51 protein-coding genes, 1 tRNA gene and 1 pseudogene (1 of these 53 only partly in view) are annotated in these 57,030 nt (G+C 67.8%); 20 read left to right on the top strand and 33 right to left on the bottom strand.

The genetic code is table 11. From position 1 onward, the window contains the following. Positions 1-73: the 5' end (the start) of a FeoA family protein gene (locus MMG85_RS12460; protein ID WP_241046332.1), read on the bottom strand. The gene continues 173 nt to the left of window position 1, outside the view; the window shows 73 of its 246 coding nt (coding positions 1-73); the start codon lies at positions 71-73; its stop codon lies beyond the left edge, outside the window. A 108-nt stretch (positions 74-181) separates the two neighbouring features. Here MMG85_RS12460 and MMG85_RS12455 point away from each other — a divergent pair, with 108 nt between their 5' ends. From MMG85_RS12455 to yeiP, 8 genes are all read left to right on the top strand, one after another. Continuing rightward, positions 182-985, top strand: a complete 804-nt coding sequence (locus MMG85_RS12455; RefSeq protein ID WP_241046331.1) for an enoyl-CoA hydratase-related protein — start codon at positions 182-184, stop codon at positions 983-985. A 119-nt stretch (positions 986-1,104) separates the two neighbouring features. Beyond that, on the top strand, positions 1,105-1,539 hold the full coding sequence (locus MMG85_RS12450; RefSeq protein WP_241046330.1) for a GxxExxY protein: 435 nt from the start codon (positions 1,105-1,107) through the stop codon (positions 1,537-1,539). Then, on the top strand, positions 1,532-3,523 hold the full coding sequence (locus MMG85_RS12445) for an acetyl/propionyl/methylcrotonyl-CoA carboxylase subunit alpha (RefSeq protein WP_241046329.1): 1,992 nt from the start codon (positions 1,532-1,534) through the stop codon (positions 3,521-3,523). Before MMG85_RS12450 ends, MMG85_RS12445 begins: the two co-directional genes overlap by 8 nt. Next, on the top strand, positions 3,520-4,146 hold the full coding sequence (locus MMG85_RS12440; protein WP_241046328.1) for a hypothetical protein: 627 nt from the start codon (positions 3,520-3,522) through the stop codon (positions 4,144-4,146). Before MMG85_RS12445 ends, MMG85_RS12440 begins: the two co-directional genes overlap by 4 nt. Then, complete coding sequence (locus tag MMG85_RS12435; RefSeq protein WP_241046327.1) at positions 4,143-5,054, top strand: hydroxymethylglutaryl-CoA lyase; 912 nt, start codon at positions 4,143-4,145, stop codon at positions 5,052-5,054. The genes MMG85_RS12440 and MMG85_RS12435 overlap by 4 nt, the downstream gene beginning before the upstream one ends. After that, positions 5,051-7,609: an EAL domain-containing protein gene (locus tag MMG85_RS12430; RefSeq protein ID WP_241046326.1), complete on the top strand. Its 2,559-nt coding sequence runs from the start codon at positions 5,051-5,053 to the stop codon at positions 7,607-7,609. Before MMG85_RS12435 ends, MMG85_RS12430 begins: the two co-directional genes overlap by 4 nt. A gap of 181 nt (positions 7,610-7,790) precedes the next feature. Then, entirely contained in the window at positions 7,791-8,561 is a 771-nt protein-coding gene (locus MMG85_RS12425) for an SDR family NAD(P)-dependent oxidoreductase (RefSeq protein WP_241046325.1), read from the top strand. 101 nt (positions 8,562-8,662) lie between these two features. Beyond that, the gene (gene yeiP, locus MMG85_RS12420) at positions 8,663-9,229 is read left to right on the top strand and encodes an elongation factor P-like protein YeiP (RefSeq protein WP_055942515.1); all 567 of its coding nucleotides are present in this window, start codon (positions 8,663-8,665) and stop codon (positions 9,227-9,229) included. Between the two features lie 227 nt (positions 9,230-9,456). On the opposite strand, the gene MMG85_RS12415 is transcribed toward yeiP, so the two are convergent. The 3 genes from MMG85_RS12415 to MMG85_RS12405 form a co-directional block, all read right to left on the bottom strand. Further along, on the bottom strand, positions 9,457-11,265 hold the full coding sequence (locus MMG85_RS12415) for a DUF4105 domain-containing protein (protein WP_241046324.1): 1,809 nt from the start codon (positions 11,263-11,265) through the stop codon (positions 9,457-9,459). Then, positions 11,265-11,564, bottom strand: coding sequence for a DUF2388 domain-containing protein (locus MMG85_RS12410; protein ID WP_055942508.1), 300 nt, complete (start codon positions 11,562-11,564; stop codon positions 11,265-11,267). Before MMG85_RS12410 ends, MMG85_RS12415 begins: the two co-directional genes overlap by 1 nt. Positions 11,565-11,652: 88 nt before the next feature. Then, positions 11,653-13,041 (bottom strand): FAD-binding oxidoreductase, encoded by a 1,389-nt coding sequence (locus MMG85_RS12405; protein ID WP_241046323.1) that lies wholly within the window; start codon positions 13,039-13,041, stop codon positions 11,653-11,655. 193 nt (positions 13,042-13,234) lie between these two features. On the opposite strand from MMG85_RS12405, the gene serA reads away from it, so the two are divergent. Then, positions 13,235-14,476, top strand: a complete 1,242-nt coding sequence (gene serA / locus MMG85_RS12400; protein ID WP_055942501.1) for a phosphoglycerate dehydrogenase — start codon at positions 13,235-13,237, stop codon at positions 14,474-14,476. 169 nt (positions 14,477-14,645) lie between these two features. Here the strand turns inward: serA and MMG85_RS12395 are convergent, their stop codons facing one another. Continuing rightward, positions 14,646-15,182, bottom strand: coding sequence for an NUDIX hydrolase (locus MMG85_RS12395; RefSeq protein WP_241046349.1), 537 nt, complete (start codon positions 15,180-15,182; stop codon positions 14,646-14,648). Positions 15,183-15,400: 218 nt separating this feature from the next. On the opposite strand from MMG85_RS12395, the gene MMG85_RS12390 reads away from it, so the two are divergent. Both MMG85_RS12390 and MMG85_RS12385 read left to right on the top strand, forming a co-directional pair. Then, positions 15,401-16,891, top strand: coding sequence for an amino acid permease (locus MMG85_RS12390; RefSeq protein WP_241046322.1), 1,491 nt, complete (start codon positions 15,401-15,403; stop codon positions 16,889-16,891). Positions 16,892-16,966: 75 nt separating this feature from the next. Continuing rightward, positions 16,967-18,397, top strand: coding sequence for an amino acid permease (locus tag MMG85_RS12385; protein WP_241046321.1), 1,431 nt, complete (start codon positions 16,967-16,969; stop codon positions 18,395-18,397). An 80-nt stretch (positions 18,398-18,477) separates the two neighbouring features. Here the strand turns inward: MMG85_RS12385 and MMG85_RS12380 are convergent, their stop codons facing one another. After that, entirely contained in the window at positions 18,478-18,807 is a 330-nt protein-coding gene (locus tag MMG85_RS12380; RefSeq protein ID WP_241046320.1) for a high-potential iron-sulfur protein, read from the bottom strand. Between the two features lie 114 nt (positions 18,808-18,921). Between MMG85_RS12380 and MMG85_RS12375 the strand changes: the two genes are divergently transcribed. The 4 genes from MMG85_RS12375 to MMG85_RS12360 all read left to right on the top strand — a co-directional run bounded on the left by MMG85_RS12375 (position 18,922) and on the right by MMG85_RS12360 (position 21,954). Further along, positions 18,922-19,563: a methylthioribulose 1-phosphate dehydratase gene (locus MMG85_RS12375; protein WP_241046319.1), complete on the top strand. Its 642-nt coding sequence runs from the start codon at positions 18,922-18,924 to the stop codon at positions 19,561-19,563. Positions 19,564-19,660: 97 nt separating this feature from the next. Beyond that, positions 19,661-20,218 carry an acireductone dioxygenase gene (locus MMG85_RS12370; protein ID WP_241046318.1) on the top strand — a complete coding sequence of 186 codons (558 nt, stop codon included), beginning with the start codon at positions 19,661-19,663 and terminating at the stop codon, positions 20,216-20,218. A gap of 147 nt (positions 20,219-20,365) precedes the next feature. Beyond that, positions 20,366-21,073, top strand: a complete 708-nt coding sequence (gene mtnC, locus MMG85_RS12365) for an acireductone synthase (protein WP_241046348.1) — start codon at positions 20,366-20,368, stop codon at positions 21,071-21,073. A gap of 8 nt (positions 21,074-21,081) precedes the next feature. After that, positions 21,082-21,954, top strand: coding sequence for an EamA family transporter (locus tag MMG85_RS12360; protein ID WP_241046317.1), 873 nt, complete (start codon positions 21,082-21,084; stop codon positions 21,952-21,954). Between the two features lie 189 nt (positions 21,955-22,143). Here the strand turns inward: MMG85_RS12360 and MMG85_RS12355 are convergent, their stop codons facing one another. From MMG85_RS12355 to MMG85_RS12300, 12 genes and pseudogenes are all read right to left on the bottom strand, one after another. Further along, positions 22,144-23,013 carry a cupin-like domain-containing protein gene (locus MMG85_RS12355; protein WP_241046316.1) on the bottom strand — a complete coding sequence of 290 codons (870 nt, stop codon included), beginning with the start codon at positions 23,011-23,013 and terminating at the stop codon, positions 22,144-22,146. A gap of 1,441 nt (positions 23,014-24,454) precedes the next feature. After that, a complete protein-coding gene (locus tag MMG85_RS12350; RefSeq protein ID WP_241046315.1) occupies positions 24,455-25,036 on the bottom strand; it encodes a YdeI/OmpD-associated family protein in 582 nt (193 codons plus the stop codon). A gap of 2 nt (positions 25,037-25,038) precedes the next feature. Continuing rightward, positions 25,039-26,622, bottom strand: a complete 1,584-nt coding sequence (locus MMG85_RS12345) for a calcineurin-like phosphoesterase C-terminal domain-containing protein (RefSeq protein WP_241046314.1) — start codon at positions 26,620-26,622, stop codon at positions 25,039-25,041. A gap of 180 nt (positions 26,623-26,802) precedes the next feature. Continuing rightward, positions 26,803-27,429 carry a bifunctional phosphoribosyl-AMP cyclohydrolase/phosphoribosyl-ATP diphosphatase HisIE gene (gene hisIE, locus MMG85_RS12340; protein ID WP_241046313.1) on the bottom strand — a complete coding sequence of 209 codons (627 nt, stop codon included), beginning with the start codon at positions 27,427-27,429 and terminating at the stop codon, positions 26,803-26,805. Next, positions 27,419-28,195 carry an imidazole glycerol phosphate synthase subunit HisF gene (gene hisF, locus MMG85_RS12335; protein ID WP_241046312.1) on the bottom strand — a complete coding sequence of 259 codons (777 nt, stop codon included), beginning with the start codon at positions 28,193-28,195 and terminating at the stop codon, positions 27,419-27,421. The genes hisIE and hisF overlap by 11 nt, the downstream gene beginning before the upstream one ends. Next, positions 28,189-28,926 carry a 1-(5-phosphoribosyl)-5-[(5-phosphoribosylamino)methylideneamino]imidazole-4-carboxamide isomerase gene (gene hisA / locus MMG85_RS12330; protein ID WP_241046311.1) on the bottom strand — a complete coding sequence of 246 codons (738 nt, stop codon included), beginning with the start codon at positions 28,924-28,926 and terminating at the stop codon, positions 28,189-28,191. Before hisA ends, hisF begins: the two co-directional genes overlap by 7 nt. Beyond that, positions 28,923-29,525, bottom strand: coding sequence for an imidazole glycerol phosphate synthase subunit HisH (gene hisH / locus MMG85_RS12325; protein ID WP_055942458.1), 603 nt, complete (start codon positions 29,523-29,525; stop codon positions 28,923-28,925). Before hisH ends, hisA begins: the two co-directional genes overlap by 4 nt. Continuing rightward, positions 29,522-30,595, bottom strand: a complete 1,074-nt coding sequence (gene hisB, locus MMG85_RS12320; protein ID WP_055942455.1) for a bifunctional histidinol-phosphatase/imidazoleglycerol-phosphate dehydratase HisB — start codon at positions 30,593-30,595, stop codon at positions 29,522-29,524. The genes hisH and hisB overlap by 4 nt, the downstream gene beginning before the upstream one ends. Positions 30,596-30,666: 71 nt before the next feature. After that, a pseudogene (gene hisC / locus MMG85_RS12315) lies at positions 30,667-31,746 on the bottom strand (histidinol-phosphate transaminase); the annotation flags it as partial. Further along, on the bottom strand, positions 31,743-33,056 hold the full coding sequence (hisD, locus tag MMG85_RS12310) for a histidinol dehydrogenase (RefSeq protein WP_241046310.1): 1,314 nt from the start codon (positions 33,054-33,056) through the stop codon (positions 31,743-31,745). The gene hisD and the pseudogene hisC, both read right to left, overlap by 4 nt. Then, positions 33,053-33,967, bottom strand: coding sequence for an ATP phosphoribosyltransferase (hisG, locus tag MMG85_RS12305; RefSeq protein WP_055942449.1), 915 nt, complete (start codon positions 33,965-33,967; stop codon positions 33,053-33,055). The genes hisD and hisG overlap by 4 nt, the downstream gene beginning before the upstream one ends. A gap of 7 nt (positions 33,968-33,974) precedes the next feature. Continuing rightward, on the bottom strand, positions 33,975-34,304 hold the full coding sequence (locus MMG85_RS12300; protein WP_055942446.1) for a YerC/YecD family TrpR-related protein: 330 nt from the start codon (positions 34,302-34,304) through the stop codon (positions 33,975-33,977). A 225-nt stretch (positions 34,305-34,529) separates the two neighbouring features. Between MMG85_RS12300 and MMG85_RS12295 the strand changes: the two genes are divergently transcribed. Next, a complete protein-coding gene (locus MMG85_RS12295; protein WP_241046309.1) occupies positions 34,530-36,356 on the top strand; it encodes a diguanylate cyclase in 1,827 nt (608 codons plus the stop codon). Between the two features lie 177 nt (positions 36,357-36,533). Here the strand turns inward: MMG85_RS12295 and MMG85_RS12290 are convergent, their stop codons facing one another. Both MMG85_RS12290 and hisS read right to left on the bottom strand, forming a co-directional pair. Beyond that, positions 36,534-38,423 carry an aromatic amino acid ammonia-lyase gene (locus MMG85_RS12290; RefSeq protein ID WP_241046308.1) on the bottom strand — a complete coding sequence of 630 codons (1,890 nt, stop codon included), beginning with the start codon at positions 38,421-38,423 and terminating at the stop codon, positions 36,534-36,536. A 1-nt stretch (position 38,424) separates the two neighbouring features. After that, positions 38,425-39,807, bottom strand: a complete 1,383-nt coding sequence (hisS, locus tag MMG85_RS12285) for a histidine--tRNA ligase (RefSeq protein ID WP_241046307.1) — start codon at positions 39,805-39,807, stop codon at positions 38,425-38,427. A 146-nt stretch (positions 39,808-39,953) separates the two neighbouring features. On the opposite strand from hisS, the gene MMG85_RS12280 reads away from it, so the two are divergent. Next, positions 39,954-40,030 (top strand) — tRNA-Pro (locus tag MMG85_RS12280). A gap of 415 nt (positions 40,031-40,445) precedes the next feature. Here MMG85_RS12280 and MMG85_RS12275 read toward each other — a convergent pair. The 12 genes from MMG85_RS12275 to MMG85_RS12220 form a co-directional block, all read right to left on the bottom strand. Then, positions 40,446-40,913 (bottom strand): DUF4145 domain-containing protein, encoded by a 468-nt coding sequence (locus MMG85_RS12275; protein WP_241046306.1) that lies wholly within the window; start codon positions 40,911-40,913, stop codon positions 40,446-40,448. A gap of 316 nt (positions 40,914-41,229) precedes the next feature. Next, the gene (locus tag MMG85_RS12270; protein WP_241046305.1) at positions 41,230-42,492 is read right to left on the bottom strand and encodes a glutamate-5-semialdehyde dehydrogenase; all 1,263 of its coding nucleotides are present in this window, start codon (positions 42,490-42,492) and stop codon (positions 41,230-41,232) included. A gap of 147 nt (positions 42,493-42,639) precedes the next feature. Continuing rightward, entirely contained in the window at positions 42,640-43,788 is a 1,149-nt protein-coding gene (gene proB / locus MMG85_RS12265) for a glutamate 5-kinase (protein ID WP_241046304.1), read from the bottom strand. A gap of 9 nt (positions 43,789-43,797) precedes the next feature. Continuing rightward, on the bottom strand, positions 43,798-44,037 hold the full coding sequence (locus MMG85_RS12260) for a YciI family protein (protein WP_241046347.1): 240 nt from the start codon (positions 44,035-44,037) through the stop codon (positions 43,798-43,800). Positions 44,038-44,051: 14 nt separating this feature from the next. After that, the gene (gene argH, locus MMG85_RS12255; protein WP_241046303.1) at positions 44,052-45,344 is read right to left on the bottom strand and encodes an argininosuccinate lyase; all 1,293 of its coding nucleotides are present in this window, start codon (positions 45,342-45,344) and stop codon (positions 44,052-44,054) included. Continuing rightward, on the bottom strand, positions 45,341-46,303 hold the full coding sequence (gene argC / locus MMG85_RS12250) for an N-acetyl-gamma-glutamyl-phosphate reductase (protein ID WP_241046302.1): 963 nt from the start codon (positions 46,301-46,303) through the stop codon (positions 45,341-45,343). The genes argH and argC overlap by 4 nt, the downstream gene beginning before the upstream one ends. After that, complete coding sequence (locus MMG85_RS12245; RefSeq protein ID WP_241046301.1) at positions 46,300-46,923, bottom strand: GNAT family protein; 624 nt, start codon at positions 46,921-46,923, stop codon at positions 46,300-46,302. Before MMG85_RS12245 ends, argC begins: the two co-directional genes overlap by 4 nt. A gap of 1 nt (position 46,924) precedes the next feature. Next, positions 46,925-48,244 carry an acetylglutamate kinase gene (locus tag MMG85_RS12240; RefSeq protein ID WP_241046300.1) on the bottom strand — a complete coding sequence of 440 codons (1,320 nt, stop codon included), beginning with the start codon at positions 48,242-48,244 and terminating at the stop codon, positions 46,925-46,927. A gap of 78 nt (positions 48,245-48,322) precedes the next feature. Then, positions 48,323-49,405 (bottom strand): acetylornithine deacetylase, encoded by a 1,083-nt coding sequence (locus MMG85_RS12235; protein ID WP_241046299.1) that lies wholly within the window; start codon positions 49,403-49,405, stop codon positions 48,323-48,325. 146 nt (positions 49,406-49,551) lie between these two features. Further along, the gene (locus MMG85_RS12230) at positions 49,552-50,754 is read right to left on the bottom strand and encodes an argininosuccinate synthase (RefSeq protein WP_241046298.1); all 1,203 of its coding nucleotides are present in this window, start codon (positions 50,752-50,754) and stop codon (positions 49,552-49,554) included. A 144-nt stretch (positions 50,755-50,898) separates the two neighbouring features. Next, positions 50,899-51,900: an N-acetylornithine carbamoyltransferase gene (locus MMG85_RS12225; protein ID WP_241046297.1), complete on the bottom strand. Its 1,002-nt coding sequence runs from the start codon at positions 51,898-51,900 to the stop codon at positions 50,899-50,901. Between the two features lie 271 nt (positions 51,901-52,171). After that, positions 52,172-52,675, bottom strand: a complete 504-nt coding sequence (locus tag MMG85_RS12220) for a hypothetical protein (protein ID WP_241046296.1) — start codon at positions 52,673-52,675, stop codon at positions 52,172-52,174. A 142-nt stretch (positions 52,676-52,817) separates the two neighbouring features. On the opposite strand from MMG85_RS12220, the gene cysS reads away from it, so the two are divergent. From cysS to MMG85_RS12205, 3 genes are all read left to right on the top strand, one after another. Continuing rightward, positions 52,818-54,398, top strand: coding sequence for a cysteine--tRNA ligase (cysS, locus tag MMG85_RS12215; protein ID WP_241046295.1), 1,581 nt, complete (start codon positions 52,818-52,820; stop codon positions 54,396-54,398). 157 nt (positions 54,399-54,555) lie between these two features. After that, complete coding sequence (locus MMG85_RS12210) at positions 54,556-54,993, top strand: SufE family protein (protein WP_241046294.1); 438 nt, start codon at positions 54,556-54,558, stop codon at positions 54,991-54,993. Then, on the top strand, positions 54,990-56,231 hold the full coding sequence (locus MMG85_RS12205) for an MFS transporter (RefSeq protein WP_241046293.1): 1,242 nt from the start codon (positions 54,990-54,992) through the stop codon (positions 56,229-56,231). Before MMG85_RS12210 ends, MMG85_RS12205 begins: the two co-directional genes overlap by 4 nt. A 66-nt stretch (positions 56,232-56,297) precedes the next feature. On the opposite strand, the gene dksA is transcribed toward MMG85_RS12205, so the two are convergent. Beyond that, positions 56,298-57,030: RNA polymerase-binding protein DksA (dksA, locus tag MMG85_RS12200; RefSeq protein WP_241046292.1), on the bottom strand; the 733-nt coding region annotated here is incomplete at its 5' end.

Genomic DNA, 57,030 nt, shown 5'->3' with positions numbered 1-57,030 from the left:
TGTCCTGCGGACCATGGTCCTCGACGCTGTCGACGATGGCGGGGGTACGCCAGGGAAGTTCGGTCAGGATCACGCGCAGCCCTCAAATGCGAATTGTTCTCATTGTAGCATCGCCGCACCGCACGACGGCCGCAACGCACCGTGCCGCTATCATTCGGCGACTTTGCAGGAAACGGCAGGCATGGCGGCATCACCGCAGGAACACCCCCTCTCACTGACCCAGACGGGCGCCGTGGCGCGCATCCGCCTGGACCGCCCCACCCTCCACAACGCCTTCGACGCCGGCCTGATCGCCGCGCTGACATCCACGCTCGAACAGGTCGGCGCCGATGACGACGTCCGCGTCGTCGTGCTGGAAGGCAGCGGCACTTCGTTCTCGGCCGGCGCGGACCTGAACTGGATGCGCGGCATGGCCTCGGCCAGCGAGGCGGCGAACCGCGACGACGCCCTCGCCCTCGCCCGCCTGATGCGCACGCTGGACGAACTGCCCAAGCCCACCCTCGCGCGCGTCCATGGCGCGGCGTTCGGCGGCGGCGTGGGCCTGGTGGCCTGCTGCGACATCGCCATCGGCGTGCCCGAGGCGAAGTTCGGCCTGACCGAAAGCAAGCTGGGCCTGCTGCCGGCGGTGATCTCGCCGTACGTCATCGCGGCGATCGGCCCGCGCGAGGCGCGTCGCTGGTTCGCCACCGCCGAGATCTTCGACGCCGCCACCGCGCTGCGGATCGGACTGCTGCACGAGGTGGTCGACACGGACGCCCTCGACGCCGCCATCGAACGCCAGATCGCCCTGCTGCTTAAGGCCGGGCCGCACGCGGCCGCCGGCGCGAAGCGATTGGTCGCGCGGGTGGCGGGCGGCACCGACCGCGACCAACTGGATGACGACAACGCCGACCTGATCGCCGGACTGCGGGTGTCGCCCGAAGGCCAGGAAGGACTGTCCGCCTTCCTCGACAAGCGCGCGCCGTCGTGGACCGTCAAGGAGTGAACCCACGCCCCCCAACTGCCATGGGGCTTGCGCCATCGACCCGGACGGGCACAACTATCGCAGCGGCATGTCGTGCGCCGTCGCCCTGACATGGATTTTCTGGACACGGATAAAAGCGAATGGACGCGGATGAAGCATTAGAGGACAGGGAACTGACGCAAGCGGTCATCGGTATCTTTTACTCCGTCTACAACGAACTGGGGCCTGGCTTCCTGGAAAGCATCTACGAGAACGCAATGGCTATCGCGTTGCGGGACGCAGGATTCGAAGCGCGCCAGCAACACCCCCTGCAAGTGTGGTTCCGGGGTTGCGTTGTCGGAGAGTTCAAGGTCGACTTGCTGGTGCGAGGCACGCTGGTTATCGAGCTGAAAGCCGTTTCGCAGATACTCCCCATCCATGAAGTGCAATTGGTGAACTACCTCAAGGGGCTGCATATGCACGTCGGTCTGTTGTTCAACTTCGGCCCCAAGCCGCAGTTCAAGCGGCGTGTTCACGGATACCATCCCGACGATCCGCGTTCATCCGCTCTTATCCGTGTCCAATCCCATGTTTGAAAAGATCCTGATCGCCAACCGCGGCGAAATCGCCTGCCGCGTCATCCGTACCTGCCGCCGGCTTGGCATCCGTACCGTCGCCGTGTATTCGGAAGCCGACGCCGATGCGCAGCACGTGCGCCAGGCCGACGAAGCCGTCCTGATCGGTGGTCCGCGCCCGGCCGACAGCTACCTGCGCGGCGACGCGATCCTCGACGCCGCGAAGAAGACCGGCGCCCAGGCGATCCACCCCGGCTACGGCTTCCTGTCCGAGAACGCCGACTTCGCCGATGCGATCACCGCCGCCGGCATGGTGTTCATCGGTCCGTCCGGCACCTCCATGCGCAAGATGGGCAGCAAGGCCGGCGCCAAGGAACTGATGGCCGCCGCCGGCGTGCCGGTGGTGCCCGGCTACACCGGCGAGGACCAGTCGCCGAACACGCTGTCGCGCGAGGCCGCGCGCATCGGCTTCCCGCTGATGATCAAGGCCGCGCATGGCGGCGGCGGCAAGGGCATGCGCGTGGTGCACCGGCTGGAGGACTTCATCGGCCAACTGGAAAGCTGCCAGCGCGAAGCGGCCAATGCCTTCGGCCGCGACCGCGTGCTGCTGGAGCGCTACGTGCAGTCGCCGCGCCACATCGAGATCCAGGTGTTCGCCGATACGCATGGCCACACGCTGCATCTCAACGAACGCGAATGCTCCGCCCAGCGCCGGTACCAGAAGGTGCTGGAGGAATCGCCGTCGCCGTTCCTGACCCCTGCCCTGCGCACAGCCATGGGCGATGCCGCAGTGAAGGCGGCGCAGGCGATCGATTACGCCAACGCGGGCACGGTGGAGTTCATCGTCGACCCGGAAGGCCAGTTCTATTTCATGGAGATCAACACCCGCCTGCAGGTGGAGCATCCGGTCACCGAGATGGTCACCGGCCTGGACCTGGTGGAGTGGCAGCTGCGCGTGGCCGCCGGCGAGCCGTTGCCGCTGGCGCAGGACGCCATCGCGCAGCGCGGCCACGCCATCGAGGTGCGCCTGTACGCGGAGGATCCGGAAGCCGGCTTCCTGCCCGGCTCCGGCCGACTGGAATCGCTGGTACTGCCTGCGCCGTCCGCCGGGGTGCGCATCGATGGCGGCGTAGTCGAAGGCGACCTGGTCACGATCTTCTACGACCCGATGATCGCCAAGCTGATCGTCTGGGGCGAAGACCGTCCCACGGCGCTGGCGCGGCTGCGCGAGGCGCTGGCCGATTGCGATATCGTCGGGCCGAAATCCAACATCGGCTTCCTCGAGCAGTTGGCCCGGCATCCGGCCGTGGTGGAAGGCCGCATCGATACCGGCTACCTCGACCGCCACCTGGACGAGTTCATGCCGGCGCCGACGCTGACACCCGAGCTGCAGGTCAGCGCGGCCGTCGCGGTGCTGCTGGAACAGGAATCGGCGGCCCGGCATGCCGCCGCGGCCTGCGGAGATCCGGGTTCCCCCTGGGCGGTCGCCGATGGGTGGCGCCTGGGCCATGCCGGCCGCCGGCCGCTGGCCTTCCAGCACCGCGACCAGCGCTGGGAAGCGCTCGCGCACGGCCATGGCGGTCGCTACATAGTCGAGGTTGACGGCACGGCCCATCCGGTCGCGGGCGCGGGCCTGACCGCTGGGCGGCTCGAGTTGCGTATCCATGATCATGGACGGCGCCTGCGCGTCCATCGCCACGGCAGTCGCCTCACCCTGCACGATGGGGACCGGCGCGCCACGCTGGAGACGCTGCCGGTGTACCAGCGGTCCGCGGGTGGCGACAGTGGCGGGGACGGCCGCATCATCGCCCCGATGCCGGGTCGCGTGGTGGTGGTCAAGGCACGAGTGGGGGACAGCGTGGACGCAGGACAGGAACTGCTGGTGATGGAAGCGATGAAGATGGAACTGGCCGTCAGGGCGCCGCGTGCCGGCGTGGTGGCGGAACTGCGCGCCGCCGCCGGCGATTTCGTCGAGGCCGACACCGTCCTGGTAGCGCTCGAGTGAGGCCTGCCCTGCAGGCCTGGCGCATCGCAACCGCCCTGCTGGCGGCCTGCATGCTGGGCGGCTGCGTGATGTTCGAACAACCGCCGGCACCGCTGGCCTGCGACCCCGCCCTGGTCGGGCGCTGGATCCCGCTGCCCGACAGCCCGCAGGACCGCGTGCCGCTGGGCAAGGACGACTATGCGGACGTGGACGCCGCCTGCCGCGTGCGCCTGCGCGATGGTGCGCGCGCCGAGGCGCCCGAGTTCGACGCCCTGGGGTTCGAGCTGGACGGCGAACGCTACCTGGCGCTCGGCTTCAAGGAACTGGAGGGCCTGTTCGGCACCGGCAAGGCCGCCGCGCCGCCGATCCCCAAAGGCATGCCGGCCGGCGCCGTCACGCTGCTGAAATACCGCATCCGCGACGATACGCTGCAGATCGCGATGCTCGACACGGTGGACATCATGCAACGCGTGCAGCAGGGGACGTTGAAGGCACGCGAGACCGACGCCAGCACCTACCTGTTCGAGGGCCGTCCGGACCGCTTGCGTCAGCTGCTGGAAGCCGAGCCCGCGCTGTTCGATGCCTTCGACGGCCGCGACAAGACCCTGCGCATGCGCCGCGCCAAGGACGGGAAGCGGTCATGAGCAGCCTGCCCTCCAGCACCGATTTCGTCCGCATCGTCGAGGTCGGGCCGCGCGACGGCCTGCAGAACGAGAAGACCCTCGTCGCCACCGCCGACAAGGTGGAACTGATCGACCGGCTGTCGCGCACCGGCCTGCTCAGCATCGAGGCGACCAGCTTCGTCAGTCCGAAGTGGGTGCCGCAGCTGGCCGACGCCGCCGAGGTCTTCTCCGCCATCCAGCGACGCCCGGGCACCGCGTACCCGGTGCTGGTGCCGAACGAAACCGGCTACGACCGCGCACGCGCCGTCGGCGTGGAGGAAGTCGCGGTGTTCACCGCCGCGTCCGAAGCCTTCAACCAGAAGAACATCAACGCGTCCATCGACGAATCCATCGAGCGGTTCCGCCCGGTGCTGGAACGTGCCGCCGCCGACGGCGTCAAAGTGCGCGGCTATGTCTCCACCGTGCTCGGCTGCCCCTACCAAGGCGATGTGCCCGTCACCGATGTCGTGCGCGTCGCACGCCAGCTTCACGCGCTCGGCTGCTACGAGATTTCGCTGGGCGACACCATCGGCGTCGGCACGCCACACAAGGCCGCCGAGATGCTGAAGGCCGTCGCTGCCGAGGTGCCGATGCCTGCGCTGGCGGTGCACTTCCACGACACCTACGGGCAGGCCGTGGCCAACATCCTGGCCTGCCTGGACGTGGGCGTGCGCGTGGTCGATGCGGCCGTGTCCGGTGCCGGCGGTTGCCCCTACGCGAAAGGCGCCAGCGGCAACGTCGCCAGCGAGGATGTCGTCTACCTGCTGCATGGCCTGGGCCTGCGCACCGGCGTGGACCTGGACCTGCTGGCCGATACCGGCCGCTGGCTCGCCACGCGGCTGGGGCGCGAGACCGGCAGCCGCGTCGGCAAGGCGCTGGCGGCCGCATGAACCACGGCCCGGCCAGCGACATCGACCTGATGGCGTTGGTCGCCGCGCTGGAACGCGCGGCCACGGCCGACGGCGCCGACCCGGCGACCGCCGCCCTGCTCCTGCAAGCGCGCGATGGACTGGTCGCCGCGCGGCGCGACGCGGACACCGAGCGTTCGCGCTACCGCAACCTGTTCGATGCCGTTCCCGACCCGGTCAGCATCCTCGGCGAGGACGGCACCATCCTCGACCTCAACCAGGCCGGCATGCTGGCCTACAAGCGCTCGCGCGACGAAATCGTCGGCCGCAACATCAACGTGCTCAACCCCGACCTGCCGCGCGACCACCTGGTGCCGGTGTGGGAAACGCTCAACCGCGGCGAGACCTACGTCATCGAGGTCACCAACATGCGCGGCGACGGCACCCGCTTCCCCGTCGAAGTGCACTCGGCCAACATCAACTTCGACGGCCGCAAGAGCATCGTCGCCGTCGCCCGCGACATCAGCAGCCGCCGGCTGGCGGAGATGCGCTACCGCGAGCTGATGGAGACGATCGACAAGGGCATCGTGGTGCACAACCGCGACATGCAGGTGCAGTACTGCAACGGCGCCGCGATGCGCATCTTCGGCATCCGCGAGGACCAGCGCGCCGACCAGGAACTGGCCCTGGGGCGCTGGCACATCGTCGACGAGCATGGCCGCGAGATGGCGCGGCACGAACTGCCAGCCCAGCGCGCACTCGACAGCGGGCAGATGATCGAGAGCGTGCTGCTGGGCCTGTACCACCGCGAGAAGAAACAGTTGCTGTGGCTCACCGCCACCTCGGTCCCGCAGTTCGCGCCGGGCGCCAGCGTGCCCGCCCAGGTCACCACGCTGTTCAGCGACGTCACCGAGCTCAAGCGCGACAGCGCGCTGTTCGACCGCGCGCAATCGCTGGCGCACATCGGCGGCTGGGAATGGGACCTGGGCCGCGACCGCATGTACCTGACCGACGAGGCCCAGCGCATCCTCGGCGCGGCGCGCCCGCTGATCACGCTCAACGACATGCTGGGTTGCCTGCGCGAGACCGACCGCCGCCGCCTGCGCAGCGCGCTGGACCTGATCACCGCCGGCGGCCAGGGCTTCGACCTGGAACTGCAGGGCACGCAGGCCGACGGGCACCCGTTCTGGATCCGCGTGATCGGCGATTCCGAACCCGGCGACCCCGGCGCGTCGCGCATCACCGGCACCATGCAGGACATCTCGCAGGACAAGCAGGCCGAGGAAATGCTGCGCATCCAGGCGCGCACCGACCCGCTGACCGGGCTGATGAACCGCGATGCCGTGCTCACCGAACTCGGTGCGCGGCTGGCCGACCCCGAGCGAGCGCGCGTCGCCGTGCTCTACATCGACCTCGACCGCTTCAAGATGGTCAACGACGTGCTGGGCCACAACGCCGGCGACGAACTGCTGGTGCAGGCGTCCGACCGCATCCGTGGCGCGGTGGGCACCGACGGCATGATCGCGCGCTTCGGCGGCGACGAGTTCCTGGTGATCTGCGACGCCGGCGAGGACCCGCACCTGCCCGAGGCGATGGCGCATGCGGTGCTGGGCGCGTTCGCCGACGCCTTCCGTTTCGGCAAGGACGAATTCGCCATCACCGCCAGCATCGGCCTGGCGGTGGCGCCCGCCGACGGCCTGCGCCCGCAGCAGCTGATCCAGAACGCCGACATCGCGATGTACGACAGCAAGCATCGCGCGCGCAACGGCTGGCAGAGCTTCACCCAGGAACTGGCGCAACGGCAGCAGGACCGCCTGCAGATCGAGACGCAGCTGCGCCGCGCCGTGGACAACGAGGAGTTCCGCCTCGTCTACCAGCCGCAGGTCGACCTGCGCAACGGCCGCATCATTGCCGGCGAAGCGCTGATCCGCTGGCAGAACCACCAGTTGGGCGAGCTGCGGCCGGACGTGTTCATCAGCCACGCCGAAACCACCGGCGACATCGTGCGCATCGGCAGCTGGGTGCTGCGCGAAGCCTGCCGGCAGGTGGCGACCTGGCGCGACATGGGACTGGGCATCGTGCGGGTGGCGGTCAACGTGTCGTACCGGCAGTTCGCCGGCGACGACCTCGCCGACCGCGTGCGCGCCATCCTGACCGAGTTCGACCTGCCGGGCAGCGCGCTGGAACTGGAGTTCACCGAGCGCGTGCTGATCGAGGACGCACCGGCCACCCTGCGTACCTTCGCCGATCTCCGCCAGTTGGGCGTGCTGCTGACCATCGACGACTTCGGCGAGGGTTACAGCGCGCTCAACTACCTGCGCCGCCTGCCGATCCACGGCCTCAAGCTGAGCCCGCTGTTCACCGAAGGCGTGCCCAACAACCGCTCCGATGTCGCGGTCTGCCAGGCGGTCTCGGCCATCGCCCGCAGCCTGGGCCTGGGCCTGGTGGCCGAAGGCGTGGAATCGGAGGCGCAGCGGCAGTTCCTCCTCAACCTCGGCGTACCGGTCGGCCAGGGCTTCCTGTTCGCCCCCGGCCTGTCGCCGGACGAATTCGCCCGCCGGTTGGCCGATGCGCCGCTGGAGCGGGTGCACGCTTGAGTACCGCCCCTGCCCGGTGCGCGGCTTTTGTGGGAGCGACGTCAGTCGCGATGGCGCTCTCCCTGTGAAGCCTCATCGCGACTGACGTCGCTCCCACAGGATCCCTCACCCGGATCACCGGCGCGACGCCTGACACCCGCCATCGCGTAAAATGCCGGCCTTTCCGCAGCAGGTTCACCGTATGCAGCTTTCCGACACCCGCGCCGTCATCACCGGCGGCGTTTCCGGCCTGGGCCTGGCCGTCGCCCGCCATCTTGTCGCCCACGGCGGCAAGGCGGCCCTGTTCGACGTCAACGACGACAAGGGCGCGGCCGCCGTCGCCGAACTCGGCGAGGCCAATGTCCGCTACTTCCGCACAGACGTCACCGACGAGGCCGGCGTGGCGGCGAACGTGGCGGCAGCGAAGGAATTTCTCGGCGGGCTGAATGCGGCGATCAACTGCGCCGGTATCCTCGGCGCCGGCCGCGTACTCGGCAAGGAATCCCCGATGCCGCTGTCCACCTTCCAGGCCACCGTGATGGTCAACCTGGTGGGCAGCTTCAACGTGGCCAAGGCCGCGGCGGATCTGATGCAGCACAACGCGCCGAATGCCGACGGCGAGCGCGGCGTGATCGTCAACACCGCCAGCGTGGCGGCGTACGAAGGCCAGATCGGCCAGGCCGCGTATTCGGCATCGAAAGGCGGCGTGGTCGGCATGACGCTGCCGATGGCCCGCGAGCTGTCGCGCTTCGGCATCCGCGTGATGACCGTCGCGCCGGGCATCTTCTGGACCCCGATGGTCGACGGCATGCCGGACGCCGTGCAGCAGTCGCTCAGCGCCTCGATCCCCTTCCCGTCCCGCCTGGGCAAGCCGGAGGAGTTCGCCGACCTGGTCGCCTACATCCTCGGCAACCCCTACCTCAACGGCGAAACCATCCGACTGGATGGCGCCGTGCGGCTGGCACCCAAGTAAAGCAGCGGCGAGTGGAGAGGAGTGAGGAGCGAGTCAGAGCCCGCTTCCGCCCTTCCGCTCACTCCTCACTCCTCTCCACTCACTCCTCTCCCGGCATCTCCATGAAAGCTTTCGACATCAAGAAGGGCAACGTCGTCGAACACAACGGCGGCGTGTACCAGATCCGCGACATCGAGCGCAGCTCGCCGCAGGGCCGCGGCGGCAATGTGCGCTTCCGTTTCATCATGTACAGCGTGCCCGGCGGCAACAAGCTGGATGCCAGCTTCGATGCCGACGACAACCTGAGCGAGGTGGAACTGCTTCGCCGCCAGGCGACGTATTCCTACAAGGACGGCGACGCGTTCGTGTTCCTCGACGACGAGGACTACACGCCGTACACGCTGGATGCCAACGTCATCGGCGACGACGCCGGCTACATCACCGACGGCCTGGCGGGCTGCTACGTGCAGGTGATCGATGAACTGCCGGTCGCCCTGCAGCTGCCGCAGCACGTGACACTGGAAGTGGTGGAAACGCCGCCAGAACTGAAGGGCGGCACCGCCACCAAGCGCCCGAAGCCGGCCAAGCTGAGCACCGGCATCGAGATCATGGTGCCGGAGTACATCACCAACGGTGAACGCATCCTGGTCAACACCACCACCGGTGAATTCGGCGGCCGCGCGGACTGAGGTAGTTTGCGCCATGCGCACGACTCGCTGAATCTCCCGCCGCGTGATGAATCATCATGAGGTCGTGCGCGTGGCGCACGCTACGTGGATGCCCACAGGTCAGCGCGGCGGGTGCGAGGCCTTGCGTTGACGTAGCGTGCGCTAGGCGCACGACCCGTGAAACCATCCTTCGTCGCGCGATGGATGCGATGACGCGACAGATCCTGCGGTCGTGCACGCGGCGCACGCTACGGGTCGCGTAGCCGGGCGCCGATGGTTTCGAGGTTCGCTTCGATGCCGTGCAGCACGTCGCGCTGGTCCGGGGGCAGCCAGCGTTCCAGTTCCTCGCGCAACCGCCCATCCTGTTCGCGCAGGCGGGCCAGGCGCAGGCGGGCTTCCTCTGTGATGCGCTCGCGCTCAGCCGCCTGCGGCAGTCCGTAGCCCTGCGGCAGCAGCTCCGAGGGCCGACTGATGAAGCCGGTATCGCCCAGCCACGCACGCAGGGCCTGCAGCGCCGGCTCAAGGTCGGCGGGTGCGTCGCGCCCCAGGTAGCGCCGTTTCAGTTCATCGCGCAGCCGCAGTTGCTGGCGACGAAGCGCCGCATTCTCCAGCACCAGCAGCGCAGCGTTCGTGCGCAGGTCGGCCTGCGGCAGCCAGGTGGCGCGTTCCGCCGGGGGCAGCGCCAGCCAGGTATGCACGTCGTGCTGTGGCAGCTGCAGCGCCTCGCGTGCGACGGAGAACAAGGCATCGTAGCGCGCGCTCAACGGCTCGAAGTAGTAACCGAGTCGTCGCGCTTCATCAGCGTCATCGAGCACGCCAGCATCCGCGATACCGCGGCGCTCCAGCTTCCTCAGCAACCCGGTGGGCGTGATGCTGGCGAGCGATTCCCCGGCCAGCCGTGGCACGCCGTCGTGCAGCAGCTTCCAGGTCTCCACCGCACAGTTGTTGCTGATGAAGTAGTAGCGCCCGTCGTAGCTCCAGTGCAGCTGGGCGGCACGCTCCAGCAGCGAAGCGATCTCCTCGCCATCCAACCGCAACGGGATCGACCGCAGTCCACGCAGCTCGACCCGGGTGTATTCCTCGATCACCTGATCGAGCGGCAGCAGGAACAGCCGCGAGGGATAGGAGCCCGTCAATCCGCGCCAGCCCGAGATCTGCACGTCGCCGACGAACGCGCGGAACGACAGCACGCGGTGGTGCGCCAGGTCGAAGCGGCAGTCGGGTCCCGGCACGCGGCCTGGCGCACAGATCACCAGCCGCAGCATGCTGTGGCCCCAGCGACTCATCGCCTGCGTGTTGCCCTCGGCGAGGAGGTAGTCGACTGCGTAGACGCGCGATGGATCCAGCGCGAGCAGCGAAGCATCGCCGGCGTCGGCATCGGCCTCCAGGAATGGCAGGCCGGGCGCACACCCTTCCACCGCAGATGGCATGCCGAAGTGCGTGGCGAAATGGCGATGCAGTGCCGGACGCCGGCATCCGTAGTCCGGATCGAGCACGAAATACTCGAGGTTCACCGCCACGAATTCGGACGGGCGCTCGCGTTCGTACGAATCGGGAGTCCGCGCGACGAAGTCGTTGCGCGAGCGGCGGCCGGCCAGCGGGAGCACGCTGCGCTGCCATCCCGCCAGGTCGCGCAGGCGCGGATCGTCGGACAGCACGTTGCGCCGTGCGCGGTCGTAGCTGTGGGCCAGTTCATGCACCAGCGCCTGGCGCACCGCGAGCACGGACGCATCGTCGGGTGCCAGCGAGTCGCGCGTCTTCCACGTCTCCAGCGACCGGCGTGGAAGCAGTACGCGGTCGCCCACCCGTCGTCCCGCGACATGCGCCGGCAGATCGTCGCGCCACTGCAGCACGAGGCCTGCCGGCAGACCCTCGCGCCACGCCGCCGGCAATCGCGGCAGGACGTCGTCCACCAGTGCCTGCGTCGCCGCGACATCCTGCGGAGAGAGACCGTCCGGATCGATGTCGAGCGCGGCCACCGGCGTCGCGACCGCGCCGAACCACGCCCACAGGAGGAGCGCGGCGATGCGCCGGCCCCAAGGCCGACGCGGAGACATCAGCGGGCCAGGATGGCCTGTGCCAGCTGCATGTCGCTGGCCTTGCGCGCGGCTTCATCCTTCTCGCGCAGGTGACGCAACGCGGCTTCCAACTGCGCACCGCGGATGCGGCCTTCGGTGGCGACGAAGCTGGCGGCGTCTTCGCGCGCCTGCACGACGACCTTGTCGTCGCCGGACGAACTGCCGGACGAGGCCGAGGAACCAGCCGAAGACGCGCCGGCGGAAGAACCGGCGAAGCTGCCAGCCAACGCCGGCACGGAGAATGCCAGCAACACGCCGGCCAGGATCAATCGGGACATGGAGTTTCCAAACGGGGGAATGCCGCGGTCGGCGGGTGTGCAAAGACTACCTGCAATCGATCCGGCAAGGCTGAATCCGACAGCAGTGTCAGGTGTCGAACAGCTTGCCCGGATTCATCAGTCCGTTCGGGTCCAGCACCTGCTTGATGCCGCGCATCACCGCTATTTCGCCGGCGCTGCGCGTGCTTTCCAGATAGCCCTTCTTGACCAGGCCGATGCCGTGCTCGGCCGAGATGCTGCCCTGGTGGCGTGTCAGCGAGGCCGCCAGCAGCTTGGTGACCTGCTCGCACTGGGTGACGAAGTCCGCGTTGTCCATGCCCTCGGGCTTCAGCACGTTGATGTGCAGGTTGCCGTCGCCGATGTGGCCGAACCACACCACCTCGAACTGCGGATAGGCATCGCCCAGCAGCGCCTGTGTCTCGGCCAGGAAGGCCGGCATCGCCGAGATGCGCACCGACACGTCGTTCTTGTACGGCACGTACCGCGCCAGTGCCTCGGTGATGCCCTCACGCAGGCGCCACAGCTGCGCGGCCTGCGCATCGGACTGGCTGATCACGCCGTCACTGACCCACCCCTGCTCCATGCAGGCCTCGAAGGCGGCCATCGCGGCCGCTTCCTTCGCCTCGTCGCCGATGGCGAACTCGGTGACCACGTAGTACGGATGGATCTCGTCGAACGGCTTCTGCGCGCCATGCGCCAGCACGTGCTGCAGCGCGCGGTCGGTGAAGAACTCGAAGGCTTCCAGTTGCAGGCGTTCGCGGAACGCGGCGAACACCTGCATCAATACCTCGAACGAGGGCAGCGCCAGCAGCATGACGTTGGTCGGCGGCGGCGGATCGGTAAGACGCACGGTGGCTTCGACCACGATCCCCAGCGTGCCCTCGGAACCGATGAACAGGTGGCGCAGGTCGTAGCCGCTGGAATTCTTGATCAGCGCCTTGTTGAGCTCGAGCACGTCGCCGACGCCGGTGACGACCTTCAGGCCGGCGATCCACTCGCGCGTGTTGCCGTAGCGGATCACGCGGATGCCACCGGCGTTGGTGGCGATGTTGCCGCCGATCGCGCAGGAGCCGCGTGCGGCGAAGTCCACCGGGTAGACCAGCCCATGCTCGCGTGCCGCGTTGTGCACGGCCTCCAGCGGCGTGCCGGCCTGCACGCTCAGCGTGCGGTCCACCGCATTGAACTCCAGCGTCTGGTTCATCCGCTCCAGGCTCAGCACCAGTTCGCCGTTCGCGGCGACCGCACCGCCGGACAGGCCGGTGCGCCCGCCCGATGGCACCACGGCGACGCGATGCTGGTTGGCCCAGCGCACGACGGCCTGCACTTCCTCGACCGTGGCCGGCAGCGCGATGGCCAGCGGCGCCGGCGTCCAGCGCCGGGTCCAGTCGCGACCGTAGTGCTCGAGATCGGCAGGATCGGTCTTCAGGCGCAGCGCCGGGACGGCGTGCTGCAGGGCTTCCAGGCGCGGATCGCTCATTGCGGGGGGAGTACTTTCGGGGGCGCCCAGCGTGCCAGCGATGTCGGGTGGCGTCCAGCCGATGAAGCGCTTCGTTTCAGCGGCAACCAAGCCGGGAAAACCGCAATCGAGCTTTCCATGGCGCGCCGCACCATCGAGCGCATCCATCTGGCATAGTGACGCCCCTTCCCCCTCCGCGGCGACCTTTCCGGCAATGTCGATCAAGAAGACCTCGTACCCGAAGCAGGACATCCGCGTACTGTTGCTGGAAGGGGTCAGCCAGACCGCCGTCGAGACGTTCCGCGCGGCGGGATACTCGCAGATCGAGTTCCACGAGAAGTCGCTACCGGAAGACGAACTGAAGCAGCGCATCGCCGAGGCGCACATCGTCGGCATCCGTTCGCGCACCCACTTGAGCGAAGACGTGCTGGCGCAGGCGCGCCGGCTGATCGCGGTAGGCTGCTTCTGCATCGGCACCAACCAGGTGGACCTGGACGCGGCGGAACTGGCCGGCATTCCGGTGTTCAATGCGCCCTACTCGAATACGCGCAGTGTCGCCGAACTGGTGATCGCGCAGGCCATCCTGCTGATGCGCGGCGTCCCGCAGAAGAACGCCGAATGCCATCGCGGCGGCTGGAGCAAGTCGGCCGCCGGCAGCCACGAAGTGCGCGGCAAGACGCTGGGCATCATCGGCTACGGCCATATCGGTACCCAGGTCGGCGTGCTGGCCGAGGCGCTGGGCATGCACGTGCTCTTCCACGACATCGAAACCAAGCTGTCGCTGGGCAATGCGCGCGCGGCCGTGAGCCTGGACGACCTGCTGGCGCAGAGCGACGTGGTGACCCTGCACGTGCCGGAGACGCCGGCGACCAAGGACATGTTCGGCGCCGCCCAGATCGCGCAGATGAAGCCCGGCGCGCACGTCATCAATGCCTCGCGCGGCACCGTGGTCGACATCGACGCGCTGGCCGACGCACTGAAGTCCGGCCAGGTCGGCGGCGCGGCGGTCGACGTGTTCCCGCTGGAGCCCAAGGGCAATGCGGAGCTGTTCGAGTCGCCGCTGCGCGGGCTCGACAACGTCATCCTCACCCCGCACGTGGGGGGTAGCACGCTGGAGGCGCAGGACAACATCGGCATTGAAGTGGCCGCCAAACTGGTGCGCTACAGCGACAACGGCAGCACGCTGTCGGCGGTGAACTTCCCCGAGGTCACCCTGCCCGGCCACGACGGCAGCCGCCGCATCCTGCACATCCATCGCAACGTGCCCGGCGTGCTGTCGCAGATCAACGACATCTTCCGCGACCGCGGCATCAACATCGACGGCCAGTTCCTGCGTACCGACCCGAAGGTCGGCTACGTGGTCATCGACGTCACCGCCGACGAGGAACAGACCGCCAGCCTGCGCGATGCGATGGCGGCGATCGAGGGGACGTTGCGGGTGCGCGTGCTGTACTGAGGTTCGCGGTTCGGTGGGCCAAGGCCCCACCCTACGTTGCTGAGCGGAAAGCGGCGCGACCGCAAGCAGGCGTTCCCGCCTCCGGTCGCGCAGACACGTGTAGGAGCGGGCCATGCCCGCGATGCTTTCCCTGACACGCCTGCAAACGCATCGCGCCCATGGGGCGCTCCTACAGATGGGGTTCCTCCCCCGCGGGCGCGTGCATCGCCAGCCACTTGCGGGCCATGCGGCTGATCGACGCGTCGGCATCGTCGGCGAGCGACGCGATCTCGCGCCAGGCCAGGTCCAGCGACTCTTCGCTGACCAGGTAATCCTCGCTGCCGTTCGCGCGCACCACGTAGCGCACGTCGTAATGCCAGTGCCCCGGCACCTCCCTGCGCTCGGGAATCCAGTGCCGGTCCAGGTCGAAGATGTCGCCTTCCACGGACAGGTCGGACAGACCGGATTCCTCTTCGGCCTCCTTCAACGCCACCCGCGCCATGTCGGTGTCGCCGTCGGCATGCCCGCCCAACTGCAGCCAGCGGTCGAGCTTGCGGTGATGGGTCATCAGCACGCGCCGGCCATCGCCGCTGACCAGCCAGACGCCCCCGGTCAGATGCCCTTCCAGCCGCTCGCGGACGAAGGGATCGGCAGGATCGTCGAGCAGGGCGAGGAACTGGCCCACCACCTCAGTCTCGGCAGGCCAGCGCCGTCCGTAGGCGGCCAGGTGTTCGCGGAGGACGGCATAAGCGGCTGACACGGCGTGGTTTTCTCTTTGAAGGGCGCGATGGGGCCGCGATTATCGCCGGCCATGCTGCACCCGCGCTTGTGATCCCCGGCCCGCTTTGGCAAGGTACGGCCTTCCATGGGGCCCGCCTCCATGACCGTTGCCACCGTCCGGCGGAGCTCTTCGTCGGCATCCAGTCTTTCAAGGGGACGCTGCGAATGCTCAAAGCTCTGTTCAGGGTCAAGCCGGTCGCACCGGCAGGCCACGTCGATGCCGGCGAACCGGTCGAAGGTAGTCTGGACGGGGAAAGTGGGTTCAAACGCACGTTGACCGCCAAGCATCTGGTGATGCTGGGCGTGGGTGCCGTGATCGGCGCCGGCATCTTCGTACTGACCGGCCAGGCGGCCGCCAACCATGCCGGCCCCGCCATCATGTTGAGCTTCGTGTTGGCCGGCTTCGCCTGCGCCATGGCCGGCCTTTGCTATGCCGAGTTCGCCTCGATGATGCCGGTCTCCGGCAGCGCGTACTCGTATTCATACGCCACGTTGGGCGAGGCGGTCGCCTGGTTCATCGGCTGGTGCCTGGTGCTCGAGTATCTGTTCGCGTCCTCTACCGTGGCCGTCGGCTGGTCGGGTTACCTGGTGAGCTTCCTCACCGGCACGCTGGGCCTGCCATTCCCCGAGCAACTGGCGACCGCGCCGATCACCTGGGCCAATGGCGGGTTCGTCGCCACCAACGGCATCATCAACCTGCCTGCCGTATTGATCGTCGCGGCGGTCAGCGGACTTTGCTACGTCGGCATCACCCAGTCGGCGTTCGTCAACGCGATCATCGTCGCGATCAAGGTGGTGGTGATTGCGGCGTTCCTCGGCTTTGGCGTCCAGTATGTCGACCCGGCGAACTGGACCCCCTTCATTCCCGAGAACACCGGCCCCGGCCAGTTCGGCATGGACGGCGTATTCCGCGCGGCGACCATCGTGTTCTTCGCCTACATCGGTTTCGACGCAGTCTCCACCGCGGCCGGCGAAGCGAAGAATCCGCAGCGCGACATGCCCAAGGGCATCCTGGGTTCACTGGCCATCTGCACCGTCATCTACATCGCCGTCTGCGCGGTGTTGACTGGCATGACCCACTACAGCCTGCTGGGTACCGCCAAGCCCGTCGCCACGGCGCTGGAAGAGGTCCTCAAGGCCGATCCGGGGGCCAGCGTGGGATGGCTCAAGACCGCCGTGGAAATCGGCGCCATCGCCGGCCTGTCGTCGGTGATCCTGGTGATGCTGATGGCGCAGCCCCGCATCTTCTATTCGATGTCCCGGGACGGACTGCTGCCCCGCCTGTTCGGCAAGGTGCACCCGAAGTTCCATACCCCCTACGTGGGCACCATCATCGTCGGCGTGCTGGCGTGCCTGCTCGCCGGCTTCATGCCGCTCAGCGTGCTGGGCGAGCTGGTGTCGATGGGCACCCTGCTGGCCTTCGCCACGGTCTGCCTTGGCGTGCTGGTACTGCGCTTCACCCGTCCCGACCTCGAGCGGCCTTTCCGCGTGCCGATGTTCTGGCTGATCTGCCCGCTGGGCGTGCTGGCCTGCCTGTTCCTGTTCCTGCAGTCGTTCATGGAGCACTGGCAGATCTTCGTGGCCTGGACGGTGTTGGGCCAGGTGATCTACTTCGCCTACGGCTTCCGCAACAGCAAGCTCAGGCAGAAGGCCTGATCCTCTTCAAGGCCGGCGGATGCACCGCCGGCCTTTTTGGTTGTACTCCTCGACAACGCTCCGAGATCACGCACGATGCTCCGACAACTCCTGGCCACCAAGCACCCCCACGCCGCCCACGAAGACGCCGAAGGCCTCAGCCTGCGCCGCACGCTCGGCCCCTGGGGCCTGACCGCGCTCGGCATCGGCGCGGTGATCGGTGGCGGCATCTTCGTCATCACCGGCCAGGCCGCGGCCAACCACGCGGGCCCGGCGATCATGCTGTCGTTCGTGCTGGCCGCGCTCTGCTGCACCTTCTGCGCGCTGGCCTACGCCGAGTTCGCGGCGATGGTGCCGGTGTCGGGCAGCGCCTACACCTACACCTACGCCACGCTGGGTGAACTGGCCGCCTGGTTCATCGGCTGGATGCTGGTGCTGGAGTATGGCGTCTCCGCCTCGGCGGTGGCGGTCAGCTGGACCGGCTATTTCCTGAGCCTGCTGGAACACTTCAACATCTACCTGCCACAGGCGTTCGTCAGCGCACCGCTGGACGCGCAGCTGCGGCCCACCGGCGCCATCGCCAACGTGCCCGCCGCCATCATCGTGCTGCTGCTGACCTGGCTGTGCTACGTGGGCATCCGCAAATCGTCGGCGATGAACATGGCGATGGTGGTGCTGAAGACCGGCCTGATCGTGCTGGTGATCGTGGCCGGCTGGCAGTACGTGGATCCGGGCAACTGGGAACCCTTCATCCCCGCCAACGAAGGTCCGGGCAAGTTCGGCTGGGACGGCGTGCTGCGTGGCGCGGCGATGGTGTTCTTCGCCTACATCGGCTTCGAGGCGGTGTCGGTGGCGGCGCAGGAATCGCACCGTCCTCAGAAGGACCTGCCGATCGGCATGCTGGCCTCGCTCGCCATCTGCACCGTGCTGTACATCGCCATGGCCGCGGTGATGACCGGCCTGGTGCCCTACACCGCGCTCGGCACCGCCGAGCCGGTGGTGACCGCCGTCGCCGCGCACCCCGAACTGGGCTGGTTGCGGGTGACGGTGGAGATCGGCGCGCTGATCGGCCTGTCGTCGGTGGTGCTGGTGATGATCATCGGCCAGCCGCGCATCTTCATGATCATGGGCCGCGACGGCCTGCTGCCGCCGGTGTTCACCAAGATCCATCCGGAATACCGCACGCCGCACATCAACACGGTGATCACCGGCATCGGCATCGCCCTGCTGGCCGCGCTGTTCCCGCTCGACGTGCTGGGCGAACTGACCTCGATGGGCACGCTGATCGCGTTCGCGTCGGTCTGCATCGGCGTGCTGGTGCTGCGCCGCACCCAGCCCGACCTGCCGCGCCCCTTCCGCATTCCGATGGCCTGGCTGATCTGCACGCTGGGCGTGCTGAGCTGCCTGGCGCTGCTGTCGGCGATGACCGCCCACAACTGGATGCTGATGGCCGTGTGGACCGCCGTGGGCTTCCTGATCTACTTCGGCTACGGCTATCGCCACAGCCGCCTGGGCGGCAAGCGCTGAGTCCACCCGCTCAGGCAGCGGCATTGGGAAAAGCGCGGCGCTGCCGCGCTTTTTTTCCTGCACGCCTCAGAAGTGCAGGATCAGGGCTTCCTGGCCCAGGCGCTGCACCAGCCCTTCGCCGCCACCGAATTCTTCGGGAACAGCGTGCACGGACCGTAGGCCTGTGAGGCCGGCGCCTTGAAGAAGTTGCAGTTGGCGCAGTGGTCGCCGGCCTTGTGCTTGGGATGCTTCACGCCGCTGGCGTTCTCGGTATAGGCCAAGGCCTTGGCCGTCGGGTTGTTCGCGTCCAGTTTGGGGAGCGCGGCGGGTGCGGCGGCATCGGCGCGCATCGCGTGCCAGGCCAGCGGCGCCACGGCGGCGGCGGTCAGCGTGGTGGTGAGGAAGCGGCGGCGGGAGGCATCGTGGCTCATCTGGCGGGGTACCTGCGGGAAGGAGCCGGCAGTGTCCGACGCCCGCCCATCGCCCGCATTGCGCAGGATCAATCGCTGCCGGGCGAGATGGGAGGTTCCGCTAGAATGGCCGCCATGAACGCCCTGCCATACGACACCGACCAGTTGCGCGACCGCGCGCAGTCCATCATCGCCAACGTCCGCGAGCTGTCGCAGCTGGGCTGGACGCCGGCCACCAGCAGCAACTTCTCGCAGCGGCTGGACGAACGGCATGCCGCCATCACCGTGTCGGGCCGCGACAAGGGCCGGCTGGTGGAAGCGGACATCATGGTGGTCGACTTCGATGGCAAGGCCGTTGGCAGCGACCATCGTCCCTCGGCGGAAACCCTGCTGCACACGCAGCTGTACCGCCGCTACCCCGAGATCGGCTGCGTGCTGCACACGCATTCGCTGGTGCAGACGGTGGCCTCGCGGCTGTTCGCCGGGGCCGGGCACGTCCGGCTTGAGGGCTTCGAGCTGTTGAAGGCCTTCCACGGCAACAGCACGCACGAGATGGCGATCGACGTGCCGGTGTTCGCCAACACCCAGGACATGCCCACGCTGGCGGCGCAGGTCGATGCCCTGCTCGACCACCAGCCGCTGTGGGGCTACCTGATCGATGGCCACGGCCTGTACGCCTGGGGCCGCACGATGGCCGAGGCGCGCCGCCACCTGGAGGCGTTCGAGTTCCTGTTCGCGGCCGAACTGGAACTGCGCAAGCTCGGCTGCCGGCGTTGATAGCCGGCGGTTATCGCGGCATTCCGTTCCCGCAACGGGCCGCAGCGGCGGGTCTGGTAACCTAGCGGCCCCCTTCGCCGCCGCCCGCCCTGCCGCCATGAGCCGTCTGCGCATCTTCAGCGAATCCGACCCGGCCACGCCGGAGTTCGCCAGCTACGATCCCGATTTCATCGCCACCGAACTGAAGAAGATCGGCGTGACCTTCGAGCGCTGGAAGGCCACCAAGGCCATCGAACCGGGCGCGCCTGCGGAAGACGTGATCGAGGCCTATCGCGCCGACATCGACCGGCTGGTGGCCGAACGCGGTTTCAAGACCGTGGACGTGGTCAGCATCGCGCCGGACAACCCGCAGCGCGAGGCGATGCGCGCCAAGTTCCTGGACGAGCACTACCACAAGGAAGACGAGGTGCGTTTCTTCGTCGCCGGCTCGGGCCTGTTCACCCTGCACGTGGGCGACAAGGTCTATGAGGTCGAGTGCGTGCAGGACGACCTGATCGCCGTGCCCGACAGCACGCTGCACTGGTTCGACATGGGGCCGGAGCCGAGCTTCGTGGCCATCCGCTTCTTCACCGAGCCGGACGGCTGGGTGGGCCACTTCACCGGCACCACGCTGGCGCAGCAGTTTCCGCGCTACGACGGCCTTACCGAACCCTGAAGCCCCTCTCCCCGCGGGAGAGGGGTTGGGGTGAGGGTCCGGCGAAACGACGGCGTTGAACTGTCGTGCCAACGATCAGCGCCGGTCGCTTTCCCTGCCCTCGACACGCGCAGCGGAGCAAGCTCCGCTCTACAGGCCACCTTGAAGATCACCATGCCCGTTTCCGCCATCCTCACCGACATCGAAGGCACCACCAGCAGCATCTCGTTCGTGAAGGACGTACTGTTCCCGTACGCGCGCCGTGCCCTGCCCGGCTTCGTCCGCGAACACGGCCAGGAACCGGAGGTGCGCCGCTGGCTGGACGTGGTGGCCACCGAGCACGGCAGCATCTGCAGCGACGAGGTCATCGTCGAGACCTTGCAGGGCTGGATCGACCAGGACCGCAAGCACACGGCGCTGAAGGCGCTGCAGGGCATGATCTGGCAGGCCGGCTACCGCGATGCCGACTTCACCGCGCACATCTACCCCGATGCCGCCCCGGCGCTGCGCCACTGGCATGGCCAGGGTCTGCCGCTGTACGTGTACTCGTCCGGCTCGGTGCCGGCGCAGAAGCTGTTCTTCGGCCACAGCGATGCCGGCGACCTGACGCCGCTGTTCTCAGACTGGTTCGACACCGAGGTCGGCGGCAAGCGCGAGGCGGACAGCTACCGCGTGATCGCCGCGCGTATCGGCCTGCCGGCGGAAACGATCCTGTTCCTGTCGGATGTCGTCGAGGAACTGGACGCCGCCCGCGACGCGGGCCTGCAGACGTGCCTGATCGATCGCCTGGACGACTACCCGACGCCGCGCGAAGGCGATGCCGCGCACGGCCACCCACGGGTCGCCTCGTTCGCCGACATCCCACTTCCGCACTGAAGCCGCCCATGGCATCGCAACGCACGGCGACGCTCACCGGGCTGGCCGCGATCCTGCTGTGGGCGTCGCTGGCGGTGCTGACCACCGCCACCGGTGACCTGCCGCCGTTCCAGGTGCTGGCGATCGGTTTCGGCGTGGCGGCCGTGATCGGCCTGCTGCGGGCCGCATGGCGCGGACGCAGCGGACTTCGCGAACTGCGCCAGCCTGTTGCCGCGCTGGCCCTGTCCACGCTCGCGCTGTTCGGCTACCACGCGCTGTACTTCATCGCGTTGAAACGTGCGCCCGCGGTGGAAGCGAACCTGCTCAACTATCTGTGGCCGCTGCTGATCGTGGTGTTCGCCGGCCTGCTCGGCGGGGTGAGCGTGCGCCGCGGGCAGTGGATCGGCACGCTGCTGGGCCTGCTGGCGGCGGCGCTGCTGGTCACGCGCGGCAAAGGGCTGCAGGTGGACCCGGCGCATCTTCCCGGCTATCTGGCGGCGCTGGGAGCGGCGGTGATCTGGGCGGCGTATTCGGCCCTCAATCGCCGCTTCGCCGATGTGCCGACCGCGGCCATTACCGTCGCCTGCGCCGGCGTGGCGATACTGGGCGCGCTGTGCCACCTGCTGTACGAACAGACCGTTGCGCCTACCGCCCTGCAATGGGGCGTGCTGGTGGTGATGGGGATCGGGCCGGTGGGTGCCGCCTTCTGGCTGTGGGATCACGGCACCAAGCATGGCGACATCGCCCTGCTGGGCAGCCTGTCGTATCTGGCGCCCCTGCTGTCCACGCTGTTGCTGGTCGTGTCGGGCCGCGCACAGGCGCACCCGCTACAGGCTGTCGCGATCGCGCTGCTGCTGGCCGGCGCGTGGCTCAGCGTGCGGGCAAGCCGCTCGCCACGCTGAGAGCGATTCGCGTTCCGGCATCGCCGCCTGCGTTTGCCTAGACTGCGCGCCACGTCGCCCGCCAGCCCTTCGCCCGCCAGCCACGTGGACCTCACCCGCCAGCCCTCGCTCGCCCGCCCGCCGGGTTCCGCCGAAGCAAACGCCCCTCTCGAGGGGCGTTTTCGTTTGTGGACTGGACCGCGCCGGGCCTCAGCCGGCCAGCTTCCGCATCATCGACAGCAGCGGAAGCGCACGCGCCTTGGCCCCATCCAGATAGCGGTTGTGCCCTACCGGCGACGGCGCCACCCCGAGATGCCGCACCCGCTTGCGGATGCGGTGGTTGAACTGCATGGCCTGCGTCCAGCGCAGCGTCTCGTCGGTCTGGAAGAAGAACGACAGCGAGATCGACACGTCCTCGGCGCCGTTCCTGACGTAGTGCCCGGCGGTATACGGGATGTGCAGCGCATCGCCGGGACGGAAGTCGAACTTGATGGCATGCGCATCCAGGTCCTCGTGCCACGGCGCCTGCACGTCCTCGCGATCCATGTAGGCCTCGCAGATGTCCACCGGCACGATGTCCGGGCGGAAATTCGGGAACACCGCCACTTGCTTGCTGCCGCGGATCTGCATCAGCACGTTCGAGTACCGGTCGAAATGGAACGGCGTCATCGCATTGGGCGAGGCGATGAACAGCCACATGCGCGGCTCGTGGATCGCCTGCGAATTGCCGCTCTCGCGCTGCAGTTCGGTCATCTCGGCGCGCAGCGACTCGTACAGGTCGCGGAACGCCGGATGGTCGACCGGGTCGCGCACCGCGATGTAGGAGTTGGAGGTGCGGATCGTCTCGATGGTCTCGCGCAGGCTCAGGCCATTGCCATGCTCCAGGTGCGCGCGGTCGAAGTTGATCGACAGGTCGGAGAGACCCTTGGAATAGGCGATGTTCTCGGGACGCAACTGCGGCAGCGACGCCGCCAGCCCTTCCATCGTCAGTGCCGGATGGTCCAGCAGGTGGTGCTTGAAGGTGAACGGAGCACGGTCCAGCTTGCCCACGGGCAAGCCGGCATCGAAACACTTGGACATGAAACCCCCTGTTGCCGCCCCCCTGGCGACATCAGGATATTCCACGTCAAAACATGCGGGAACCGGCCAAACCGTCGAATGAGCTCCGTCATCCCGGCGGCTTAAACAGACGCACGTCTGGTCAAGCCGGGACCCAGCGGCTTGCGTTGCTGTCATGCACGGAAACCGAAAGGCACTGGGTCCCGGCCTGCGCCGGGATGACGATTCCCACATCGTCCCAGCGGCTTTCAACAGACGCACGTCTGGTCACGCTGGGACCCATCTTGCTCTTGCATCCAGCATCGCGGCGCGCACGGGCAATGGATTCCAGCGTTCGCTGGAATGACGGACCTGAGGGCGAATCGATCCCTCTACCGTCATCCCGGCGGCTTAAACAGACGCGCGTCTGGTCAAGCCGGGACCCAGCGGCTTGCGTTGCTGTCATGCACGGAAAGCAAAAGGCACTTGGTCCCGGCCTTCGCCGGGATGACGGTTCCTACGCCGTCGTCCCAGCGAAAGCTGGGACCCATCTTGCTCTTGCTTCCAGCATCGCGGCACGCACGGGCAATGGATTCCAGCTTTCGCTGGAATGACGGGACTGGGGGCGAAGGAGTTCCGTCATCCCGGCGAAAGCCGGGACCCAGCGGCTTGCGTTGCGGGCATGCGCAGAAAGCAAAAGGCACTGGTTCCCGGCCTGCGCCGGGATGACGGTTCCCACATCGTCGTCCCAGCGAACGCTGGGACCCACCTTGCTCTTGCATCCAGCATCGCGGTGCGCACAGGCAATGGATTCCAGCGTTCGCTGGAATGACGGAACTGGGGGCGAAGGAGCTCCGTCATCCCGCGAAAGCCGGGACACAGCGATTTGCGTTGCTGTCATGCACGGAAACCGAAAGGCACTGGGTCCCGGCCTGCGCCGGGATGACGGTTCCCACGTCGTCGTCCCAGCGGCTTTCAACAGACGCACGTCTGGTCACGCTGGGATCCATCTTGCTCTTGCATCCAGCATCGCGGCTCGCACGGGCAATGGATTCCAGCGTTCGCTGGAATGACGGGATTGGGAGGGAGTCGATCACCCTGCCGTCATCCCGGCGGCTTAAACAGACGCACGTCTGGTCAAGCCGGGACCCAGCGGCTTGCGTTGCTGTCATGCACGGAAAGCAAAAGGCACTGGTTCCCGGCCTGCGCCGGGATGACGGTTCCCACATCGTCGTCCCAGCGAACGCTGGGACCCATCTTGCTCTTGCACCCAGCATCGCGGCTCGCAAGGGCAATGGATTCCAGCTTTCGCTGGAATGACGGACCTGAGGGCGAATCGATCTCTCTAACGTCATCCCAGCGAACGCTGGGATCCATCTTGCTCTTTGCATCCAGCATAGGGACTCGCATCGGCAATGGATGCGGGCGTTCACTGCAACGATGGGATCACATACAAAACCAAACGCCGTTCCGGAGCAGCCGCTCAGCCGTGGATCTTCTCGCCCCGCGCGAGCATGGCCACCAGCTTGTCCACCCTCGCCCGCTTCGTTTCCGGCTTCACCGCCGTCTGCACGCGCCAGCACACCGCATAGCGGTTGGTCCTGTCCAGGCTGTCGAAGAAGGCTTTCGCTTTGCGATGCTTGGCCAGCGCCAGGGCCTTTGTCAGCTCGGGGGGCACGTCCATCGACTTCGCGCCGTCATACGCGGCATCCCAACGTCCATCGGCCTTCGCCGCCTCGACTTCGCGCAGTCCGGCCGGCCGCATGCGACCGGCGGCGGTGAGCGTCTCGATCTTCGCCACGTTGATCTTCGACCAGGTACTGCGCGCACGCCGTGGCGTGAAGCGCTGCAGGAAGAACTGCGCGTCGAGCCCCTTCTTCTGCCCGTCGATCCAGCCATGGCACAGCGCAACGTCCAGTGCCTCGGCATAGGTCACCGAGGGGATGCCGGCCTGCTTCTTGGCGATCTTCAGCCACACGCCGGCGGATTCGGGATGCCGTTCCAGCCAGCGCTCCCAGGTGGCGGCATCCGCGAAATGTTCGACCGGGAGTTCGGGCGTGGCCATGTTCAGGGCTCCGCGTGCTGCAAGCGATACGTGGTGTGGGCGGTCGTCTCGCCACGCCAGCGGTCGAAGGCGCGTACTTCGATGCGGTGTTCGCCTTCGGCCAGGTCGGTGGGCAATGCGCCGCGCCAAAGATGGTGCGAGGGCTCGGCTTCCGGCGAGCGATCGTATCCGCGTAACGCATCGGCAAGGTCGTCGCGCATGTTCTCGACAAGCAGCGATGGATCGGGCTGTTCGACGCGCTTCATCGCCTTCCACTCGCCACCGTCGATCCGGTACTCGACGCGCGTGTCGGCTTCTCCCATGTAGACATTGGCGTAGACGCCCCATGCCGGATAGGCGCCCTTGCGCAGGACCTTCGGTGCATGCAGGCCGATGCCGCTGTCACCGGACGCGCGGGCCGGATGCCACGACAAGGCATAGTCGCCACCGGCGTTCACGCGCAGCCGTGCGTAGCCGTTCGGCGTGCCGTCGGCCATGGTGGAAACCGGGATGCCTTGCGCGTCCTTGACGCCGGACCAGTACGCGCCGCAGGCGGCGCCGACGTTGTATTCGTGCAAGGGCTGCGCGCCGTGCCAGCCGGTGGCGGCATCGTGGTACCAGTGCCGCTGCGTGTGGGTATGGCCGCTCAGCAGCAGGACGTGCGGAAAATCCGCCAGCAACGCAAACAGGCGCTCGCGGTCCGCCGCACGGAACCCGCGCGCGCCTTCCTCGAAGAACGGGATATGCACGCCGATCACCAGCAGCCGGTCCTTGCGGACGGTAGGCAGATAGGCCTGCAGGAAAGCGAACTGGTCCTCGCGCAGTCCGCCGACGTAGGACGGCGACTTTCCCGGCTGGTAGATGATGTCGTCCAGTCCGATGAAGGTCAGCGCGTCCTCTTCCCAGGCGAACGTGTCCGGGCCGAGATGGTGGCGGAAGGTGCGCAGCGAATCCTCGTCGCCGGCGGCATCGAAATCGAGATCGTGGTTGCCCGGAACGAACAGCCACGGCACCTGCAGGCTCATCGTCGTGCGCAGCATCGCCGGGTACAGCGACAGGTCGTCGTTGACGATATCGCCCAGCGTCAGCCCCAGCGACGCACCATGCTGGCCTACCAATGGCTGCACGATGTCGCGCCAGTAGTAGTCCACGTCCTGCAAGGAACTCGTCTGGCTGTCGGCAAGCAGCAGCGCCTCGAATGCGCCATCGTCCGCCGCCGCCACGCGCGGACGCAAGGCGAAATCCCTGCAACCAGGCTGGCGTTGCGGAATGCCGCCGAACTTCAATGCAGGACCGGCGTGGTACTGCCGGTTGTGCCAGAAGTCGGGCATGCCGTCCGGCCGCATCGACAGGTCGTAGCCGGCAGGCTTGATGACGAAGAGCGTGCGGCCGTCTTCATACGGCACGTCGTACCCGCCGTTCGCGTCGGTCGTGGACAGCCGCACGCCGTCGGAGACCTTCACGCCGGGGATGCCGGGCTCGCCGGCATCGCGCACGCCGTTGCCGTTGCGGTCCTCGAAGACCTGGCCGCTGCTGCACGGTGGCGGCAGCGCGTGGGCGGGAACGGTCAGCAACGCCAGCAGAACAGCAATCAACGGGGCGCGCATGGCGGCTCCAGCGAGAACGACACGCGGATTATGGCGCAGCGTCGGCTTGTCTGTAGGAGCGACGTGAATCGCGACCGCACGGTCGGATCCGATGTGGTGCTCCGTCGCCCGATGCGCCTGCATATGGCGCTTCTTTCGTGCGGTCGCGACTCACGTCGCTCCTACAGCACGGCGACATGCTTACGTGGCCGCATGCCGCCCGCGCAGCACCTCGACAGCATCGGCCAGCGACAGGCCGCGTGCGCGCAGCAGCACGGTCAGGTGGTACAGCAGGTCGGCGCTTTCGCCGAGCAGGGCGGTATCGTCCTGCGCTACGCCTGCCAGCGCGGTCTCCACGCCCTCTTCGCCGACCTTCTGCGCGATCCGCCGCACGCCACCTTCGAATAGCCGCGTGGTGTAGCTGTCCGCCGGGCGTTCGCGCTCGCGCTGTGCGATCAGGGCGTCGAGTTCGGACAGGAACGCCGACGGTGCCGCCGGGAAACAGCTGGGCCGCTGCAGGTGGCAGGTAGGGCCCTGCGGATGGGCGAGCACCAGCAGCGTGTCGTCGTCGCAGTCGACATCGACCGATACCAGCTCCAGCACGTGGCCGGAGCTTTCGCCCTTGGTCCACAAGCGCTGCTTGCTGCGGCTGAAGAAGGTCACGCGACCGCTCGCCAGCGTGGCGTCGAGCGCTTCGCGGTTCATGTAGCCCAGCATCAGCACGCGCATTGTGGCCGCGTCCTGCACGATCACCGGCAGCAGGCCATCGCCCTTGGCCCAGTCCAGGCGCGCCGGATCGAACGCCGCTTGTTGTCTGTCAGTCGCCACGTCGTACCTCGATGCCCTGCCCTGCCAGGGCCTGCTTCAATGCCGGAATCCGGATCTGCCCGCTGTGGAACACACTGGCCGCCAGCGCGCCATCCACATCCGCCTGCGTGAATACCTCAGCGAAATGCTCAACCTCGCCCGCACCACCGGACGCGATCAGCGGCACGCCGCACACCGCGCGCACGGCCCGCAGCTGCACCAGATCGTAGCCGCGCCGCACGCCATCCTGGTCCATGCAGTTGAGCACGATCTCGCCGGCACCCAGCTGCTGTGCCTGGACCACCCAGTCGAGCGTGCGCAGGCCGGCGCCCTGCATCTTCGACGGGTCGCCGGTATAGCGGCGCACGCGCCACTCGCCATCCGCTTCGAGGATCGAGTCGACGCCGACCACCACGCATTGCACGCCGAAGGCCTCGGCCAGCTCGCCGATCAGTGCCGGACGCTCCAACGCCGGCGTATTGACCGACACCTTGTCGGCGCCGCTGTACAGCACGCGGCGTGCGGTCTCCACGTCGCGGATGCCGCCGGCCACGCAGAACGGGATGTCGAGCAGGCGCGACACGCGTTCGATCCACGCACAGTCCACCGAACGTCCCTCGGGACTGGCGCCAATGTCGTAGAACACCAACTCGTCCGCGCCCTCGTCGCGATAGCGCAGCGCCAGCTCGGCGATATCGCCCATGTCCACGTGGTCGCGGAACTTCACGCCCTTGACCACCCGCCCGTCGCGCACGTCCAGGCACGGAATGATGCGCCGGCTCAACATGCCAGCGCCTCCGGCAGGGCGAAGCGGCCTTCCAGCAGCGCGCGTCCCAGCACGATGCCGGCGCAACCCGCTTCGCGTGCGCCCTCGACATCGGCGACCGCGCTGACACCACCGGAGGCCTGCACGGCCAACGACGGCACGGTGTCGTGCAGGTAGGCGTACAGCGCCAGGTTGGGGCCGGTCAGCATGCCGTCGCGGGCGATGTCGGTGCACAGCAGATGGCGAAGACCGGCCGCGGCGTAGCGCGTGGCGAGTTCGTCCAGGGTTTCCGATGCGGTCTCGGTCCAGCCATGTACCGGCAGGCGCCAGATGCCGTCGTGGTCGCAGCGCGTGTCGAGTGCCACGGTGATGCGCTCGCTGCCGAACTCGGCCAGCCAGGACAGCACGGTCTCCGGTTCGCGCACGGCCAGTGAACCGACCACCACGCGCTGCGCACCGGCATCGAGGATGCGGGCCACGTCGTCGCGCTGGCGCACACCGCCGCCGGTCTGCACCTTCAGCGCGGTCTCGCGGGCGATGTCGGCCAGCAGCGGGGCCAGCGTGTAGCCGCCGGCACGGGCCGCATCCAGGTCGACCAGGTGCAGCCACTCGGCACCCTGCTCGGCATAGCGCTGCGCCACGTCGAGCGGCGCGCCTTCATAGCGCGTCTCGCGCGCATAGTCGCCCTGCGCCAGGCGCACGACACGGCCATCGCGCACGTCGATGGCGGGATAAACGGTGAAACCGGTCATTGCAGTCCGTACTCGATGAAGTTCTTCAGCAGCCGCGCGCCGACGGCGCCCGAACGCTCGGGGTGGAACTGGGCGCCGGCCACGTTGCCCCGCTGCACCACCGCGGCGAAACGCTGGCCGTGTTCGCTGCTGCACAGGCAGTCGTCGTCGACCGGCGCCGCGTAGCTGTGGACGAAGTAGGCATGGTCGCCGTCGGCGATGCCGTCCAGCAGGGAGGCGTCGCGGGTGCGCTGCAGGGTGTTCCAGCCCATGTGCGGCACGCGTATGCCGGGCGCGGCCGGCAGCTTGCGCACGCGGCCAGGCAGCAGGCCCAGGCAGGCGGTGTCGTCTTCCTCGGAATGGGCGAACAGCAGTTGCACGCCGACGCAGACGCCGAGCAACGGCCTGTCCAGCGTGCGCAGCACGTCGACCAGGTCCAGTTCCTGCAGCCGCGCCATGCAGACGGCCGCCGCACCGACGCCGGGCAGGATCACCCGGTCCGCCGCGCGGATCGTCGCCGCGTCGCCGGTCAGTTCCGCGTCCACACCGAGGCGCTGCAGGGCGTAGCGCACCGAGCCGATATTGGAGCCACCGGCGTCGACCAGCACGACCTTCGTCACAGCGCCCCCTTGGTCGACGGCAGGTCGGCGCCTTCGCGCTTCACCGCCTGGCGCAGCGCACGCGCGAGCGCCTTGAAACTGGCCTCGACCTTGTGGTGGTCGTTGTCGCCTTCCACCTTCAGGTTGAGGTTCAAGCCGGACGCGTCGCAGAGCGAACGGAAGAAGTGCGGCACCAGTTCGGTCGGCAGGTCGCCGACGCGCTCGCGGCGGAACTCGCCGCTGAAGACGAAGTACGGCCGTCCGCTGAAATCCAGCGCGGCGCTGGCCAGCGTTTCGTCCATCGGCAGGGTGAAGCCGTAGCGGCCGATCCCGCGCTTGTCGCCCAACGCCTCCTTCAGCGCCTGGCCCAGCGCCAGGCCGGTGTCCTCGACGGTGTGGTGCTCGTCGATGTGCAGGTCGCCCTCGGCGCGCACATCCAGCGCAAAGCCGCCGTGCTTGCCGATCTGTTCCAGCATGTGGTCGAAGAACGGCAGGCCGGTCTTGGCGACCGGCTCGGCAACGCGGTCCAGGTCCACCTCGACGCGGATCTTCGTTTCCTTCGTGTTGCGCTGGACGACCGCGCGACGCGGCGCATCCGCCAGCTCGTGCGCGATGCCGGCCCAGTCCCACTCGCCGCCGAACTGCGCGGTCTTCAGTTGGAAGCCGCGGATCTTCAGGTTGTCGGCGAACTGGATGTCGGTCGGCCGGTCGCCGACCATGCCCGAGCGCGCCCAGTCGATGCTGCGGTCCTGCAGGTACGGCACCATCAGGCCGATGCCGGGCTTGCGGGTGGGCTTGTTCTCGTGCGGCCAGCTTTCGTCGATCAGCACGTCGCGGAAGCGGATACCCTGGCTCTCGAACACCTGCATCATCAGCGCCTGCGGGCCGTCGAAGCTGGCGCGCGGATACTGCTCGCTGCCCAGCCCGTCCTGGTTGCTGACGATGACGAACTGGTAGCCGGCGTCGCGCAGCTTCAGCAGCGCCGGGATGACGCCGGCGACGAAGCGCACCTTCTCGTACGCATCGATCTGGAAGTCCTCGGGCTCCTCGATCAGGGTGCCGTCGCGGTCGATGAAGAGGATGGGAGTCATGACAGGATGTCGGTAGGGGAGGCTTCTGGCGCGTTTGCGGACACGGTCGGGGCCGGAGCCGGAGCCATTCCAGCAACGGCGATACTCGCGTTCAGCGCCGACAGCACGCGGTCGTTCTGTTCGGGCGAGCCGACGGTGATGCGCAGTGCATCGCCGAGTTGCGGCGCGGCACGCTGGTCGCGCACCACCACGCCGGCGGCGAGCAACGCACGGAATGCGCCTTCGGCGTCATCGAAGCGTGCCAGCAGGTAATTGCCCTGCGAGGGGTAGACGCGACGCACGCCGGGAATCCGCGCCAATGCGTACTGCAGCCGCTCGCGCTCGCGACGCACCGTGGCCACCCGCTCACGCGTCTGTGCGAGCGCGGCGTCGGACAGGCCTTCCAGCGCCAGGTCGGCACAGGGCGTGGGCACCGGATACGGCGCCTGGCAGCGCTGCAGCACACCGATGATGTCCGTGTGGCCGATCACCACGCCGATGCGCGCGGCGGCCAGCGCATGCGCCTTCGACAGCGTGCGCAGCACGGCGATGTTGGCGTGCGTGTCCAGCAAGGTGGTCGCCGAGGCGCCATCGGCGAACTCGCCATACGCCTCGTCCACCACCACCAGCGCCTTGCCCTGCAGTGCCTGCGCGAGGGCGGCGATCCGGGCCAGCGGGATCGCCGAGCCGGCGGGGTTGGACGGCGAGCACAGGAACACCAGTTTCGCGCCCTGCGCCAGCGCCGCCTCTCGGATCGCGTCCAGGTCGGCCGCAAGACCGGCCTCGCCATCCACCAGCGGCACCTCCACCACGCGCGCGCCTTGCAGGCGTGCACAGACCACGTACATGCCGAACACTGGCGGCGTGACGACGATCGCGTCCTGTCCCGGCACGCACAGCGCGCGCACCAGCAGGTCGATGGCCTCGTCGCTGCCGCGGCCCACCAGCAGGTTCTCCGCCGCGACGCCGTAGAGCTGCGCCAGCCGTGCGCGCAGTGCGGGCGGCTGCGGATCGGGATAGCGGCGGCTGCGGCCCTGCCCGTCCGCCGGGTTGGCCCAGGCCGACTCGTTGGCGTTCAACCACACATCGCCACGCAGCGCTTCGCTGCGCGCGGACTTGTAGCCGGCGAACCCGCGCAGGTCCGGGCGGACCAGGGAAAGGACATTGCTCATGCGGCCGCCTTGCGCAGGCGCAGCGCCACGGCGTTGGCATGCGCATCCAGTCCTTCGGCGCGCGCGAGGGTCAGTGCGCACCCGCCGATGGCGGTAATGCCGGCACGGCTGGCCGACTGCACGCTGACGAAATTCTGGAAGCTGGCCACGCTCACGCCGCTGTACGCACGCGCGGCGCCGCCGGTCGGCAGCACGTGGTTGGTGCCGCTGCAGTAATCGCCCAGCGCTTCCGGCGTGTAATCGCCGAGGAACACCGAACCGGCCGCCTCCACCTTGTCCAGCCAGGCGCGCGGCTCGCGCAGCGCCAGGATCAGGTGCTCCGGCGCGTAGCGGTTGCTGATGGCGAAGGCGTCATCGAGCGTGGCGACCTTGACCAGGCGCGAGGCCGACAGCGCCTGCCGGGCGATGTCGGCACGGTCGAGCGCGGCGAGCTGGGTGGCGAGCTCGGCCTGCACGCGTTCGATCAATCCGTCGTCGTCGGACAGCAGCAGCACCTGTGAATCCGGGCCGTGCTCGGCCTGCGACAGCAGGTCGGCGGCGATGAAGGCCGCATCCGCGCCGGCATCGGCGATCACCAGCACTTCCGACGGACCGGCCGGCATGTCGATAGCCGCGGCGCCAGTCTGCGCGATCTGCCGCTTGGCTTCGGTCACGTAGCTGTTGCCGGGGCCGAACAACTTGTCGCACGCCGGCACACTCTCGGTGCCGAATGCCATCGCCGCAATCGCCTGCGCACCGCCCAGCTTGAACACCCGGCGCACGCCGGTCAGCTGCGCGGCCACCAGCACCGCCGGATCGGCGGTGCCGTCGCGGCGCGGCGGCGTGCACAGCACCACCTCACGGCAGCCGGCCAGGCGCGAGGGAACACCCAGCATCAGCGCCGTCGACGGCAACGGGGCACTTCCTGCCGGCACGTACAGGCCCACGCGCGGGATCGGCAGGATCATCCGCTCGCAGACCACGCCCGGCGCGGTTTCCACCGCGTAGGGCTGTGCCATGCCGGCGCGGTGGAAGGCTTCGATGCGCTCCGCCGCCTCCTGCATCGCCTGCCGCAGATCGGCGGGCACGGCGGTGTGCGCGGCCGCGAACTCCTCTTCGCTCACTTCAAACATGGCGAGTTCCACGCCATCGAAGCGCGCGGTGACGTCGCGCAGCGCCGCGTCACCGCGCGCCTGCACATCGGCGATCAGGCCGGCGACGGCATCACGCGTACGTTGCGCGACGGTCTGCACCGGCCGTGCGAGCAAGCCCTCGCGTGCCACATCGTCCAGCGCATTCCAGTCGTAAACGGGAGCAGGCGACGCGGTCATGCCAGCGACCTCTCGACCGACAGCACCATCAGGCCCTGCGCACCGGCGCGCTGCAGTTCCTCCAGCCGCTGCCAGGTGACCGCCCCGTGGCACATCGCCTGCAACGAGAGGGGACCGTCTTCGCCACCGGGCAGCGTCACCAGACCTTCGCTGTCGGTCAGCAGCCGCGACAGCGCCGGCACCGTGTCGCGCTCGGCGCGGAACATCAGCAGCTTGCTGTCCTTGAGTTTCATCACGCCGTCGAGCCGGCGCAGCAGCATGTCGGCCAGGCCGGCGCGGGCATCGTCGAACTCGCGCGCCGGACCCGCGAGCACCGCCTCGCTGTCGAGCAGGGTTTCCACCGGCTTCAGCTGGTTGGCCGCCAGCGTGGCGCCGCTGGACACCAGATCGCAGATCAGGTCCGCCGTGCCCAGCTTGGGCGCGATCTCCACCGAGCCGGACAGTTCCACCACCGCCGCATCGATGCCGCGCGCCTGCAGCCATTGCCGCAGGACGGACGGATAACTGGTGGCGATGCGCAGGCCCTGCAGCTGCTGCGGACCTTCCCACTCCCAGCTGTCGGGCACCGCCAGCATCAGCCGGCAACTGCCGAAGCCCAGCGGGCGCAGTTCGCGGTAGGCCTGCGGCAGGCCGAGCAGCGCGCGCTCGCCGGCCTGTTCGTCCAGTTCGTTGCGGCCGACGATGCCGAAATCGCAGACGCCGTCGGCGATCAGGCCAGGGATGTCGTCGTCGCGCACCAGCAGCAGGTCGACCGGCAGGGATTCGCCGTAGCAGAACAGCTTGTCGCGGCTCTCGCGCCAGCTCAGGCCGCAGGCGGCCAGCAGCGTGCGCGCCGGCTCGGCCAGCCGCCCGCTCTTCTGGATGGCGATACGCAGACGCTCGCGCGTCGCGGGGGTCAGGGAGGGACTCATGGGGTACTCAGTGGGAAGCGGAGGACGCGGCGGCCTGCTGGCGCTGGACGGCGGTGGCATAACCACCCGCCCCCCGCTCCAGCGTGCGCGCGACGCGGCCGATGGTGGTCACGCTGACCTGGGTCAGGTCGTGGATCTCGCGGTACGGCACGCCTTTCAGCAGCAGCGGCACCACCCGCCAGCGGTCGGACATGGCTTCGAGCTCGGCCGGGGTGCAGAGGTCTTCGAGGAAGGCCCGCACCTCGTCCGGCCGGTCCAGCGCGGACAGGGCTTCGGACAGCGCCTGCACCGGGCCGGCGGCGGGATCCGCTGCTTCGTGGGGGAAACGGCGCTTCATGCGGAACTCGTGATCCAATGTATTAATGCGCTAGTACATTAATCCGATTGCTGCAAAGCGTCAACCCGCCTGTCTGGATCGCGCCGCCGATTGCGTTGTCTCGGACAGACAGACGGGGGACCGCAATGGACTGGAGCGGACAGGGACGATGAGTACACTGCCAAGGACGCCCGAAGGCCCGACCGGAAACCCCGGCGGCCGCGACGGCACCCCGGGGGGACGGGCATGACGGCATCAGGCACTTCGCCATTCGCGCGCCACAGGCTGGCGGGCTGGCTCCTGCTGCTCGCCTTGTTTCCCCTGCTGGCCGCTGCCGGCACGCCCGCCCGCATCGCGCCCGACGCCAGCTACCTGCCGCTCGCGCCGCAGACCACCTACCTGCACGATGCCGGGGGCGCCACGACCGTCGAAGGCGCCACGCGCCAGCTGGCCGAAGGCCGCTTCTCGCCGCTGCCCGACGGCGACGCGTCGTTCGGCTTCCAGACCGGCGCCTTCTGGTTCCACGTCGGCGTCACCAACGAGAATCCGCACGAACAACGCTGGCTGCTGGTGCAGCAGTACGCGCTGAGCGATCGCATCGATGTCTACGCGCGCTATCCCGACGGACGCGTCGTTCACCACGTGGGCGGCGACACGTTCCCGTTCGAGCAGCGCAGCATCCGCTACCGCCATCCCAACTTCTGGCTCGACCTGCCGACCGGCGAACAGGTGGACCTGCTGGTGCGCGTGCAGAGCCAGAGCTCGATGCAGGTGCCGCTGTTCCTGTACACGCCCACCGCGTTCGCCGAACTCTCGCGCGACGGCCAGCTGGGCATCGGCATCTACTACGGCATCCTGCTGGCGCTGTTCTTCTACAACCTGGTGCTGTGGCTGGTGCTGCGCGACGGCAGTTATTTCTGGTACCTGTTCCACATCACCGCGTTCGGGCTGGTGCTGTTCACCCTGAACGGGCTGGGCTTCGAATACTTCTGGCCGCATTCCACCTGGCTGGCGGACAAGGCGGTACCGCTGTCGGTCTGCCTCGCGCAGATCGGCATGCAGCAGTTCTCGCGCACCTTCCTCGACCTCAACACACGATGGCGATGGGGCGACCGCATCAGCAAGGCGATCATCGCGTTCTTCGTGCTGCTCGGCATCGCCGCCACCCAGCTGCCCTACCACGTGGCCACGCCGATCGCCTCGGCGGCGGTGTTCCCCAGCATCGTCTGGATCGCCGTGGTCGCGCTGGTGGTGGTGCGCAGCGGCTACCGGCCGGCGAAGGTGTTCCTGCTGGCGTGGGCGATGTTCCTGCTGGGCACCGGCATCTTCGTGGCGCTGGCGTTCGGCCTGCTGCCCAAGACCTTCCTGACCGAGTACGGCGTGCAGATCGGCTCGGCGCTGGAGATGCTGCTGCTGTCGGTCGCACTGGGCTACCGCTACGCCGCCCTGCGCAACGAGAACGAGCGCATCGTGCGCCAGGCCAAGACCTCGCTGGAGGCGCAGGTCATCGAGCGCACCGGCGAACTGCGCCAGGCGATGTCCGAACTGGAAAGCGCCCACCACCGGCTGCGCGAATCCAGCCGCCTGGATGGCCTGACCGACCTGTACAACCGCACGCATTTCCGCGAGGCGTTCGAGCACCTGCTGTCGCAGTCGCGCAATTCGCAGCGGCCGATCTCGCTGCTGATGATCGACCTGGACCACTTCAAGCGCATCAACGACACCTACGGCCACCTGGTCGGCGACGACTGCCTGCGCTGCACGTCCAACACCCTGGCTGAAACGCTGCGGCCGCATGGCGCGCTGCTGGCCCGGTTCGGTGGCGAGGAGTTCATCGCCGCCCTGCCCGGCATGGGCCTGGGCGAAGCCAGCGTGGTGGCCGAGGAACTGCGCCAGGCGCTGCGCGCCGCGCCCTGCCGCAGCGGCACGCTGGAGATCGCCGTGTCGGCCAGCATCGGCGTGCACTGCGTCGACCTGGAAGCCCGCGACAGCCTGGAATCGGCACTGCAGGTCGCCGACCAGGCGCTGTACGCCGCCAAGGCCGAAGGGCGCGATTGCGTGCGGACGTTGTAGGGCGTGGGGCCCCGCTGTAGGAGCGACGTAAGTCGCGACCGTACACCCCAACCGCACGGAACTCCCGCCAAACCACGGAACCGGACGCAGCACCTTCGCTGGCTGCCCCTTTCATCAGGACAGCATTGTTTTCTAGGTCGCGACTGACGTCGCTCCTACAGCACCCTGCCCTCCGACTCAGCGGCTGCGCACCGCCGCCAGGATCTCGCCCGACTCCACCAGCCGCACGGCGGTGGCCACTTCGCCATCCAGCGCGCGGTCGCGTTCCAGGAACGGGATCTTCGCGCGGATTGCGGCATGCGCGGCCGCCACCGCGTGACCGGGATGGAAGGCGTCGCTGGACGCCAGCGCGGCGCGCAGCGCTTCGACTTCCGCCAGGAAGACCTCACGTCCGTCCGCACCCGGCTGCGGGCCACCGGCCACCTTCACCGCCAGTCCTTCGGCATCGGTGCGATCGGACAGCGCACGCGCCGCGTTGATCATGTCGCGGCGCAGGTCCAGCGCCTGCGCGGCGGTGTACAGCTCCAGCGCCAGCACCTTGCCCAGGTCCTGCACCATCGCCAGCACATGGCGTGCCTCGTTGGCGCCCATCGACACGTGGTCTTCCGCGTTGGCGCTGGTCGGCACCGAGAACACGCTGGCCGGATGCGCGCGGCTGGCCAGGTCGTTGACGATGGCCGCCGCCGAGTACTGCACGATCATGTGGCCCGACTCGGTGCCGTCCTCGTTGCCGATCAGGAACGCCGGCAGGCCGTCGTTGGTGGCCGGATCGACCAGCTTGTTGAGGCGGCGCTCGGAGATCGAGGCCAGCGTGGGAATGGCCGCCTTCACGTAGCTCATGGCCAGCGCCAGCGGCATGCCGTGGAAGTGGCCGGCGGAGATCACCTGCTCCTCGACGTGCGCGGCCTGCTTGTCGGGGAACACCAGCGGATTGTCGGTGACCGCGTTGAGTTCGATTTCCAGCACGCGCCGGGCCTGCTCGACCGCGTCGCGCACGGCGCCATGCACCTGCGGGATGCAGCGCAGCGAGTAGCTGTCCTGCGGCTGGTGCTTCTTGCCGCCGCGGAACGGCATGAAGCGGTCGTAGAACTTCTCGCGGCCGTGGCGCTGGTCGGTCGGCACCCAGTCCCAGCCGATGTCGAAGCGCAGCGCCTGCGCCTCGGCGGTGTCCCAGCTGCGCGGCAGCCACGGGCGGAACTTCGGCACCAGGTGGTAGGGAATGTCGGCCAGCGTGGAGCCGTCCAGCAGCTCGCGCAGGCGCGCGGCCACGTGCACCTGGCCCGGGTGCGGGCGCAACGCATGGACCTCTTCGGCGAAGGCGCCCAGGCGGCCGGCGAAGGCGTCGATGGTCATCGCGGCGGCCACGTCGGCGGTGTCCAGCAACTGGTCCAGCCGGTAGGTGGCCAGCACGCCCATCGCCAGCATCTGCGCGGTGCCGTTGTTCAGCGCCAGGCCTTCCTTGTACGACAGCGTGACCGGCGACAGGCCGGCGCGCCGCAATGCGTCCGCGCCGGCGATGCGCTCGCCCTCGTAGAAGGCCTCACCACCGCCCAGCAGCACGATGGCCAGGTGCGACAGCGGTGCCAGGTCGCCGGAGGCGCCGACCGAGCCCAGCGACGGCACCACCGGCACGATGCCGGCGTTGAGCATGGCCGCCATCGCCTGCAGCGTCTCCACGCGGATGCCGGAGTGGCCCTTCAGCAGCGTGTTGATGCGGATGCCGAGCATGGCGCGGACGATCTCCGGCGCCATCGGCTCGCCCACGCAGACCGCATGGGTGACGATCAGGTTGTACTGCAGCTCTTCGTGCAGCGAGCGCCCGGACTTCACCGCGCCCGGCAGTTCATCGCGCAACGGATGCGCGCCGAGCAGCTTGTCGGCGTTGCTGCCGAAGCCGGTGGACACGCCGTAGATCGGCTCTTCGCGGCGCACCTGTTCGGCCAGGAAATCGGCGGCACGCGCCACCGCCTTCAGCGCGCCCTTGTCCAGCTCGACGCTGGCCCCGAACGCGATCTCGACCAGCTTGTCGCGGGTCAGCGATGCGCCATCCAGCAGGATCGGTTTCATGTCAGCGCCCCGCCAGTGCGCGGGCCTGTTCCAGCTCCACTTTCAGGCTGCTGGCCAGTTCCTCGCGCGTCACTTCGAACTGCTGCTCGCGCTGCAGGTCCTTGACCGTCACCACGCCGCGCGCACGTTCGTCCTCGCCCACCAGCACCACGAAGCGGATGCCGGCACGCGAGGCGTACTGGAACTGCTTGGCCAGCTTGCGGCCTTCCATCTGCACTTCGGTGTTGATGCCGGCCGCACGCAGGCGGCGCGCGATGTCGAGCGACTCGGCCAGCTGACCGTCGTCCATCAGGGCGACCATGGCCTGCACGCTGCTCTCGTCGCTGCCGGCGATCAGGCCGGCCTCGCGCAGCTGCCAGAACAGGCGGGTCAGGCCGATCGAGATGCCCACGCCCGGCAGCTTGGACTTGGTGTAGTGGCTGGCCAGGTCTTCGTAGCGGCCGCCGGAGCAGATCGAGCCGATCTGCGGGTAGCCGTCCAGCTGGGTCTCGTAGACGGTGCCGGTGTAGTAGTCCAGGCCGCGGGCGATGGAGAAGTTCAGGCAGTACGCGCTTTCAGGCACGCCCAGCGCCTTGACCAGGTCCAGCACTTCGCGCAGTTCGGCGATGCCCTGGTTGAAGGTGTCGCTGCCCTGCCCCAGCGCTTCCAGTCGCGACAGCGCGTCGGCATGGCCGCTGCTGCGCACGGCGACGAAGTCGAGGATGCGGTCCACGCTGTCGGCCGACATGCCGAAGCCTTCACCGGTCAGCGTCTCGCGCACGTAGTCGGCGCCGCGCTTGTCCAGCTTGTCGACCTCGCGCAGCACCAGCGCCTGCTGTTCGCCGTCGGTGACGCCCTGTGCCTCGAAGAAGCCGCGCATCAGCTTGCGGTTGTTGAGCTGGATGGTGAAGTCGCCGATTCCCAGCTCGCTGAAGACGGCATGGATGACGGCCAGGATCTCGGCGTCGAAGCGCACGCTCAGCGCGTCCTTGCCGATCACGTCGATGTCGCACTGGTAGAACTCGCGGAAGCGGCCGCGCTGGGCGCGTTCGCCGCGGTAGACGCGCTGGATCTGGTAGCGGCGGAAGGGGAAGGTCAGTTCGTGTTCGTGCTCGGCCACATAGCGGGCCAGCGGTACGGTCAGGTCGAAACGCAGGGCCAGTTCGGGCAGGCCTTCGCCTTCCTTGGCCAGGGCGCCCGTGGACTGGACGAAGTAGACCTGCCGTTCGGTCTCGCCGCCGGACTTGGTCAGCAGGGTCTCGGACAGTTCGAAGACGGGGGTTTCCACCGGCAGGAAGCCGAAGCGCTCGTAGTTCCGGCGGATGGTGTCCAGCATGCGCTGGAAGGCGATCTGCTCGCGCGGGAGCAGCTCCATGACGCCAGGCGGGGTACGGGGCTTGATCAAGGGAGACTCCGGCTTTCGTGAACGGCACATTTTACGTGCCCGCCGCAGCCCCCGCAGCTTTTGCGGGGTCCGGCCGGGACGGAAGTCCGACCCCGCATCGAAGTCTTGCCTCGGCCCGGCGGCTTCACTACAATGTCGCGCTCAGTCGGGGTGTAGCTCAGTCTGGTAGAGCGCTACGTTCGGGACGTAGAGGTCGCAGGTTCGAATCCTGTCTCCCCGACCAATAGATTCAGCGTGTTACGACGAAACCGCCCTAGTGGCGGTTTTTTTGTGCCTGCATAGTTCTGATATTCCACGGGTCGCCGTGCAGGCGATGGTCGTGCGAGGCTCGGTTCGATTCCTATTTCCGGCACCTCAAGTGAGTCACTCAGGCGGCTTGAGGTTCAAATCCCTCTCTCTCCGCCACCAGGCCTTATCCCCTACCGCTGATGTGGAGGCAATAGGTTGGGGTGAGCTTGTGAACCCCAACACCAGGAGATATCCGCGTATCGATGTTGGGCTTCACTCCGATCACCCCAACCTATGCGCTGCGGAAAGAACGGCCTGCGCCCATGCAGCCCACTCGTCCGGTTTCAACCCGCTCCAATCCAAATAGAAGCAGTAATCCACAAAGAATGTCCTTTTCGTTCACGCCGGACCTACGGCGCCGGAGCTTTCTTTGCATCTGCTGCAGCGACAACTGCCTTCATCCTTACTTCGCGCTCATGGCGGCCGACGTACCACTCACTCAGCAATGTCTCAACTAGGGAAATCATCAGATTGGCCTCATTAGGATCGACATCAACAATCAAATTAATGTCCTTCTCCATGTGCGCCCCTATGTTCCCAAGTCTCCTTACCGCATCAATAGCTTCCCACGTCAATGGATCGGTCTCGTCCTTGATGGCGTCGATCTCATCAACGAGTCGGCCAGGCTTGACCTTCCAATAGTCCCTAATCACGCCCTGTAAACAGCGGCGCGCCAGAGTTGCGGCCGCCTTCGGACTACCCTCCGAAATAAGGCAGGCCTCGACGTAATCGGCACGAATTGCGGCAGGAATGTAGTCTGGAAATGGCTTCGCACCGCCCTCTGGATAGAGACGCCATTCCTTCAGCTCTTTGTCCAACGATTGCCCTCCATCCCATTTCCACGACCACATTGCCACCCACGACGTCGGCTTTCTGCACGACGGATTCGGACAGACATGGAAAACAGAACGGACTGCGAGTTGTCCAATCGAGTTCTCAAAGTTCAAGAAGTGCGTACTCACCGTCCTGCGCTCTTTCGTGATGGTCACGTAGTTGTTGCAGTGAGTGCACTGCCACTCAATCTCAGGCATTGACCTTCCCCTCCGCTTTGGCCCCTAGAGTCAGCCTAGCAGACCCGGACCATAGGTCGGGGTGAGCCTGCGAACCCCAACATCTGCATCCGTAAAAAAAGCTTCAGCCAAGCAGATCCGGATGCCGCACCTGCCCCTCCCCACGCACCACAAACCGCTCCACCGTCAGCGCCTCCAGCCCCATCGGGCCATACGAATGCAGCCGCGTGGTGGAGATGCCGATCTCCGCGCCCAGCCCCAACTCACCGCCATCGGAGAAGCGCGACGAGGCGTTGACCATCACCACGGCTGACCGCAAGGCGTTGAGGAATTTCTCCGCATGCGCCGCATCGCGGGTGACGATGACCTCGGTATGGTCTGACGTATAGCGGCGGATATGGGCGATGGCGGCGTCCAGGTCGTCGACCACACCAATCGCGATCACCAGATCGAGGAACTCCGCGGCGAAATCCTCGTCCGTCGCGGCGAGCGCATCCGGCATCAATGCCCTGGCTGCCGCATCCGCCCGCACCTCGACACCCCGCGCACGCAGCGCCTCGGCCGCGCGCGGCAGGAACGTCGGCGCGATGTCGCGATGCACCAGCAACGTCTCCAGCGAATTGCAGGCCGACGGCCGCGACACCTTGCCGTCCAGCAGCAGCGCCAGCGCCAGGTCCTCGTCCGCACCGGCGTCCACGTACTGGTGGCAGACGCCCTTGTAGTGCTTGATGACCGGCACCCGCGCGTGTTCGGCAACGAAGCGGATCAGCCCCTCGCCACCGCGCGGGATGACCAGATCGATTACCTCGCTGAGCTGGATCAGCTCCAGGATGGTCTCGCGGCGCAGGTCCTCGACCAGCGTCAGCACCGCGTCCGGCAGGCCGGCCTCGCGCAGGGCGCGCTTCAACGCCGCCGCGATGGCGGTGTTGGAATGGATCGCCTCCGACCCACCGCGCAGGATCACCGCGTTGCCGGCCTTCAGGCACAGCCCCGCCGCATCGGCGGTGACGTTCGGCCGCGCCTCGTAGATCATCGCGATCACGCCCAGCGGCACGCGCACGCGTTCGACATGGATGCCGTTGGGACGGTCATAGGCGCGGGTCACCTGCCCCACCGGGTCCGGCAGCTCCGCCACCTCGCGCACGGCGGCCGCGATGCCATGCAGGCGCGCCGTATCCAGCCGCAGCCGATCCAGCATGGCGGTGCCGGTGCCTTTCGCCGCCGCAGCCTCCAGGTCGCGCGCATTGGCCGCCAGGATCGCGGCTTCGTCGGCCAGCAGCGCATCGGCCATCGTACGCAGCAGCGTGTTCTTCTCCGCCGTCGGCAGGCCCGCGATGGCGGTGGCCGCGTCGCGGCATTGCAGCGCCAGCATCTTGATGTCGGTCATGCGACCTCCTTGCTCACGATCAGTCATGCGATCCATGCCTTTGTAGGAGCGCCCTAGGGCGCGATGCTCCTGTTTCGGATTTCAGGCCAGAAAGCATCGCGCCCGAGGGCGCTCCTACAACAGCGTGCGATACGGGACGGCGATGCATCACAGCAGCACCAGGTCGTCGCGATGGACGACGTTCTCGCCGTAGGTGTAGCCGAGGATGGCTTCGATCTCACGCGAATGGCGACGCGCGATGCGGCGGATGTCGACCGCCGAATACTGGCTGACGCCGCGTGCGATGCGACGGTCGCCGGCCTCGTCGCGCAGCACCAGCTCGACCATGTCGCCGCGGCGGAAATCGCCCTCGGCGGTGCTCACGCCGCCCGGCAGCAGCGAGGCGCCCTTCTGGCCCATCGCGTTGGCCGCGCCCGCGTCGACGACGATGGCCCCACTCTCTACCGGCACATTGCGCAACCAGTACTTGCGCGCGGCCAGCCGGTTCTGCGCGGGACGGAAGCGCGTGCCCAGCAAGGCGCCGCGCGACAGCGCCGACACGGTGGCCGCCTGCGTGCCGTTGAACAGGAAGGTCTCGATGCCGGCCGCCGCCGCCTTGGCCGCCGCTTCCAGCTTGGTATGCATGCCGCCGGTGCCCACGCCGCTGCCGGCGCCGCCGGCCATGGCGAAGAACTCGGGCGTCAGCGCTTCCACGTCGAGGATCGGCTGCGCATCCGCGTGCGTGCGCGGGTTGGCGGTGTAGAAGCCGTCGATGTCGGTGGCGATGAACAGCGCGTCGGCATCGATCAGCGCCGCGACCACCGCCGCGAGATTGTCGTTGTCGCCGAGCTTGAGCTCGTCGACCGACACGGTGTCGTTCTCGTTGACCACCGGCAGGGCGCCCAGCGCCAGCAGTTCCTGCAGGGTGGCGCGCGCGTTGAGGTAACGGCGGCGGTTGCGCAGGTCGTCATGCGTCAGCAGGACCTGCGCGACGGGACGGTCGAAGAAGCGCTGCCACAGCGCGATCAGCTGCGCCTGGCCCAACGCTGCCAGCGCCTGCCGTTCCGCCATCGCCACACCAGCCTGCGGCTTGCGGTGCAGAAGCCCGCGACCCGCCGCGACGGCACCCGACGAGACGATGACCACTTCCCTGCCCGCCGCAATGCTGGACGACACGAACTGCGCCAGGTTCAGCGCATGCCGTGGACTGAGGCCTTCGCCGTCCGCCGCCAGCAGGCTGCTGCCGACCTTCAGCACGGCGCGACGCCAGGCCGGCAACGGGTGTTCGGTGAACGGGTGCGGCGTGGCGTGGGTCATCGGCTCAGCTCAGCGGGTGTTCCATTCGTAAACCGTCAGTTCCGACGTGCCGGTCAGCGCGAGCGGATCGCGTGCGGCGATCGCCTTCGCTTCGTCCAGCGAGGCGACATTGACCAGCACGTAAGCACCGCCGCTGCTGTCGCTGAAGCCGCCGGTCATGTCCAATTGTCCGGCGGCGCGCAGTTCGTCGAGGAAGGCGATGTGCGGCGCGATGACGGCCTCATCGAAATCCGGGCGCCGCATCGCCATGACCAGATAGCGCGTCACAGCGCACTCCAGCGTGCGAGCAGTTCGTCCAGGCGCAGGTCGGCGGCCGCACCGGGCGACACGCGTGCGGCGAGGCTGCCTTCGGGCGTGCGACCCTGCCCCGCGCTGTCGGCGGACGCGGCCGCGGCCTTGTAGGCTTCGCGGAACGGCACGCCGGCAACGGCGGCTTCGACGGCGACATCGGTGGCGTACATGCCCGAATCGATCGCGGCACGCAGCTTGTCTTCGCGCCATTCCAGGTTGGCCAGCAGCGCGGGCAGCAGTTCCAGCGCCGGCAGGCCGCGGCCGAAGCCGTGGAAGATGGCGCCCTTGCTGGCCTGCAGGTCGCGGTGGTAGCCCGACGGCAGCGACAGCAGGTGTTCGATCTCGGTACGCGCGGCGGCGACGCTGGCGTGGGTGGCGCGCATCAGTTCGATGACGTCCGGATTGCGCTTGTTAGGCATGATGGAACTGCCGGTGGTGTACTGCGCCGGCAGCGCGACGAAACCGAATTCCGCACTGGTGAACAGCGACAGGTCCCAGGCGATGCGGCGCAGATCCAGCGTGGCGCCGCCCAGCGCTTCCAGCGCGGCCATCTCGAACTTGCCGCGCGAGAGCTGCGCGTAGATCGGGCTGACCTGCATGCGCGCGAAACCGAGCGCGGCGGTAGTGTGTTCGCGGTCCAGCTTCAGGTTGACGCCGTAGCCGGCAGCGGTGCCGAGCGGATTGGCGTCGACCAGCGCCAGCGTGTCGCGTGCGCGGATGGCGTTGTCGATGAAGGCTTCGGCCCAGCCGGCCCACCACATGCCCGCCGACGACACGACGGCGCGCTGGATATGCGTGTAACCGGGAAGCGGCAGGTCGCGCTCGGCCTGCGCGCGGTCCAGCGCGACCTTGGCGATCTCGCGCGACAGCGTGGCCACGCGCGCCAGCTTTTCCTTAAGCCACAGGCGCGTGGCGACCAGGATCTGGTCGTTGCGGCTGCGGCCGGTGTGGATCTTGCGACCGGCATCGCCCAGCCGTTCGGTCAGCCGCGCCTCGATGGCGGAGTGGCCGTCCTCGAAGCGTTCATCAAGGACGAACTCGCCGCGGCGGAAATCGTCCGCCAGGGTGTCGAGTTCGCGCTTCAGGCCAGCCAGTTCGTCGCCGGACAGGATGCCGATGCGCTGCAGGCCTTCCGCGTGCGCGGCGCTGGCCTGGATGTCGTGCAGGAAGAACTCGCGGTCCAGCAGCACATCGTCACCGGCGAGGAAACGCTGGATCTCCGCGTCCACCGCCACGCCGGGTTTCTGCCACAACAGGTCGCTCATGCCACCATCTCCTGCGGAATGCTGTCCAGTTCGTTGAACCCGAACGCCAGGTTGAGGTTCTGCATCGCCTGCGTCGCGGCGCCCTTGAGCAGGTTGTCGAGCGTGGCCACCACCACCAGCCGCTTGCCGCCCGGCGCCAGGGTGAAGCCGCCGATCTCCACGCCATGCCGGCCGGCGATGCGGCTGACCCAGGGCGCCTCGTCGAGGATGCGGATCAGCGGCTCGGCCGCGTAGCGCTGGCGATACAGCGCGCGGACGTCATCCACCGTCATCGCCTGCTGCAACCACAGGTTGACCGTCATGGTGATGCCGCGGAAGTGCGGCGCGACATGCGGCATGAACTCCACCGGCAGGCCGAGCTGCCGGCTGACTTCGCGCTCGTGCATGTGGTCGGTCAGCGCGTACGGCATCAGGTTGTCGCGCAGCAGCTCGGTGTTGTTCTTGTCCGACGGTGTGGTGCCTGCGCCGGAATAGCCGGAGACGCCGAAGCACTGCGGCGGTCCCGCCAGCCGGTCGCGCAGCGGCGCGATGGCCAGCTGCATGGCGGTGGCATAGCAGCCGGGATTGCTGATGCGCTTCTGCCCCGCGTACTTATCCCGCGTCAGCTCGGGCAAGCCGTAGTACCAGCGCTCGTCGAAGCGGAAATCCGCCGACAGGTCGACGACGACCGTGTCCGGCGCCTGCGCGTCGATGGCGGCGACCAGCTCGGCGGCCTTGCCATTGGGCAGCGCCAGGATCACCGCGTCCGCGCCCTTGCCGCCGACCTGCTCGTGGCTGAGGTTCTCGTAACGCAGGTCGCCGCTGAAACCGGGGATGTGGTCGCTGACCCGCTGCCCGTCCAGCTCGCGCGAGGATACGAAGGCCAGCGCGAGATGCGGATGATGGGCGATCAGGCGGATCAGCTCCGCGCCGGTGTGGCCGCGGGCGCCGACGATGCCGACGGTTTTCTTGCTGCTCATGGGGAATCCTGTTCGTGCTGCGCCAGTCGGGCCTGCAGGTTGCGTTTCACCGCGGGCCACTCGCTATCGATGATGGAAAAGACGACGGTATCGCGCGGCGAACCGTCGGCGTGGCGCTTGTGGTTGCGCAGCACGCCGTCCTGCTTGGCACCCAGCCGGGCGATCGCCGTGCGCGAGCGCTGGTTGAACCAGCTGGTCTCGAACACCACGCTGATGCAGCCCAGTGTTTCAAAGGCGTACGTGAGCAGCAGCAATTTGGTCTCGGTGTTGACACCGGTGCGCTGCACCTCGGGCGCGTACCAGGTGTAGCCGATGCTGAGCTTGGGTACATCGGCTTCCAGCCCGTAGTAACGCGTGCTGCCGACGACGCGCCCCGCGCTATCGCATACGACGAACGGCAGAACGCGACCGTCGGCCTGCGCCGCAAGCACGGCCTCGACGTAGGCCTCGGCGTCCGCGGCCTTCGGCACCTGCGTGAACCACAGCGCGGCCAGGGCGTCGCCGGCCAAGGCGGCACGCAGGCCATCGACATGGTCGCGCGACATTGGCTCCAGGCGCGCGTGGCGCCCGCTCAGGACGGGGACCTGCTGCCAGGCGGCGGGAAGCGATGGGTTCGCCATGTCAGTCCTTCAGCGTCGGCAAGCGCGTACGGCAATGCGCTACGCAGCGCTCGATGTCGCCGAAGTCCTCGATGCCGTACCAGAACACCTTCCACTTCTCCTGCTTGTAGCAGCCGTCGGACTCGGCGTAGTAGAAGATGTTGACCTGGTTGTTGTGGCGCGAGCGCCAGAACAGCTGCGGGTTCTCCTCGCGCATCACGTGCCAGACCGCGCGACCCAGGCCTTCACCCTGCGCATCGTCCAGCACGGCGAACTTGTCCAGATAGGCGAAGCCTTCCTCCTGCGTCAGGATCAGCGCCGTGCGGTAGTTCTCGCTGATGTAGACGCGGTGCGGCGTGGTGCGCTCGAAGTAGTCCGGCAGCAGCGTGCGGCCGAAGCTGGACTCGATCAGCGTCTTCAGGCGTGGCAGGTCCACGCCTTCCCAGCCGCCCTCGAAGCGAAGCACGCGCTCGCCGCGACGCACCAGCGTGCCGGAGCCGCGATGGGTGAACAGTTCCTTGGCCAGCTCGGCCGGCTTGGTGATGGACACCGACGAGGTCAGCGGCAGCCGGTCGAGCAGGTCCTTGATCTGCTCGATCTTCACCCGCATGCCGCCGTTGATCCACGGCTGCGCCATCAGTTCGTCGTACTCGGTGGACAGGTTGATCGAATCGATCACCCGCCCCTCCGCATCCAGCAGGCCGCCGGTGCCGGTCAGGAAGATGATCTTGTACGGCTGCAGCACCTGCACCAGTTCGTTGGCGGCGAAGTCGGCATTGATGTTGAGGATCTGCCCACCGACGGTTTCGCCCATGCTGGCGATCACCGGGATGGAACCGGCCTTCATGCTGGCCTCGATCGGGGCCTGGTTGATGCGGGTGACGTCGCCGACCAGGCCGTAGGTAGCCTGGTCCTTGTACTCGGCCTCGAACACGCCCGACACGATCGACGTGGCGCGTGCGCCGACCTGCTGCAAGGCTTCGACCAGCGCCAGGTTCTGCTGCAGGAACACCTTGCGCACGATCGCCAGCACCTCCGGCGTGGTCACGCGCAGGCCGTTGACGGTCTGCTTGGTGATGCCGGCGGCCGTCATTTCCTCATCCAGCTGCGGACCGGCGCCGTGCACGACGATGGGCGTCAGGCCGACCTCCTGCAGGAACGTCAGCGACGAGGTCAGCGCCTCCAGGTCGTCGCGCAGCACCGCGCCGCCGACCTTGACCACCGCGAAGCGCTTGGCGTCCAGCTGCGAGAAGCGCTTGACGTACTGCGAGATCTCCTTCGCGCTGGCCATGCTGGACAGCAGGCGGATGATGGTCTGCCGGGTTTGCTTGTTCGATTCCATGTCTTCGCTTGTGTAGGGCGGGCCTTGGCCCGCCATCGTCATCGTTGCGCACGGCGGGCCAAGGCCCGCCCTACGGGGTTACTGGAGAATCCTTGCCACACTATCGGCGTAACGCTGCAACTGTTCGAGCGACACCCACTCGTCCGCCGTATGCGCCTGGGCGATGTCGCCCGGCCCGTAGACGAAGGCGGTGAGGCCGGCGGCCGAGAACAGCGACGCCTCGGTCCAGAAGTCCACCGCGTTGCCGATCGTCAGCCCGAGTTCGTCGGCAAGATCACGCGCGGCCAGACGGCGCTCCTCGGCGCGGGCGACATCGCCCGATGGCAGCGACGGACCGCGGAAGGTCTCTTCGTACTCGGCCAGCGCATCGGCGTTGGCGAACCCGCGGAACGTGGCATGCAGCTGTTCCATGTCCTGCGACGGCAGCGGCCGGAAGCCGAAGCGGACTTCGGCGCTCGGCGCGATCATGTTCGCCTTGATGCCGCCTTCGACCCGACCGATGTTGAAGCGCAGGCCGGTCAGCCCGCCGAAGCGCAGGTGATGCTGGTCCTGCACGAAGTCCAGCGCGGTCGTGCCCCAGCGCATCGCGTTGTGCAGGGCACTGAGCGACAGCGCGTTCTCGGCCGAGGCATGACCCGCCTGTCCGGTGAACGCCATGCGGACGGCGCTGATGCCACGGTGCGCCAGCACGGCTTCGCAGCGGGTCGGTTCGGCGATGATCGCCTCGCCGAACCCGTGGTCGCGCGCGAGGAACGCGGCGATGCAGCGCGCATCGTTCGCTTCCTCGTCGGTGGTGAACAGGAAGGCGGCATCTCCTTTGGTCACCTGCGCGGCCGCGATCAGCGCTGCCGCTGCACCCTTGATGTCGCAGGCGCCCAAGCCGATGGCCCGGTCGCCCTCGACGCGCAGCACATGCGGGCTGGCACTCCACGCCGGCGACGACGGCACCGTGTCCAGATGCACGTTGAATACCCGCTTCGGCTGCCCGCGCACCGCGAAGAACGACACCGCACCGGCGCCGTGGTCGGTCACCTCGATGCGGAAGTCCGGCAACTGGACCCGCAGGTAGTCGAAGATCCCGTCGGTGCCGATGTCGCGCGGCGGATTGCGGGTGTCGAAGGACACCAGCTTTTCGAGGTGTTGGAGAACGGATGGCAGCATGGTGTGTGTCCGTGGACCGTCGTCGTTTCAGACGTCATCCCGGCGAAGGCCGGGATCCATTTTGCTCTTGCTTCTGAAGCGTCCGAGGCAGAATCAACTTGGATTCCAGCTTGCGCTGGAATGACGGCAGGGCTTTTCCTGAAGACTCAGCGATTGATCTCGGCCCACAGGGTCGAGCTCATGCCGAACAGCTTGATGAAGCCTTCCGCCTCCTCCACGCCCCAGTCGGCCGACTGCGCGTAGGTCGCGCCCTTGGCGTTGAGGATGTGCGGCGACGTCACCGCCACCGCATCGACGCGGCCGCCGCGGGTCTCCAGTACCACCTCGCCGTTGACCGTGGCCTGCGAGGACTGCAGGAAGGCCTCCAGGTCGGCCTTCAGCGGATCGTGGTAGAAGCCTTCGTACACCAGTTCCACCCACTTGCGCGCGACCTCCGGCTTGAAGCGGTTCTGCTGCTTGGTCAGCACCGTCTCCTCCAGCGCGCGGTGCGCGGCCAGCAGCGACACCAGGCCCGGCGCCTCGAACACGATGCGGCCCTTCAGGCCGATCACGGTGTCGCCGGTGTACACGCCACGGCCCACGCCGTACGGCGCGAACAAGGCGTTCAACTTCGCCAGCAGTGCGGCGCCGGCGACAGGCTGGCCATCGAGGCTGACCGCTTCACCGTGCTTGAACCCGATGGTCACGCGCAGCGGCGCTTCGGGCCATTCGGCACGCGGCGCGCACCAGCCGCGCGCGCCTTCGCCCGGCGCTTCCCATTTGTCGATCTCGCCGCCGGACATGGTCAGGCCCAGCAGGTTCTCGTTGATGGTGTAGCTCTTCTGCTTGGCGCGCACGCCGAAACCGCGCTCCTCCAGATAGGCCTGCTCGTAGGCGCGGGTCTGCGTGTGTTCCTTCTGGATCTCGCGGATCGGCGCCACGATGCGGTAGTCACCGCTGGCCTTCACCGCCAGGTCGAAGCGCACCTGGTCGTTGCCCATGCCGGTGCAGCCATGCGCGATGGCATTCGTGCCCAGCTCGGCGGCGCGCTTCAGCGCCGCATCGACGATCAGGTAGCGGTCGGACACCAGCAGCGGGTACTGGCCCTGGTAACCCTCGCCCGCCCACACGAACGGCTTGACGAAGCCGTCCCAGATGGCGGGGCCGCCATCGACGGTGACGTGGCTGGCCACGCCCAACTCGGCGGCACGCTGCTCGATGAAGGCGCGCTCTTCGGCATCCACGCCGCCGGTATCGGCGAACACGGTGTGCACGTTCCAGCCGCGCTCCTTCAGGTAGGGCACGCAGAAGCTGGTGTCGAGGCCGCCGGAGAAGGCGAGGACGATGTCTTTGGAGTCGGAAGCAGTCATTTCTGAGGTCTCAAGTGATGTGCCCCCTCCCCCGCTTGCGGGGGAGGGTTGGGGTGGGGGCAATGGGACGAGGTCGAACTTTCCGGAGGCCGTTCGCCCCCATCCCAGCCTTCCCCCGCAGGCGGGGGAAGGGGCAGAACCGGCTTACTTCACCAACGCGGCCATGATCGCCTTCTGCACATGCAGGCGGTTCTCGGCTTCGTCGATGGCGATGCACTGCGGCGAGTCCATCACGCCGTCGGTGGCCTTGACGTTGCGGCGCAGCGGCAGGCAGTGGCTGAAGACACCGTTGTTGGTCAGCGCCATCTTCCGCTCATCGACGATGAAGTGCTTGTACTGGTCGCGGATCGGCTTTTCCGGCTCCCAGTTGCCGAAGAACGGCAGCGCGCCCCAGCTCTTGGCGTACACCACGTCGGCACCGGCATAGGCGCTGTCGATGTCGTGGCTCACCTGCAGCGAACCGCCACTCTCGGCGACGTTCTGCTGGGCCCAGCCCATGTAGCGCTCGTCCAGCACGTAGTCCGGCGTGGGGCACAGCAGGGTCACGTCCATGCCCAGCCGCGTGGCGATGGTCAGTGCGGAGTTGGCCACGGCGGTGTTGAGCGGCTTGGGGTGGTAGGTCCAGGTGAGCACGTACTTCTTGCCGCGCAGGTCCTGGGTGCCGAAGTGCTCCTGCAGCGCCAGCGCATGCGCCAGTTCCTGGCAGGGATGGGTGATGGTCTCCATGTTGATCACCGGTACCGGCGAGTACTTGGCGAACGACGTGAGCACGATGTCCTCGCGGTCGTAGGCCCAGTCGACGAACTTCGGGAACGCGCGCACGCCGATCAGGTCGACGTAGCGGCCCAGCACCTTCGCCACCTCGGCGATGTGTTCCTCGGTGTCGCCATCCATCACCGTGCCCAGGTTGAACTCGATCGGCCACGCGTCCTTGCCCGGCTGCAGCACCACCGCATGGCCGCCCAGCTGGAACGCGCCCAGCTCGAAGCTGGTGCGGGTACGCATGGACGGATTGAAGAACACCAGCGCGATTGACTTGCCTTTCAGCGCATCGCCCAGCTTGTGCTGCTTGTAGAGGGCGGCCTGCGTCAGCAACGCGTCGAGGTCGCTGCGGCTCCAGTCCTGCGTGTTCAAGAAGTGCTTCATTACGGCATCCTGGTGTCGGGAGTGTGGCAAACGGGCTTCAGAAACGAAAAAACCCAGCCTCTGGCTGGGTTCCGGCGAACAGGCGAAAACGTCCGGGCTACCCAGCTAGATGCAGGATTCCGGTCGACGCGCACGCGAGGTCATGCTCGAGGCCTGCGAGGCCGCGCTGTCTGCATGGGCGTGTGCGTTCATCTTCATGGGCGCGAATGCTCGCATGTGCTGCGGCGCAGCGCAAGGATGGATTCGGTTGCGTGTGCAACCAGGCACGGAATCAGGGGCCGCTGGCCGTGGACTGGGCGGGCGCCACGTAGGGCACCACGGAGATGCGGATGCGCAGGCGGTTGCCGGGGTCTTCGGCCAGGCGCGAACGGTACTTCACGCCCTTGTAGATGTAGTCCACGTCGTAGGCGATGGGGCGCTGGAATTCGCGCTCGATCGGCACCACGCGGCAGTTGACCTTGACCGCGGGCAGCGTCACCGGGGGCGCCCGCTCCGGCTCGGCGTCAGCGCCGAACCAGCCGCGGACCGAGTCGACCATCCGGCTCCAGCGGCTCTCGTCCTGTTCGGGCTGCGGCGCCTCGGGCATGGCGGCGGGCACTTCGTCGCAGCGCTGCTCGGTGCGCGTGGCGCGCAGGGTCTGGTAGACCGGCTCGACACCCAGCACCTGTGCATAGTCCAGGCGCACGTTTTCCGTCGGGATCACCCGCTCCTGCGCCACGGCGGGCGCGGTGAGCAGAAGACAGGACAGGAAAAGGGTGGTGCGGAGGCGGAGCATGTGGCCTGCAAGCGGTATCCAGGGGCCTCAGTGTAGGGATCGCGCCTTGAGTGGGGCTGAACATCGGCCGCCGGATGCGCCGCAGGACCCCCGCGCGCGGCGGTGGCGTTAGAATTCCCGTGCTCTCTCCTGCCCTGTCCCCATGACCCTGCGCCTGCACAACAACCTCACCCGTCGGGTCGAGGACTTCCAACCGCTTGGCCCGATCCCGACCATGTACGTCTGCGGGCCCACCGTCTACAACTACGTCCACATCGGCAATGCCCGCGGGCCGGTCGTGTTCGGCGTGCTGGCAGCCCTGCTGCGCCGCCGTTTCGGCCAATTGCGCTACGCCCGCAACATCACCGACGTGGACGACAAGATCAACGCCGCGGCCAAGGAGCTGGGGGTGGCGATTTCGGCCATCACCGACCGCTATGCGGCCGCCTACCGCGACGACATGGCCGGCCTGGGCGTCACTGGCGAGTTCGCGCCGGACATCGAGCCGGCCGCCACCGCGCATATCCCGCACATCATCGCGATGATCGAGCAGCTGATCGCCGGCGGCCATGCCTATGCCGCCGAAGGCCACGTGCTGTTCGCGGTGGGCAGCTTTGCCGAATACGGCAAGCTGTCGCGCCGCGATCCGGAGGAAATGCTCGCCGGCGCGCGGGTGGAAGTGGCCCCTTACAAGCGCGATCCGGGCGATTTCGTGCTGTGGAAGCCCTCCACCCCGGATCTGCCGGGCTGGGAGTCGCCCTGGGGCGTCGGTCGCCCGGGCTGGCATATCGAATGCTCGGCGATGGCCGCGGCCCACCTGGGCGAAACCATCGACCTCCATGCCGGCGGCGTGGACCTGCAGTTCCCGCACCACGAGAACGAAGTGGCGCAGAGCGAGTGCGCGCACAAGCACGCCGATGGCTCGCACAAGCCGTTCGCGCGCTTCTGGCTGCACAACGGCATGCTCAACTTCGGCGGCGCCAAGATGAGCAAGTCGCTGGGCAACATCGAGAAGGTGCACGACCTGCTGCAGCGGCATCCGCCGGAAGCGCTGCGCTATGCCCTGCTGTCCGCGCACTACCGACAACCGCTGGACTGGTCCGAGGCTCTGGTCGAGCAGTCGAAAAACACGCTGGACCGGCTGTACGGCACGCTGCGGGACCTGGGCGATGTCGATGCCGTCGGCGCGACGCCGCAGGTGATCGAGGACGCGCTGGACGACGATCTCAACACGCCGCAGGCGCTGGCGGAAATCGCGCGCATCGCCGCCGAAATTCGTCGTCACCTGGAGCTCGTCGGCCAAGTCAATCGGGTCAGGATCGGAATCACCCCTGACAGACAGATTTCGGCAGCTGACTTGGAGGCGCACTCCAAGCTTCTTGAATTCGTGGGCGTTGTCGTCCCCAAATCCAGTAGTGAAGAAATGTTCGACGCGTCTGGCTTGGTGCAGGCTCTTGATAGCTGGGTAAGCGTGAACGCGACGCCACAAAGGTTGAGCACACTGAAATCGGAACTGCTCGGCGCCGGTCGCGTGCTGGGGCTGTTGCAGCAGGATCCGGCCGAGTGGTTCGGTCGCGGCACCTCGTCCGACGACGACGCGCGCATCCAGGCGCTGATCGACGAGCGTGCGGCGGCCAAGACGTCCCGCGACTTCGCCCGTTCCGATGCCATCCGCGACCAGTTGGCGACCGAAGGCATCCTGCTGGAAGACACGCCGCAGGGTGTGCGCTGGAAGCGGGCGTGAGCTGCTACTCCCTTCTCCCTGCAGGAGAAGGTGGCGCGAAGCGCCGGATGAGGGGGTGGCGAGATCTGGATGCCGGCACCACGCGGACTTCGCCGTACCCTCACCCCAACCCCTCTCCCGACGGGAGAGGGGCTTCTGAACCAGGCTTGCTCACCCCATGACCGACACGATCTTTCCGCTCGAACCCACCGCTGCCGAGGCGCAGGCGGCGATCAAGGACGAGTTCGCCTTCTTCGGCGACTGGTCCGAACGCTACCAGTACCTGATCGACCTGGGCCGCAAGCTGCCGCCGTTCCCCGAGGAGTGGAAGCGCGAGGAGCACCGGCTGCTCGGCTGCCAGTCCATGGTCTGGATCGTGCCCGCGGGCGACGTGGCGAAGCTGGATTTCCATGCGGTCAGTGATTCGGCGATCGTCTCCGGGCTGATCTTCCTGGCCTTGCGCGTCTACGCGGGACGTTCTGCCGCGGAGATCCTGGCCACCTCGCCCGACTACATCGCCGACATCGGCCTGGCCAAGCATCTCTCGCCCACCCGCAGCAACGGCCTGGCCTCGCTGCTGGCCTTCATCCGCGAGACGGCCGCGAACGCGAAGTGAGCGGAACCGGCACGCCGTCCGCGTTCTCGCTGCTGCGCAACCGCCGCTACGCGGCGGTACTGGCGTACCGCATCTGCGCGCTGCTGTCGTACCAGATCGTCGCGGTCACCGTCGGCTGGCATATCTACGAACTGACCCGCGATCCTTTCTCGCTGGGCCTGGTGGGCCTGGCGGAAGTGCTGCCGTTCTTCTGCGTGGCGCCGTTCGCCGGCTATCTGGTCGATCACCTGCCGCGGCGGCGCGTGGGCATCATCGCCTGCGCGGCGCTGGCGACCACGGCGGCCATCCTGGTGGCGGTGTCCGCCGGCAAGCTGCCCGTCCATGGCACCTGGCCGATCTACGCGGCCATCGCGCTGACCGGCATGGCGCGCTCCTTCCTCGGTCCGGTCTACAACGCGCTGTTCGCGAAGGTGCTGCCGCGCGAGGACTTCGTGCGCGCCGCGGGACTGGGCAGCGTGATCTTCCAGGCGGCGCTGGTCACCGGCCCCGCGCTGGGCGGCCTGCTGGTGGGTTTCGGCGGCAAGACGCTGTCGTACGCGATGGCGGTGGTGTTCGCGCTGATGGCGGCGATCGTGCTTGCGCGCCTGCGCGTGGAAGAGCCGGGACCGCCGGCGGTCAGCCTGCCGGTGTTCGCCAGCATCGCGCAGGGCGCGCGCTTCGTGCTGGGCAACCAGATCATGCTGGGCGCGATGGCGCTGGACATGTTCTCGGTGCTGCTGGGCGGCGTGGTGGCGATGCTGCCGGCCTTCATCCACGACATCCTGCATTACGGCCCGGAAGGCCTCGGCATCCTGCGCGCGATGCCGGCAGCCGGTTCGGTCTGCGTGGGCCTGTGGCTGGCCCGCCATCCGCTGCAGCAACACGCCGGACGCGTGCTGCTGTTCGCCGTGGCGGGCTTCGGCCTGGCGGTCATCGCCTTCGGCCTGTCGCGCAGTTTCTGGCTGTCGGCGGGAATCCTGCTGTTCTACGGCATGTGCGACGGCGTCTCGGTGGTGGTCCGCTCGACCATCCTGCAACTGTCCACGCCGGACGACATGCGCGGGCGCGTGTCGTCGATCAACGGCATCTTCGTCAGTTCGTCGAACGAACTGGGCGCGTTCTACGCCGGCACGATGGCCCGGCTGCTGGGGCTGGTGCCGGCGGTGATCGTGGGCGGCTTCGCGATCCTGTCGGTGGCCGGCGTGACCGCCTGGAAAGCGCCGCGGCTGCGGCGGCTGGACCTGCGCGAACTGCAGTAGCGGATCCGGTCGCCCACGAAAAAGCCCCGCCGGAGCGGGGCTTTCCGTTTGCGGAAGACGCCGGGCTCAGTCGCCCTGCTGCTTCTGCAGGTGCTCCCAGCGTTCCTGCGCGTCGATGGTACGCTCGGCGGTCAGGCGCGCCTCCAGGCGATCCAGGCCGATCTCTTCGCCGGTATCGACGCAGTAGCCGTAATCGCCGGCTTCCAGGCGCTTGAGCGTGCTGTCGATCTTGCCGATCAGCTTGCGGTAGCGGTCGCGGGTACGCAGTTCCAGCGAGTTCTCGGTCTCGCGGGTCGCGCGCTCGGCCTCGTCGCCGATGTCGCGGACTTCGTCCTTGAGGTTCTCGATGGTCTGCTTGGATTCCTCGACCAGGTCGGCACGCCATTGCAGCAGGCGCTGGCGGAAGTACTCGAGCTGCAGGGTGCTCATGTACTCCTCGTCGGACGAGGGCTTGTAGCCGGTCGGCACTATCGGACGACCGGTGGCTTCATCGGTCTTGTAGGGCACTTCTTTCACCTTGCCACGCACGACTGGCGCGGAAGGCCGGGCCGCCACGGCGACCGCGACCTTCCCCACGGGACGGGCGACGGCGGGACGGGGGCTGACGGGCGCTTCTGCGGCAGCGGCGGTTTTGGCGTTCTTGGTATTCGTTTTCGGGACTGGCACAGGCTTCGGGGGGGACGGAACCTTGGCGGCGGGCGCCGGGGCCTGGGCAGCCGCCTTGGCGGCGGTCACAGGCACGGGAGTCTTGGTCGCAGCCGCGGTGGGGGCGGACTTTGCCGGAGCCGGCTTTGCAGCA

This window comes from Pseudoxanthomonas sp. LH2527 (genome assembly GCF_022539275.1).
Classification (GTDB): Bacteria; Pseudomonadota; Gammaproteobacteria; order Xanthomonadales; family Xanthomonadaceae; genus Pseudoxanthomonas_A.
Note: the sequence above shows the minus strand (reverse complement) of the source record. Positions and strands in the feature narration are given on the sequence as shown.

Coding starts and splice junctions, on each gene's coding strand:
- MMG85_RS12245 (WP_241046301.1), bottom strand. CDS start 46,923: ATGGCGAACCCATCGCTTCCCGCCGCCTGGCAGCAGGTCCCCGTCCTG.
- argH (WP_241046303.1), bottom strand. CDS start 45,344: ATGAGCGACCTGTTGTGGCAGAAACCCGGCGTGGCGGTGGACGCGGAG.
- MMG85_RS12225 (WP_241046297.1), bottom strand. CDS start 51,900: ATGAAGCACTTCTTGAACACGCAGGACTGGAGCCGCAGCGACCTCGAC.
- MMG85_RS12220 (WP_241046296.1), bottom strand. CDS start 52,675: ATGCTCCGCCTCCGCACCACCCTTTTCCTGTCCTGTCTTCTGCTCACC.
- MMG85_RS12210 (WP_241046294.1), top strand. CDS start 54,556: ATGACCGACACGATCTTTCCGCTCGAACCCACCGCTGCCGAGGCGCAG.
- MMG85_RS12415 (WP_241046324.1), bottom strand. CDS start 11,265: ATGTCTCCGCGTCGGCCTTGGGGCCGGCGCATCGCCGCGCTCCTCCTG.
- MMG85_RS12405 (WP_241046323.1), bottom strand. CDS start 13,041: ATGAGCGATCCGCGCCTGGAAGCCCTGCAGCACGCCGTCCCGGCGCTG.
- hisF (WP_241046312.1), bottom strand. CDS start 28,195: ATGTTGAGCCGGCGCATCATTCCGTGCCTGGACGTGCGCGACGGGCGG.
- MMG85_RS12375 (WP_241046319.1), top strand. CDS start 18,922: ATGAACGCCCTGCCATACGACACCGACCAGTTGCGCGACCGCGCGCAG.
- MMG85_RS12380 (WP_241046320.1), bottom strand. CDS start 18,807: ATGAGCCACGATGCCTCCCGCCGCCGCTTCCTCACCACCACGCTGACC.
- hisB (WP_055942455.1), bottom strand. CDS start 30,595: ATGACTCCCATCCTCTTCATCGACCGCGACGGCACCCTGATCGAGGAG.
- hisD (WP_241046310.1), bottom strand. CDS start 33,056: ATGACCGCGTCGCCTGCTCCCGTTTACGACTGGAATGCGCTGGACGAT.
- yeiP (WP_055942515.1), top strand. CDS start 8,663: ATGAAAGCTTTCGACATCAAGAAGGGCAACGTCGTCGAACACAACGGC.
- MMG85_RS12360 (WP_241046317.1), top strand. CDS start 21,082: ATGGCATCGCAACGCACGGCGACGCTCACCGGGCTGGCCGCGATCCTG.
- MMG85_RS12350 (WP_241046315.1), bottom strand. CDS start 25,036: ATGGCCACGCCCGAACTCCCGGTCGAACATTTCGCGGATGCCGCCACC.
- MMG85_RS12345 (WP_241046314.1), bottom strand. CDS start 26,622: ATGCGCGCCCCGTTGATTGCTGTTCTGCTGGCGTTGCTGACCGTTCCC.
- MMG85_RS12385 (WP_241046321.1), top strand. CDS start 16,967: ATGCTCCGACAACTCCTGGCCACCAAGCACCCCCACGCCGCCCACGAA.
- MMG85_RS12445 (WP_241046329.1), top strand. CDS start 1,532: ATGTTTGAAAAGATCCTGATCGCCAACCGCGGCGAAATCGCCTGCCGC.
- MMG85_RS12270 (WP_241046305.1), bottom strand. CDS start 42,492: ATGACCGACATCAAGATGCTGGCGCTGCAATGCCGCGACGCGGCCACC.
- MMG85_RS12455 (WP_241046331.1), top strand. CDS start 182: ATGGCGGCATCACCGCAGGAACACCCCCTCTCACTGACCCAGACGGGC.
- MMG85_RS12450 (WP_241046330.1), top strand. CDS start 1,105: ATGGACGCGGATGAAGCATTAGAGGACAGGGAACTGACGCAAGCGGTC.
- MMG85_RS12235 (WP_241046299.1), bottom strand. CDS start 49,405: ATGCTGCCATCCGTTCTCCAACACCTCGAAAAGCTGGTGTCCTTCGAC.
- hisA (WP_241046311.1), bottom strand. CDS start 28,926: ATGACCGGTTTCACCGTTTATCCCGCCATCGACGTGCGCGATGGCCGT.
- argC (WP_241046302.1), bottom strand. CDS start 46,303: ATGAGCAGCAAGAAAACCGTCGGCATCGTCGGCGCCCGCGGCCACACC.
- MMG85_RS12290 (WP_241046308.1), bottom strand. CDS start 38,423: ATGAAACCGATCCTGCTGGATGGCGCATCGCTGACCCGCGACAAGCTG.
- proB (WP_241046304.1), bottom strand. CDS start 43,788: ATGACCCACGCCACGCCGCACCCGTTCACCGAACACCCGTTGCCGGCC.
- MMG85_RS12430 (WP_241046326.1), top strand. CDS start 5,051: ATGAACCACGGCCCGGCCAGCGACATCGACCTGATGGCGTTGGTCGCC.
- MMG85_RS12410 (WP_055942508.1), bottom strand. CDS start 11,564: ATGTCCCGATTGATCCTGGCCGGCGTGTTGCTGGCATTCTCCGTGCCG.
- hisG (WP_055942449.1), bottom strand. CDS start 33,967: ATGAGTCCCTCCCTGACCCCCGCGACGCGCGAGCGTCTGCGTATCGCC.
- cysS (WP_241046295.1), top strand. CDS start 52,818: ATGACCCTGCGCCTGCACAACAACCTCACCCGTCGGGTCGAGGACTTC.
- MMG85_RS12355 (WP_241046316.1), bottom strand. CDS start 23,013: ATGTCCAAGTGTTTCGATGCCGGCTTGCCCGTGGGCAAGCTGGACCGT.
- MMG85_RS12370 (WP_241046318.1), top strand. CDS start 19,661: ATGAGCCGTCTGCGCATCTTCAGCGAATCCGACCCGGCCACGCCGGAG.
- MMG85_RS12425 (WP_241046325.1), top strand. CDS start 7,791: ATGCAGCTTTCCGACACCCGCGCCGTCATCACCGGCGGCGTTTCCGGC.
- MMG85_RS12295 (WP_241046309.1), top strand. CDS start 34,530: ATGACGGCATCAGGCACTTCGCCATTCGCGCGCCACAGGCTGGCGGGC.
- MMG85_RS12230 (WP_241046298.1), bottom strand. CDS start 50,754: ATGACTGCTTCCGACTCCAAAGACATCGTCCTCGCCTTCTCCGGCGGC.
- MMG85_RS12240 (WP_241046300.1), bottom strand. CDS start 48,244: ATGGAATCGAACAAGCAAACCCGGCAGACCATCATCCGCCTGCTGTCC.
- MMG85_RS12435 (WP_241046327.1), top strand. CDS start 4,143: ATGAGCAGCCTGCCCTCCAGCACCGATTTCGTCCGCATCGTCGAGGTC.
- MMG85_RS12390 (WP_241046322.1), top strand. CDS start 15,401: ATGCTCAAAGCTCTGTTCAGGGTCAAGCCGGTCGCACCGGCAGGCCAC.
- MMG85_RS12300 (WP_055942446.1), bottom strand. CDS start 34,304: ATGAAGCGCCGTTTCCCCCACGAAGCAGCGGATCCCGCCGCCGGCCCG.
- MMG85_RS12260 (WP_241046347.1), bottom strand. CDS start 44,037: ATGGCGATGCGGCGCCCGGATTTCGATGAGGCCGTCATCGCGCCGCAC.
- serA (WP_055942501.1), top strand. CDS start 13,235: ATGTCGATCAAGAAGACCTCGTACCCGAAGCAGGACATCCGCGTACTG.